This window comes from Paucibacter sp. PLA-PC-4 (assembly GCF_026241155.1).
In the GTDB taxonomy this organism is placed as follows: Bacteria; Pseudomonadota; Gammaproteobacteria; order Burkholderiales; family Burkholderiaceae_C; genus Roseateles_E.
Genome location: NZ_JAPFGP010000003.1, coordinates 166088 through 221711, shown reverse-complemented (window position 1 = coordinate 221711; position 55624 = coordinate 166088). Strand labels below are relative to the sequence as shown.

At 63.1% G+C, this 55624-nt stretch carries 52 protein-coding genes and 1 tRNA gene (1 of these 53 only partly in view); 31 read left to right on the top strand and 22 right to left on the bottom strand.

Going from position 1 to position 55624, the window contains the following annotated elements; translation table 11 throughout:
* The 6 genes from OOZ63_RS06035 to OOZ63_RS06010 all read left to right on the top strand — a co-directional run bounded on the left by OOZ63_RS06035 (window position 1) and on the right by OOZ63_RS06010 (window position 6103).
* Window positions 1–738 (top strand): DUF3047 domain-containing protein, encoded by a 738-nt coding sequence (locus tag OOZ63_RS06035; protein WP_266004521.1) that lies wholly within the window; start codon window positions 1–3, stop codon window positions 736–738.
* Window positions 739–979: 241 nt separating this feature from the next.
* A complete protein-coding gene (locus OOZ63_RS06030) occupies window positions 980–1963 on the top strand; it encodes an ABC transporter permease (protein WP_266004520.1) in 984 nt (327 codons plus the stop codon).
* Complete coding sequence (locus tag OOZ63_RS06025) at window positions 1963–3180, top strand: M20 aminoacylase family protein (RefSeq protein ID WP_266004519.1); 1218 nt, start codon at window positions 1963–1965, stop codon at window positions 3178–3180. The genes OOZ63_RS06030 and OOZ63_RS06025 overlap by 1 nt, the downstream gene beginning before the upstream one ends.
* Window positions 3177–4118 carry an ABC transporter permease gene (locus tag OOZ63_RS06020; RefSeq protein WP_266004518.1) on the top strand — a complete coding sequence of 314 codons (942 nt, stop codon included), beginning with the start codon at window positions 3177–3179 and terminating at the stop codon, window positions 4116–4118. Before OOZ63_RS06025 ends, OOZ63_RS06020 begins: the two co-directional genes overlap by 4 nt.
* Window positions 4119–4127: 9 nt before the next feature.
* Window positions 4128–5111, top strand: a complete 984-nt coding sequence (locus OOZ63_RS06015; protein WP_266004517.1) for an ABC transporter ATP-binding protein — start codon at window positions 4128–4130, stop codon at window positions 5109–5111.
* Window positions 5108–6103, top strand: a complete 996-nt coding sequence (locus OOZ63_RS06010) for an ABC transporter ATP-binding protein (protein ID WP_266004516.1) — start codon at window positions 5108–5110, stop codon at window positions 6101–6103. Before OOZ63_RS06015 ends, OOZ63_RS06010 begins: the two co-directional genes overlap by 4 nt.
* Here the strand turns inward: OOZ63_RS06010 and lptM are convergent.
* Window positions 6100–6228: an LPS translocon maturation chaperone LptM gene (gene lptM, locus OOZ63_RS06005; protein WP_266004515.1), complete on the bottom strand. Its 129-nt coding sequence runs from the start codon at window positions 6226–6228 to the stop codon at window positions 6100–6102. The two genes, OOZ63_RS06010 and lptM, sit on opposite strands and share 4 nt — an antisense overlap.
* A gap of 18 nt (window positions 6229–6246) precedes the next feature.
* On the opposite strand from lptM, the gene cyaY reads away from it, so the two are divergent.
* The gene (gene cyaY, locus OOZ63_RS06000) at window positions 6247–6597 is read left to right on the top strand and encodes an iron donor protein CyaY (protein ID WP_266004514.1); all 351 of its coding nucleotides are present in this window, start codon (window positions 6247–6249) and stop codon (window positions 6595–6597) included.
* Here the strand turns inward: cyaY and OOZ63_RS05995 are convergent.
* On the bottom strand, window positions 6587–8989 hold the full coding sequence (locus OOZ63_RS05995; protein WP_266004513.1) for a penicillin-binding protein 1A: 2403 nt from the start codon (window positions 8987–8989) through the stop codon (window positions 6587–6589). The two genes, cyaY and OOZ63_RS05995, sit on opposite strands and share 11 nt — an antisense overlap.
* Window positions 8990–9263: 274 nt before the next feature.
* On the opposite strand from OOZ63_RS05995, the gene OOZ63_RS05990 reads away from it, so the two are divergent.
* The 12 genes from OOZ63_RS05990 (at window position 9264) to OOZ63_RS05935 (ending at window position 26481) form a co-directional block, all read left to right on the top strand.
* Complete coding sequence (locus tag OOZ63_RS05990; protein ID WP_137941496.1) at window positions 9264–10343, top strand: pilus assembly protein PilM; 1080 nt, start codon at window positions 9264–9266, stop codon at window positions 10341–10343.
* Window positions 10340–10951, top strand: a complete 612-nt coding sequence (locus OOZ63_RS05985) for a PilN domain-containing protein (protein WP_266004512.1) — start codon at window positions 10340–10342, stop codon at window positions 10949–10951. Before OOZ63_RS05990 ends, OOZ63_RS05985 begins: the two co-directional genes overlap by 4 nt.
* An 8-nt stretch (window positions 10952–10959) precedes the next feature.
* Complete coding sequence (locus tag OOZ63_RS05980) at window positions 10960–11658, top strand: type 4a pilus biogenesis protein PilO (protein WP_266004511.1); 699 nt, start codon at window positions 10960–10962, stop codon at window positions 11656–11658.
* On the top strand, window positions 11658–12197 hold the full coding sequence (locus OOZ63_RS05975) for a pilus assembly protein PilP (RefSeq protein WP_266004510.1): 540 nt from the start codon (window positions 11658–11660) through the stop codon (window positions 12195–12197). The genes OOZ63_RS05980 and OOZ63_RS05975 overlap by 1 nt, the downstream gene beginning before the upstream one ends.
* Complete coding sequence (gene pilQ / locus OOZ63_RS05970; RefSeq protein WP_416234693.1) at window positions 12194–14401, top strand: type IV pilus secretin PilQ; 2208 nt, start codon at window positions 12194–12196, stop codon at window positions 14399–14401. The genes OOZ63_RS05975 and pilQ overlap by 4 nt, the downstream gene beginning before the upstream one ends.
* Before the next feature lie 73 nt (window positions 14402–14474).
* On the top strand, window positions 14475–16523 hold the full coding sequence (locus OOZ63_RS05965; RefSeq protein WP_266004508.1) for an Ig-like domain-containing protein: 2049 nt from the start codon (window positions 14475–14477) through the stop codon (window positions 16521–16523).
* Window positions 16524–16564: 41 nt separating this feature from the next.
* Window positions 16565–17104, top strand: a complete 540-nt coding sequence (locus OOZ63_RS05960) for a shikimate kinase (protein WP_416234701.1) — start codon at window positions 16565–16567, stop codon at window positions 17102–17104.
* Between the two features lie 38 nt (window positions 17105–17142).
* The gene (gene aroB, locus OOZ63_RS05955; RefSeq protein ID WP_266004505.1) at window positions 17143–18243 is read left to right on the top strand and encodes a 3-dehydroquinate synthase; all 1101 of its coding nucleotides are present in this window, start codon (window positions 17143–17145) and stop codon (window positions 18241–18243) included.
* A gap of 9 nt (window positions 18244–18252) precedes the next feature.
* On the top strand, window positions 18253–19380 hold the full coding sequence (locus OOZ63_RS05950) for a deoxyguanosinetriphosphate triphosphohydrolase (protein ID WP_266004503.1): 1128 nt from the start codon (window positions 18253–18255) through the stop codon (window positions 19378–19380).
* Between the two features lie 46 nt (window positions 19381–19426).
* Window positions 19427–20134, top strand: a complete 708-nt coding sequence (locus tag OOZ63_RS05945; protein ID WP_266004502.1) for a transposase — start codon at window positions 19427–19429, stop codon at window positions 20132–20134.
* 116 nt (window positions 20135–20250) lie between these two features.
* Complete coding sequence (locus OOZ63_RS05940) at window positions 20251–24999, top strand: glutamate synthase-related protein (protein WP_266004501.1); 4749 nt, start codon at window positions 20251–20253, stop codon at window positions 24997–24999.
* A 15-nt stretch (window positions 25000–25014) separates the two neighbouring features.
* Window positions 25015–26481 (top strand): glutamate synthase subunit beta, encoded by a 1467-nt coding sequence (locus OOZ63_RS05935; RefSeq protein WP_266004500.1) that lies wholly within the window; start codon window positions 25015–25017, stop codon window positions 26479–26481.
* 69 nt (window positions 26482–26550) lie between these two features.
* On the opposite strand, the gene OOZ63_RS05930 is transcribed toward OOZ63_RS05935, so the two are convergent.
* The 6 genes from OOZ63_RS05930 to OOZ63_RS05905 are packed head-to-tail and all read right to left on the bottom strand — an operon-like array spanning window position 26551 to window position 33667.
* Window positions 26551–30324, bottom strand: a complete 3774-nt coding sequence (locus tag OOZ63_RS05930; RefSeq protein WP_266004499.1) for a pilus assembly protein — start codon at window positions 30322–30324, stop codon at window positions 26551–26553.
* Between the two features lie 35 nt (window positions 30325–30359).
* Window positions 30360–30992: a hypothetical protein gene (locus OOZ63_RS05925; RefSeq protein WP_266004498.1), complete on the bottom strand. Its 633-nt coding sequence runs from the start codon at window positions 30990–30992 to the stop codon at window positions 30360–30362.
* The gene (locus OOZ63_RS05920; RefSeq protein ID WP_266004496.1) at window positions 30989–32170 is read right to left on the bottom strand and encodes a PilW family protein; all 1182 of its coding nucleotides are present in this window, start codon (window positions 32168–32170) and stop codon (window positions 30989–30991) included. The genes OOZ63_RS05925 and OOZ63_RS05920 overlap by 4 nt, the downstream gene beginning before the upstream one ends.
* On the bottom strand, window positions 32167–32616 hold the full coding sequence (locus OOZ63_RS05915) for a type IV pilus modification PilV family protein (RefSeq protein WP_266004495.1): 450 nt from the start codon (window positions 32614–32616) through the stop codon (window positions 32167–32169). Before OOZ63_RS05915 ends, OOZ63_RS05920 begins: the two co-directional genes overlap by 4 nt.
* Window positions 32613–33203, bottom strand: a complete 591-nt coding sequence (locus OOZ63_RS05910; RefSeq protein WP_266004494.1) for a GspH/FimT family pseudopilin — start codon at window positions 33201–33203, stop codon at window positions 32613–32615. The genes OOZ63_RS05915 and OOZ63_RS05910 overlap by 4 nt, the downstream gene beginning before the upstream one ends.
* Window positions 33197–33667 carry a type IV pilin protein gene (locus OOZ63_RS05905; protein ID WP_323055724.1) on the bottom strand — a complete coding sequence of 157 codons (471 nt, stop codon included), beginning with the start codon at window positions 33665–33667 and terminating at the stop codon, window positions 33197–33199. The genes OOZ63_RS05910 and OOZ63_RS05905 overlap by 7 nt, the downstream gene beginning before the upstream one ends.
* A gap of 301 nt (window positions 33668–33968) precedes the next feature.
* Between OOZ63_RS05905 and OOZ63_RS05895 the strand changes: the two genes are divergently transcribed.
* Genes OOZ63_RS05895 through OOZ63_RS05870 form a run of 6 tightly spaced genes read left to right on the top strand, consistent with a single transcriptional unit; the run spans window position 33969 to window position 37827 of the window.
* Window positions 33969–34805: an ABC transporter ATP-binding protein gene (locus tag OOZ63_RS05895; protein ID WP_266004493.1), complete on the top strand. Its 837-nt coding sequence runs from the start codon at window positions 33969–33971 to the stop codon at window positions 34803–34805.
* Window positions 34802–35575 carry a lipid asymmetry maintenance ABC transporter permease subunit MlaE gene (gene mlaE / locus OOZ63_RS05890; protein ID WP_266004492.1) on the top strand — a complete coding sequence of 258 codons (774 nt, stop codon included), beginning with the start codon at window positions 34802–34804 and terminating at the stop codon, window positions 35573–35575. Before OOZ63_RS05895 ends, mlaE begins: the two co-directional genes overlap by 4 nt.
* Before the next feature lie 16 nt (window positions 35576–35591).
* Window positions 35592–36071: an outer membrane lipid asymmetry maintenance protein MlaD gene (gene mlaD, locus OOZ63_RS05885; RefSeq protein ID WP_262971286.1), complete on the top strand. Its 480-nt coding sequence runs from the start codon at window positions 35592–35594 to the stop codon at window positions 36069–36071.
* The gene (locus OOZ63_RS05880) at window positions 36068–36835 is read left to right on the top strand and encodes a VacJ family lipoprotein (RefSeq protein ID WP_266004491.1); all 768 of its coding nucleotides are present in this window, start codon (window positions 36068–36070) and stop codon (window positions 36833–36835) included. The genes mlaD and OOZ63_RS05880 overlap by 4 nt, the downstream gene beginning before the upstream one ends.
* A 28-nt stretch (window positions 36836–36863) precedes the next feature.
* Window positions 36864–37514, top strand: a complete 651-nt coding sequence (locus OOZ63_RS05875) for an MlaC/ttg2D family ABC transporter substrate-binding protein (RefSeq protein WP_266004490.1) — start codon at window positions 36864–36866, stop codon at window positions 37512–37514.
* A 16-nt stretch (window positions 37515–37530) separates the two neighbouring features.
* Window positions 37531–37827: an STAS domain-containing protein gene (locus OOZ63_RS05870; RefSeq protein WP_266004489.1), complete on the top strand. Its 297-nt coding sequence runs from the start codon at window positions 37531–37533 to the stop codon at window positions 37825–37827.
* Here OOZ63_RS05870 and OOZ63_RS05865 read toward each other — a convergent pair whose 3' ends face one another.
* Both OOZ63_RS05865 and zwf read right to left on the bottom strand, forming a co-directional pair.
* Complete coding sequence (locus OOZ63_RS05865; protein ID WP_266004714.1) at window positions 37828–38688, bottom strand: MurR/RpiR family transcriptional regulator; 861 nt, start codon at window positions 38686–38688, stop codon at window positions 37828–37830.
* 2 nt (window positions 38689–38690) lie between these two features.
* Window positions 38691–40130, bottom strand: a complete 1440-nt coding sequence (zwf, locus tag OOZ63_RS05860; RefSeq protein WP_266004488.1) for a glucose-6-phosphate dehydrogenase — start codon at window positions 40128–40130, stop codon at window positions 38691–38693.
* A 135-nt stretch (window positions 40131–40265) separates the two neighbouring features.
* Between zwf and tal the strand changes: the two genes are divergently transcribed.
* The 3 genes from tal to OOZ63_RS05845 are packed head-to-tail and all read left to right on the top strand — an operon-like array spanning window position 40266 to window position 43455.
* On the top strand, window positions 40266–41216 hold the full coding sequence (tal, locus tag OOZ63_RS05855; RefSeq protein ID WP_266004487.1) for a transaldolase: 951 nt from the start codon (window positions 40266–40268) through the stop codon (window positions 41214–41216).
* A complete protein-coding gene (gene pgi, locus OOZ63_RS05850; RefSeq protein WP_266004486.1) occupies window positions 41216–42841 on the top strand; it encodes a glucose-6-phosphate isomerase in 1626 nt (541 codons plus the stop codon). Before tal ends, pgi begins: the two co-directional genes overlap by 1 nt.
* On the top strand, window positions 42838–43455 hold the full coding sequence (locus OOZ63_RS05845; protein WP_266004485.1) for an HAD family hydrolase: 618 nt from the start codon (window positions 42838–42840) through the stop codon (window positions 43453–43455). The genes pgi and OOZ63_RS05845 overlap by 4 nt, the downstream gene beginning before the upstream one ends.
* Here the strand turns inward: OOZ63_RS05845 and OOZ63_RS05840 are convergent.
* From OOZ63_RS05840 to OOZ63_RS05810, 7 genes are all read right to left on the bottom strand, one after another.
* Entirely contained in the window at window positions 43444–43644 is a 201-nt protein-coding gene (locus OOZ63_RS05840; RefSeq protein WP_262971279.1) for a DNA gyrase inhibitor YacG, read from the bottom strand. The two genes, OOZ63_RS05845 and OOZ63_RS05840, sit on opposite strands and share 12 nt — an antisense overlap.
* Window positions 43645–43661: 17 nt before the next feature.
* Window positions 43662–44417 (bottom strand): cell division protein ZapD, encoded by a 756-nt coding sequence (gene zapD / locus OOZ63_RS05835; RefSeq protein ID WP_266004484.1) that lies wholly within the window; start codon window positions 44415–44417, stop codon window positions 43662–43664.
* Window positions 44418–44489: 72 nt separating this feature from the next.
* Window positions 44490–45095 carry a dephospho-CoA kinase gene (gene coaE, locus OOZ63_RS05830; protein ID WP_266004482.1) on the bottom strand — a complete coding sequence of 202 codons (606 nt, stop codon included), beginning with the start codon at window positions 45093–45095 and terminating at the stop codon, window positions 44490–44492.
* Window positions 45095–46021: a prepilin peptidase gene (locus tag OOZ63_RS05825; RefSeq protein WP_266004480.1), complete on the bottom strand. Its 927-nt coding sequence runs from the start codon at window positions 46019–46021 to the stop codon at window positions 45095–45097. The genes coaE and OOZ63_RS05825 overlap by 1 nt, the downstream gene beginning before the upstream one ends.
* A gap of 15 nt (window positions 46022–46036) precedes the next feature.
* Window positions 46037–47257, bottom strand: coding sequence for a type II secretion system F family protein (locus tag OOZ63_RS05820; RefSeq protein ID WP_266004479.1), 1221 nt, complete (start codon window positions 47255–47257; stop codon window positions 46037–46039).
* A 52-nt stretch (window positions 47258–47309) separates the two neighbouring features.
* Window positions 47310–49034, bottom strand: a complete 1725-nt coding sequence (gene pilB / locus OOZ63_RS05815; RefSeq protein ID WP_266004478.1) for a type IV-A pilus assembly ATPase PilB — start codon at window positions 49032–49034, stop codon at window positions 47310–47312.
* A gap of 533 nt (window positions 49035–49567) precedes the next feature.
* On the bottom strand, window positions 49568–50713 hold the full coding sequence (locus tag OOZ63_RS05810) for a Fic family protein (RefSeq protein WP_266004477.1): 1146 nt from the start codon (window positions 50711–50713) through the stop codon (window positions 49568–49570).
* A 227-nt stretch (window positions 50714–50940) separates the two neighbouring features.
* Between OOZ63_RS05810 and OOZ63_RS05805 the strand changes: the two genes are divergently transcribed.
* Window positions 50941–51264 (top strand): helix-turn-helix transcriptional regulator, encoded by a 324-nt coding sequence (locus OOZ63_RS05805; protein WP_266004476.1) that lies wholly within the window; start codon window positions 50941–50943, stop codon window positions 51262–51264.
* Window positions 51265–51382: 118 nt separating this feature from the next.
* Here OOZ63_RS05805 and OOZ63_RS05800 read toward each other — a convergent pair whose 3' ends face one another.
* The 5 genes from OOZ63_RS05800 to OOZ63_RS05780 form a co-directional block, all read right to left on the bottom strand.
* On the bottom strand, window positions 51383–52738 hold the full coding sequence (locus OOZ63_RS05800) for a type II toxin-antitoxin system HipA family toxin (RefSeq protein ID WP_266004474.1): 1356 nt from the start codon (window positions 52736–52738) through the stop codon (window positions 51383–51385).
* Between the two features lie 3 nt (window positions 52739–52741).
* Window positions 52742–53020, bottom strand: a complete 279-nt coding sequence (locus tag OOZ63_RS05795; RefSeq protein ID WP_137941548.1) for a helix-turn-helix domain-containing protein — start codon at window positions 53018–53020, stop codon at window positions 52742–52744.
* Window positions 53021–53130: 110 nt separating this feature from the next.
* On the bottom strand, window positions 53131–53706 hold the full coding sequence (locus OOZ63_RS05790; RefSeq protein WP_266004472.1) for a hypothetical protein: 576 nt from the start codon (window positions 53704–53706) through the stop codon (window positions 53131–53133).
* A gap of 163 nt (window positions 53707–53869) precedes the next feature.
* Window positions 53870–53946, bottom strand: a tRNA-Pro gene (locus OOZ63_RS05785).
* A 60-nt stretch (window positions 53947–54006) separates the two neighbouring features.
* Window positions 54007–54936, bottom strand: coding sequence for a polyprenyl synthetase family protein (locus OOZ63_RS05780; protein WP_266004470.1), 930 nt, complete (start codon window positions 54934–54936; stop codon window positions 54007–54009).
* Between the two features lie 283 nt (window positions 54937–55219).
* Here OOZ63_RS05780 and rplU point away from each other — a divergent pair, with 283 nt between their 5' ends.
* Together rplU and rpmA are read left to right on the top strand one after the other, a co-directional pair.
* Entirely contained in the window at window positions 55220–55531 is a 312-nt protein-coding gene (rplU, locus tag OOZ63_RS05775; RefSeq protein ID WP_137941551.1) for a 50S ribosomal protein L21, read from the top strand.
* Window positions 55532–55576: 45 nt separating this feature from the next.
* Window positions 55577–55624: the 5' portion of a 50S ribosomal protein L27 gene (rpmA, locus tag OOZ63_RS05770; protein ID WP_124447444.1), read on the top strand. It continues 210 nt past the right edge of the window; the window shows 48 of its 258 coding nt (coding positions 1–48); it begins with the start codon at window positions 55577–55579; the stop codon falls past the right edge of the window.

Genomic DNA, 55624 nt, shown 5'->3' with positions numbered 1-55624 from the left:
ATGCTGTACCGATTCAGACCCTGCCTGCTGCTTGCCTCCGCTGTACTGATGCTGGGCTGTGCCCAGACGCCAGAGCGGGAGCGGCAGGAGCCTATCCTCGAGGGCTGGTCGGCGCGCGAGCTCCCCGGCAAACGGGCGACCCGCTATAGCCTGGCCCGGCGTGAGGGCAGGGCCTGTGTTCATGCGCAGGCCGACCAGTCAGCCAGTCTGTGGCGGCGCCGCTTGCAGCTGGACCCGCAGCAGCTGGGCCCGTTGGAGTTCGACTGGTGGATTGCCGGCCAGCCGGGCGGCGCCACAGTGACCGACCCTGAGACTGACGATGCGTCGGCGCGGCTGGTGTTGGCTTTCGACGGCGACGCAAGTCGCTTGTCGGCACGCAACCGCATGATGTTCGAGTTGGCCCACACCCTCAGCGGCGAGGCGCCACCCTTCGCGACACTGATGTACGTCTGGGATGCCGAGGCCGCACCTGAGACCGTGGTGGTGAGCCGGCGCAGTGACCGGGTGCGCAAGATCGTCGTGGGCTCCGGCTCCAGCGCCAAGCCGCGCTGGCAGCGCTTCAAGCGCGATGTTGCGGCCGACTACCGCCGTGCGTTTGGCGAGTTGCCCGGCCCCCTGATCGGCGCGGCCTTCATGACCGATGCCGACAACACCCGCGGCCGGGCCGAGGCCTGCTACGGCCCGCTGGTGTTTCGCGACGCACAGCAGCAAAGCCTGCCCGGCAGCCTGCTGTTCTGATGCCGGTTTTCATGCCGGGCCCATCAGGGCTTTCCCGTTTGTCGCGCCGGGCAGACTTCTCCATGATGGCGCCCAGATGACCTTGCCCTGATTTGGTGCCTCGCTCATCGCTTGCCGTGACAGGCGGGTGCATTGCTTCGAAGAATCAATGCCAAGGCTTGGCCTGATTCATGCATACCATGCGCTCAGCAATGGCCTCGATGCACCCCACACTTTCTGCTGACAAAGCGCCGAACAAGACATGCTAGTTTTTATTCTGAGACGCCTGGCCCAGGCCATCGCCGTGATGCTGACGGTGGCCTTCATTGCCTTCATGCTGTTCCAGTACGTCGGCGACCCGGTGACCAACCTGCTGGGCCAGGACGCGACGCCGGAGCAGCGCGAGCAACTTCGCAAGGACCTGGGCCTGGATGACCCCTTTCCGGTTCAGTTTGCCAAGTTCATCGGCAATGCGGTTCAGGGCGAGTTTGGGCTGAGCCTGCGCCAGGGCCGCAAGGTCTCGACCCTGATCGCTGAGCGTTTCCCGGCCACGCTGGAGCTGTCGATGGCGGCTGGTGTGATCGCGTTGGGCGTCGGGATTCCACTGGGGGTTTATGCCGCGCTGCGGCGCGGCCGCTTCCTCTCGCAGATGCTGATGACGCTGTCGCTGCTGGGTGTGTCGCTCCCGACGTTTCTGATCGGCATCCTGCTGATCCTGATCTTTGCCGTGACGCTCAAGTGGTTGCCCAGCTTTGGCCGCGGTGATGTCGTCGCACTGGGCACTTGGACCACCGGACTGCTGACCGTCGACGGGCTCAAGCATTTGATACTGCCGGCGATCACGCTGTCGGTATTCCAGCTGACCCTGATCATGCGCCTGGTGCGCTCGGAAATGCTGGAGGTGCTGCGCACCGACTACATCAAGTTTGCCCGCGCCCGCGGCCTCAGCAATAACGCGGTCTACTTCGGCCATGCGCTCAAGAACACGCTGGTGCCGGTGATCACGATCACCGGTCTGCAGCTCGGCTCGCTGATCGCTTTCGCCATCATCACCGAGACCGTGTTCCAGTGGCCCGGCATGGGCCTGCTCTTCATCCAGGCGGTGCAGTTCGCCGACATCCCGGTGATGGCCGCCTATCTGTGCCTGATCTCCTTCATCTTCGTCACCATCAATCTGCTGGTTGACATGCTCTATTTCGCGGTCGACCCGCGCCTGCGCATCGAAGGCAAGGCCGGAGGCCATTGATGAGCGGGGCCTATCAGCGACTCAGTGCGCTGCATGGCGAGCTGACCGCGCTGCGGCGCGAATTGCACGCCATGCCCGAGCTGGGTTTCCAGGAGACGCGCACGGCGGCCCGCGTGGTCGAGGCCTTGCGCCTGTGCGGGGTCGACGAGATTCACACCGGCATCGGGCGCACCGGTGTGGTCGCGGTGATCCATGGTCGGGGCGGGGCGGGCGGCCGCCTGTTGGGGCTGCGTGCCGATATGGATGCGCTGCCGCTGCAGGAGGACAACGACTTCGCCTGGCGCTCGGCCAGCCCGGGCCTGATGCATGCATGCGGCCATGATGGCCACACGACCATGCTGATCGGCGCGGCCCGTTACCTCGCGCAGACGCGGGCTTTCGACGGCACGGCAGTGCTGATCTTCCAGCCCGGTGAGGAGGGCTACGCCGGCGCGCGCGAGATGATCAATGACGGCCTGTTCGAGCGTTTTCCGGTCGAGTCGGTCTATGCGATGCACAACTGGCCGCAGATGCCGGCCGGCCATATCGGCATCAATCGCGGCGCGATGATGGCGGCGGCCGATCAGGTCGAGATCGTGCTGACCGGACGTGGCGGGCACGGTGCGCATCCCCATCTGGCGGTCGATCCGGTGTTGATGGCCGGGCATGTGATCACGGCCGTGCAAAGCCTGGTCTCGCGCAATGTGGCGCCGCTGGACCAGGCCGTGGTCAGTTTGTGCTCGCTGCGTGCCGGCGAGCCGGGCGCGTTCAGTGTGATCCCGCGCGAGGCCCGGCTGAGCGGCACGGTGCGCAGTTTCCGGCCCGAGGTGCAGCTGCTGATCGAGCAGCGTCTGGCCGAGCTGGTGCAGTCGCTGGCCCAGGGCTTCGGTGGCAGTGCCAGCGTCAGCTATCAGCGCCTGTACCCGGCCACCATCAACTCGCCCGCAGAGGCCGACTTCGCGGCCGATGTCGCCGAGCGCTTGGTCGGCGCGGCCCGTCTGAATCGCGAGCTGCCTCCCAGCATGGGCTCGGAGGACTTCTCCTTCATGCTGCAGGTCAAGCCGGGCGCCTATCTGCGCCTGGGCCAGGCGCGCACCGACGCAGAGAACTGCGGCCTGCACAACCCCCGTTACGACTTCAATGACGAGGTTCTGCCTCTGGGCGCGGCGCTTTTCGCCGGCCTGGTCGAGCAGGGCCTGCCCCTATCACCGAGCGAGTCCGGAGTATCCACGCCATGAGTTCCCCGAGTTCCCCTGTTGCTGCTGCACCGAATGCCTTGCAGCGCTTTTTCGATGGCGATGTCTGGCACTCCTTCCGCGCATCGCCGACGGCCATCATCGCGGCCGTGATCGCCTTCATCTGCGTGTTCTGCGCGCTCTTCGCCGAGTTCGTCGCGCCGCACAACCCCTTCGACCTGGCTTCGCTGGAGCTGATGGATGCGCGCCTGCCGCCGGCCTGGATGGAGGGGGGCAGCACGAAATACCTGCTGGGCACGGACGATCAGGGCCGTGACCTGCTATCGGCCCTGATGTACGGCGCGCGCATCTCGCTGTTCGTCGGCCTGGCCTCGGTCGTGCTGTCGATGATCATCGGCGTGGGCCTGGGTCTGCTCGCCGGCTTTGTCGGCGGCAAGGTCGATGCCTTCATCATGCGGGTCTGCGATGTGATGCTGTCCTTTCCGTCCATCCTTGTGGCGCTGCTGATCGACGGCGTCGGTCGGGCCATGTTCCCAAATGCGCACGATGCGCTGGCTTTCGGTGTGCTGATCTTCGCGATCGCGCTGACCGGCTGGGTGCAGTACGCCCGCACGGTGCGCGGCTCGACGATGGTGGAGCGCAACAAGGAGTATGTGCAGGCGGCCCGCGTGATCGGCGTGAGCTCGCTGCGCATCATGCGCAAGCATGTGCTGCCCAATGTGCTGGGGCCGGTGTTGGTGCTGGCAACCATCCAGGTCGCGGCCGCCATCATCACTGAGGCGACCCTGTCCTTTCTGGGCGTTGGTGTGCCGCCGACCAGCCCCTCGCTCGGTACCTTGATCCGGGTCGGCAACGACTTCCTGTTTTCCGGCGAATGGTGGATCACGATCTGGCCTGGCGTGATGCTGGTCCTGATCGCCCTGTCCGTGAACCTGCTCGGCGATTGGCTGCGCGACGCCCTCAATCCTCGCCTGCGCTAAGAGTTTCCTATGACCGCACCTCTTCTTGAAGTTCGCCATCTGCGGGTCGAGTTCCCGACCCGGCGCGGCACCCTGCTGGCCTTGGACGACATTAATTTTGACATCGCGCCCGGCGAGATCCTTGGCGTTGTCGGAGAGTCCGGCGCCGGCAAATCGCTGACCGGCGCGTCGATCATCGGCCTGCTCGACCCTCCGGGGCGCATCGCCTCGGGCGAGATCCGGCTCGAAGGCCGGCGCATCGACAACCTGCCCTACGACGAGATGCGTAAGATCCGCGGCCGCCAGATCGGCGCTATCTTCCAAGATCCCCTGACCTCTCTGAATCCGCTATACACGGTGGGTCAGCAGCTGATCGAGACCATCACCACCCATCTGAATTTGAGCGAGAGCCAGGCGCGCAAGCGGGCGATCGAGCTGCTGGAGCAGACGGGCATTCCGGCCGCCTCGCAGCGCATCGACCAGTATCCGCACCAGTTCTCCGGCGGCATGCGCCAGCGCGTTGTGATCGCGCTGGCCTTAGCGGCCGAGCCCAAGTTGATCGTGGCCGACGAGCCGACCACGGCACTCGACGTCTCGATCCAGGCGCAGATCATTTCGCTGCTCAAGCGCATCTGCAAGGAGCAGGGGGCGGCCGTGATGTTGGTGACCCACGATATGGGCGTGATCGCCGAGACCTGCGACCGTGTCGCGGTGATGTATGCGGGTCGGGTCGCCGAGATCGGCCCGGTGCACGATGTGATCCACAAGCCGGCGCATCCCTACACTGCCGGTCTGATGGGCTCGATCCCGGCGATGGACGAGGACCGCGAGCGCCTGTTGCAGATCGACGGCGCGATGCCGCGCCTGAACTCCATCCCCAATGGCTGCGCCTACAACCCGCGCTGCCCCAAAGTTTTCGGCCGCTGCCGTACCGAGCGCCCCGAACTGCTGGCCACTGGCGCGACCCGCGCCTCGTGCTGGCTGCATGCTGCCGAGAAGGAAACCGTTGTATGAGCCGCCCGCTGGTTGAAGTCCAGGACCTCGCCAAGATCTTCGATGTCTCGCAGCCCTGGTTGAACCGCGTCGTCGAACGCAAGCCAAGGCAATTCGTGCATGCTGTTGATGGCGTTAGCTTCAGCATCCAGAAGGGCAAGACCCTTGCTTTGGTTGGTGAGTCCGGCTGCGGCAAAAGCACGGTGGCACGCTTGCTGGTGGGTCTGTACAAGCCGACCCGCGGCACCGTCAGCGTGGACGGCATCGATACCGCCCAGACCCTGGCCGGCTCCGGTGCCCAGGCCCTGCGCCGGCGCATGCAGATGATTTTCCAGGATCCCTATGCCTCGCTGAACCCGCGCTGGAAGGTGCAGGACATCATCGGCGAGCCGCTGCGCGAGCACGGCCTGATCAGCGAGGCTGAGGAGTTGAAGGCGCGGGTCGGCGAACTGCTGCAGTCGGTGGGTCTGACGCCCAGCGACCGCGAGAAGTTCCCGCACCAGTTCTCCGGCGGTCAGCGCCAGCGAATCTCGATCGCGCGCGCGCTGGCGACCCAGCCCGAGTTCCTGGTCTGTGATGAGCCGACCTCTGCGCTGGATGTCTCGGTGCAGGCCCAGGTGCTGAACATCATGAAGGACTTGCAGCGCCAGCGCGGCCTGACCTATCTCTTCATCTCGCACAACCTCGCAGTGGTGCGACACGTCTCGGACCAGGTCGGCGTGATGTACCTGGGCCGCTTGGTCGAGGTGGCTGACAAGGCCGATCTGTTCGGCCGCCCGCGCCATCCCTACACCCGCATGCTGCTGGATGCGATTCCCGACATCCATATGAGCGGACGCGCTCGCACGCCGGTGCAGGGCGAGGTGCCTAACCCGCTGAGCCCGCCCAGCGGCTGCAGCTTCCATCCGCGCTGCCCCCATGCCAACGAGCGCTGCAAGGCCGAGCGCCCGCCGCTACAGGATTTTCAGGGCATCAAGGTGGCTTGCCACGCGGTGGAGGAAGGCAGGATCTAGCGGCCAGTCGTGGGAGCCGATGCCGCCTGTTTTGGGGCCGGCAGGGTTAGGGGGCCCTTTTGGCCGCAGGCCGTCAGCAGCAGGGTGATCAACAGCAGGCCTACACTTGCGTTTGTCTTTTTCATTCCGCGAGTTTATCGGTCATGACCGCCCCTGTTGCCACCCCGCTCGACGATGCCAACTACCACGCCAAGACCCGGGCCGTGCTGGACGGTGTCGAGGCCACTGTCGATGCTTGGCTGGAGCAGGACGTGATCGACATCGACAGCCACCGGACCGGCGGTCTGCTGGAGCTGAGTTTCCCGAATGGCAGCAAAATCGTGCTGAACACCCAGCCGCCGTTGCAGGAGCTGTGGCTGGCGGCGCGCGCCGGCGGCTATCACTTCCGCTACGTTGACGGCCGCTGGCTGGAGCGCGAGGGCCAGGAGTTTCATGCCCTTCTGTCGCGCTTGGCCAGCGCTCAGGCCGGCCAGGCATTGAGCTTCAGCGCTTGAACAGATCGAGGATGCTCTTCTTCTCGTCCTCGCTGGCTGACTGAGGCATGTGGCCCTCATCGCTGCTGAGCTCACGCACCGAATTGCCGCCCGCGAACTCGTCGTAGTACCACTCGCCGTTCAGATTGACGACGCCTTCGGGGGCGCTGTACTCGGACACCGGGACATTGCGCAGCGCGTACTGCATGTATTCGATCCAGACCGGCAGCGACAGGCCGCCGCCGGTTTCGCGGCTGCCAAGCTTGCGCGGTTGGTCGTAGCCTATCCAGACCACGGCCACCACCTCACGCTGGAAGCCGGCGAACCACGCATCCATCGAGTCGTTGGTGGTACCGGTCTTGCCGTAGAGATCTGGGCGTTTGAGCTGGGCCTGGGCCTTGGCGGCGGTACCGCTGCGCGTCACTTCCTGCAGCAGGCTGTTCATCAAGAAGGCATTGCGCGGCTCGATCACCTGTGGGGTGTCCTCGGCCTTGGGTGTTGGGGCCTCATAAAGCACGCGCCCCTGACTGTCGGTCAACTTGGCGATCAGACGCGGAGTCAGCAGATGGCCGCCGTTGGCGAACACGCCATAGGCTTGCGCCATTTGCATCGGCGTCACTGAGCCGGCGCCGAGCGCCATGGTCAGATAGGCCGGGTGCTTGTCGGCCTCGAAGCCGAAGCGGGTCAGCCAGGCCTGGGCCTCGTGCACGCCGACCGACTGCAGCACACGGATTGACACCATGTTCTTGGAGCGGGCCAGCGCCCGTCGCAAGGGCATCGGGCCTTCGAAAGTGCCGTCGTAGTTCTTCGGCTCCCAGGGCTGGCTGCCGGTATTGGCGGCACTGAAGAACAGCGGCGCGTCATTGACGATGGTGCTGGGAGTCAGGCCCTTTTCCAGCGCGGCAGAATAGATGAAGGGCTTGAAGCTAGAGCCGGGCTGGCGCCACGCCTGAGTGGCGTGGTTGAACTTGTTCTTGGCGTAGTCGAAGCCTCCGACCATCGCGCGCAGATTGCCGCTGCGCGGGTCCATCGCGATGAAGGCCCCTTCGACCTCGGGCAACTGGGTGATGGTCCATTCCTCTTTGGCGCCGTCCTTGCCGGTCTTGACCGTCTTGAGCACCCGGATGATGGCCCCGCGGCGGATGCGGGTCTTGGGATTGCCTTGCTCGGCCAGGCCCGAGGTGGCGGGCTTCAGGCCTTCTGCGACGATGGTGATCGGGTCACCGCTTTGCAAGGCTGCAACGACTTTCTTCGGACCGGCCTCGAGCACCACGGCGGGCAGCAGCTCGTCATTGGCCGGATGATCGGCCAGCGCCTCAGCAATGCGGGTGTCTAGGTCCTTGGGGTCGGCCGGGAGATCGACATAGTCCTCCGGGCCTCGATAGACCTGGCGACGCTCGTAGTCCAAGATGCCGCGGCGCAGCGCGCGATAGGCGGCGTTTTGCTCATCGGCGCGCACGGTCAGGTGCACGTTCAGGCCGCGGCTGTAGGCCTCATCGCCATACTGGTTGAAGATCAGCTGGCGTGCCGCCTCGGCCACATATTCGGCATGGTTGGTGCTCTCACTCATCTGAGGCCGGTAGCGCAGGCGCTCGGCCTTGGCCGCGTGGTGCTGCTCCTCGTTGATGAAGCCGTTGTCCAGCATGCGGTCGATGATGTATTGCTGACGCAAGGTGGCTCGGCGCGGATTGCTGATCGGGTTGTAGGCCGAAGGCGCCTTGGGCAAGCCGGCCAGCATGGCCGCCTCGGCGATCGTGATGTCCTTCAAGGCCTTGCCGAAGTAGACCTCGCTGGCGGCTGCAAATCCGTAGGCGCGATGACCCAGGAAGATCTGATTCATGTAGATCTCCAGGATCTTGTCCTTGGGCAGGGCGCTCTCGATCTTCAGTGCCAGCAAGATCTCGTAGATCTTGCGTGTCAGCGTTTTCTCGGTCGAGAGATAGAAATTGCGTGCCAGCTGCATGGTGATCGTCGAGGCGCCCTGGCTGCGCGACTCGCTGACATTGGCCAGTCCGGCCCGCAGTACGCCCAGGTAGTCGACACCGCCGTGCTGGTAGAAGCGCGCGTCCTCGATGGCCAAGACGGCGTCCTGCATCACCTTGGGGATCTGGCCGACCGGCAGATAGTTGCGTCGCTCCTCGCCGAACTCGCCCAGCAGCGCACCCTCGGCCGACAGCACGCGCAGCGGCAGTTTGGGGCGGTAGTCGGTCAGGCCGCTGATATCGGGCAGATTCGGATACGCCATGGCCAGCCCCAGGGCCAGCAGTAGCAGCACGCCGGCGCAGCCAGCTAGAAGCAGGCCGGCCAGCCAGGCGAGGCTTCGGCCAGCGAGCAGCAGGACTGGGTGACTGGGTGTTACGGGTGCGGACTCGGGTGAATGACCCCGCGTGGTTTTGTTCTTGGCGTCGCTCATGGGCCTCCGGATGGCGTCGGGCGATTATAGGAAGAGGCTCGCCCGGCTCGCCGCTTCCGGCCGGCGGTCACATCCGGACACCACTGGCCGGAAACAGGGTCTTATTTGAGGCTTTTAGGGGTGCAAGAGGCGTGTATGTTTCGCAACGTGGTGTTACGGGCTGTGGCGGCAAAACCATGGGCTGTCATAGGCTTTGCTGCTAGCATTCAAGTAACTTATTAATAGTGCCGCGCTCCTAAAGCGTGTTGGGGCTCAAATTGGGGGAATAAGCGTCATGGGATTACTTGACGTACTGCTGGGTCGCAAGCATCCGCCCATGATTGGCCTGGATATCAGTTCATCCAGCGTCAAGCTCGTAGAGCTGGGTCAGAACGCCAGCGGCGAAATGGTGCTGGAGCGCTTTGCCACCGAGTCATTCGAGAAGGGCTGGATTACCGACGGCCAGATCGAGAAATTCGACGAGGTGGCCGACGCTGTGCGCCGTGTTGTGGCTCGCAGTGGCACCCGCACCCGTGATGCCGTGCTGGCGATGCCGCAATCGGCGGTCATCACCAAGAAAATCATGCTGCCCGCCGGTCTGCGCGACGAGGAGCTTGAAATCCAGGTCGAGGCCGAGGCCAATCAATACATTCCTTTCTCGCTCGATGAAGTGAGTCTGGATTTCTGCGTGATCGGGCCTAGCCCGACCTCGGTTGGGGATGTCGAGGTTTTGATCGCGGCCTCGCGCAAGGATCGGGTACAGGACAGACAGGGCCTGGCTGAGGCAGCGGGTTTGCGGCCGGTGATTCTGGACATCGAATCGCACGCCTCGCGCATGGCGATGGGGCGACTGATTACGAATCTGCCAAATGCCGGTAAAGATGCGCTAGTGGCCTTGTTCGAGATCGGTGCCGACACGACCAGCCTGAAGGTGCTGCGCGATGACGAGATGCTGTATGACCGCGATCAGGCCTTTGGTGGCTCGCAACTGACGCAGCTGATTTCTCGCCAGTATGGGTTTTCTTTCGAGGAAGCCGAGCAAAAGAAACTCTCCAACGAGTTGCCCGAGGATTTCGAGACGGTGGTGTTGAATCCTTTTGTCGATAGCCTGTCTCAGGAAATCGGCCGTGCTCTGCAGTACTTCTTCACCAGCACGCCGCACCACAAAGTTCACTATGTGATGCTGGCCGGCGGCACTGCGACCTTGGCGGGTCTCAAGGAACGCGTCACCGAGCTGACGGGTTTTGCCTGCATGGTGGTGAATCCGTTTGAGAACATGGGCTTGGGATCGGCCGTGCGCGAGCCCAAGCTGCGCCGGGAGGCTCCCGCCTATCTGACGGCATGCGGTTTGGCGATGCGGAGGTTTTTCCAGTGATTCTGATCAACCTGCTGCCTTACCGGGAAGAGAAGCGCAAGCGTCGCAAGAATGCTTTCTTTGTCGGCGTTGGTTTCTCGGCCTTGCTTGGTGCCGGTCTGGTCGCCGCGACCTGGGCCTTGTTGCTGCATCTGACCGATGAGCAGCAATCACGCAACCAGTATCTGGGCTCACAGATCAGTTCGCTGGAGGCGCAGATCAAGGACATCGCCAATCTGCGCGCCGAGATCGAGGCCCTCAAATCGCGCCAGCGCGCCGTGGAGGATTTGCAGACCGACCGCAACACGCCGGTGCATCTGCTCAATGAACTCGCGCGCCACACGCCCGAAGGGATTTACCTGACCAGCATTCGGCAGACCGACAAGGTCGTGACGGTGACTGGCATTGCCCAGACCAATGAGCGGGTGTCGGAGTTTTTGCGCAATGCGTCGCGTGGCTCGGAATGGCTGGACAAGCCGGAGCTCGTTGAGATCAAGCTGGCCAATCTGAGTGCCAATACCCGTGATCAGAAACGCCTGTTCGAGTTTTCGCTGCGCGTGAGCATCAAGACGCCGTCGGCCGAGGCGGCGGCAGGTGCGGCCAGCGCGGTGGCGCCCAACAGGAGCTGAGCAGAGTCATGGTGACCAAGCGACCTTCCGTCAATATCGATATCAATGCCTGGTTCGAGGGCGTGGCTGAACAATTTCGTGGCCTGAATCCGAACGAACCTGGCCAATGGCCCGTGCTGCCGAAACTGGCAGCTTTCTTCGTCGTGGTCCTGGTGGTGATTGCGCTGGGTTGGTTTCTGGTGCTTGCCGATGTGCAGGCCGCACTCGATGCCGAGCGCGAGAAGGAACCCAATCTGAAGCAGGATTACAGCAGCAAGCTCGCCCAGGCCGTCAATCTGCCGGAGCTGCGCAAGCAGAAAAGCCAGGTCGAGGAGTATGTGACCCAGCTCGAGAAACAGCTGCCCGGCAAAGCCGAGATGGATGCCTTGCTCTCCGATATCAACCAGGCCGGCCTGGGGCGCGGCCTGCAGTTCGAGCTGTTTCGCCCCGGTCAGATTCTGGTGAAGGACTATTACGCCGAACTGCCGATTGCACTGCGCGTGTCCGGTCGCTATCACGACGTGGGTTCGTTTGCCGCCGATGTGTCCAATCTGTCGCGCATCGTCACCTTGCACAACCTCAACGTGGTTGCCCCTACCGGTAAAGACCTTGGCGGGGCGCTGAGCATGGAGGCCACTGCGCGCACCTACCGGTATCTGGATGCCGGCGAAGTGGCCGAACAGAAGAAATCAGCGGCCGCGAAGAAGGCTGCGGGAGCCAAAAAGTGATGGATTGCGGTAAGCGCCGGTGGCGCGCTCTGGCAATGCTGAGCCTGGCCCTGTTGGGCGGCTGTGCGGCCGATCTGGACGAGTTGCAGCAGTGGATGGAGCAAGAGCGCAAGTCTGCGCGTGCCACCGTCGCCCCGCTGGTGCCGCCAAAGAAATTCCTGCCACAGCCCTACGAGGCGCAGGCCGGTGTCGACCCCTTCAGCACTCAAAAGCTCAGCGTGGCCCTCAAGCAGGAGGCTGCCCAGCCCAGCTCCTTGCTGGCCGCCGAGATGAACCGCCGGCGCGAACCGCTGGAGGCTTATCCCCTGGACAGCATGTCCATGGTGGGGAGTCTGACCCGTCAGAGCCGCCGCTACGCCTTGCTGCGGGTCGACAACTTGCTGCACCAAATCAAGGGTGGCGACTACCTGGGCCAGAATTTTGGGCGGGTGACCCAGATCAGCGAAACCGAAATTACCTTGCGAGAAGTCGTCCAAGACGCTGCGGGCGAGTGGATTGAACGCACCAGTACCCTCCAGCTGCAGGAGACGGGACGATGAAGAATTTTCAGGAGACCATCAGGATGAGCCTCTGGCGCCATATAGCGGGACCTCTGGCCTTGGCCTTCGGCGCATGTGTTTTTGTGCCGGCGCAGGCCTGGGCTCAGAACGCGATACGCTCGATCAATAGTGTGCAGCAAGCGGGCGTGGAGGTGGTGCGGATCGAGCTCACTCAACCGCTCGTCGAGGTGCCCAAGGGCTTCACCGTGCAGACGCCGCCGCGCATCGCGATCGATCTGCCGGGCATCAGCAATGCGATGGGGCGCAATCTGGTCGAGATCAATCAGGGCAACCTGCGTTCGGCCAATGTGGCCCAGGCCGGTGACCGGACCCGGCTGGTGCTGAATCTGCGTCAGCCCTCCGGCTACCGCGCCGAGATCCAGGACAATGCGCTGGTGATCGTGCTGGACAGCGCACCCGGAATTGCTGCCGCTCCGGGCAGCAGCGCCGAGCCTGTGCATTTTGCGCAAAGCCTCAACAGCTCACCGCAAACTTTGCAGGACATCGACTTCCGCCGCAGCGCCGATGGCACTGGCCGGGTGATCGTCAACCTGCCGAGCAACCAGGTCGGTGTGGACATTCAGCAGCAGGGCCAGAATTTGGTCGTCGAGTTCCTGCGAGCGAATCTGCCTGACCGGCTGCGCCGCAAGCTCGATGTCGCCGACTTCGGCAGCCCGGTGCAAACCATCTCGACAACCCAGAACGGCGATCGCGTGCGCATGCTAGTCGAGCCCAAGGGCAATTGGGAGCACAGTGCCTACCAAAGTGACAATCAGTTCGTGCTGGAGGTGCGACCCGTCAAGGTCGACCCCAACAAGCTGACGACCGGGCCTGGCTATGCCGGCGACAAGCTGTCGCTGAACTTTCAGAACATCGAGGTTCGGGCCCTGCTGCAAGTGATCGCCGACTTCACCAACTTCAATGTGGTGACCAGCGACACGGTGACCGGCAATGTGACCTTGCGCCTGAAGGATGTGCCCTGGGACCAGGCGCTGGACATCATCATGCAGGCCAAGGGTCTGGGGCTGCGCAAGTCCGGCAATGTCTTGTGGATCGCGCCCAAGGACGAATTGGCGGCCAAGGAGAAGCTGGACCTGGAAACCAAGGCCCAGATCGCGCAGCTGGAGCCGACCCGCACGCAAGCCATCCAACTCAACTACACCAAGGCCGAAGAAGTCGCCAAGGGCCTGACTGGACAAACGGCCGGTCAAGGTGGCGGTGGTGGTGGTGGTGGTGGCGGTGGTAGCAGCAACAACACCCGCATCTTGTCGCCGCGCGGCAGTGTGATCTACGAGACCCGTACCAACCAGCTCTTTGTTTCCGACATCCCGTCCAAGCTGGAGGAAATCCTGGCGATGATTGCCAAGATCGACGTCCCGGTGCGGCAGGTGTTGATCGAGGCGCGCATCGTCGAGGCCGATGACAAGTTCGGTCGCTCGCTGGGCGTCAAGCTGGGGTCGCAGGACCTGCGTGGCCTGCAAGGCGGCATTCCCGGCTACAACGTCGGCGGCAGCAACTACGTGACCATAGGCGGTAACTCGCTGGCCGTTGGCGCCCAGACCAACCAGGGTGTGGCGCAGAATTACGCGAACAGCAACTTTGTCAACTTGCCGGCCAATGTGTCGTCGGACAGCTTCGGTGGCGCCACGGCAGCGACCTTTGCGCTGTCGCTGTTCAGCGCTTCGGCCAACCGTTTCCTGAATCTCGAGTTGTCGGCACTGGAAGCCGATGGCAAGGGCAAGATCGTCTCCAGTCCGCGCGTTGTGACCGCCGATCAAGTGCGGGCCCTGATCGAGCAAGGTGAAGAGCTTCCTTACCAGGTGGCCACCGCCAGCGGCGCGACGTCGATCCAGTTCCGCAAGGCCAACCTGAAGCTGGAAGTGACGCCCCAGATCACGCCCGAGGGCAATGTGATCCTGAATGTAGATGTCAACAAGGACAGCCGCGGCACCTTGACCCCGCAGGGCTACGCGATCAACACCAAGCATGTGCAGACGCAAGTTCTGGTCGAGAACGGCGGCACCGTGGTGATCGGCGGTATCTTTACGCTGGATGAGCGGGAAGACGTCTCGCAGGTTCCTCTGCTGGGCGATGTGCCGGTGCTGGGGCACCTGTTCCGCAACAAGTCGCGGACATCGAGCAAGACAGAGTTGCTGATTTTCTTGACACCCAAAGTTGTGAATGATCGCGTGACCGTGCGTTGAGCCATCCGCATGCACATACATAGGGAGAAGGCCGTGTCCTCCATGTGAGGGGCGGTATATAAGGAGTGACCGAATGACAAGTTTCAAAGTACTGAAGTCGAGCGTGTGGCGCTATGCCATGGCGCTCGGCCTGACGGCGCTGCTCGGCGCCTGTGGTGGTGGTGGCGGGGCTTCGGGTGATCCGGTGGTCGGAGGCGGCGACGGGACGACTCCCCCTGTATCTAGGGTCGCAGATCTTGCCTTGCAGTTGAGTCCTGAAACAGTTGCCAACGATGGCAGTCAGCAGGCGACACTGACGGTCACCTCTTTGGACGCTGCTCGCAATGCGACGGGCGGTGTGCCCGTGAGCCTGCAGGTGGTTGATCCCTTAAATACGGCGTTCTTGACAGGCGCTCCTGCCGTCACCGATGCGACGACGGGCCAGCTTACTGCTCAGGTGTCTTTGGGAAGCGGGAAAGGCAACCGCAGCATTTCCTTGAAAGCTGTCAGCGGCACGATCGAAAAGAGCGTTACTTTGAACGTCGTCGATGCAGTTGTGGTCGTTCCCGTGGCCAACGACATGTCGATCGAACTGAGCCGCACGAACGTTACGAACACCGGTACAGACCCGGTTGAGGTGACCGTTACGGCCGTCGACTCTGCACGAAACGCAGTGCCAGGTCTGCCCGTGAGGTTTGTGGCTGACGACATTGGCGCGGTCATCGTCGTGGGCAATGGGACGACCGATGTCAACGGTCAGGCCAAAGCTTCGGTTCGGATTGGGGCCAATCGCACCAATCGCACGATCAAAATCACGGCCAATATTGGGGCCCTTTCTCGCGAGGCCAGCTTTATTGTGACCGGGTCCCGTTTGACGGCGACTTTGCTGCCGGCAACACTGACGACCGGTTCTCCAGGGCAGGTGGAGTACACCCTGACGGATTCGGGCTCGAATCCGATGGCGAATGTTGACATCACTGTGTCGGGCCCGGGGACCTCGAGCGGTGCAGGCAAGACCAATGCGCAGGGAAAGTACATTTATTCCTATGTTGCTGCAGGCACAGGCCCGACCTTGATCGCGTCGGAAGCACCAGGGGGCGTGCGACTGGAAAGCACCGTGCAGATCGACGCCAGCGTCTCTGATGTGCCGGCAGGAACGATGATTGCGTCGGCCACGTTCACGGCCTCGCCGGTGGTGGTCAGTGTGAACCAGGTGGGCAGCACCAGCAACCGTTCGGAGTTGCGGCTGCTGTTCCGTAGTGACAAGAACGAACCGGTGCCTAACGTTCGTGTGCGTCTTGGTTTCGGTGCGAATGTCTCCGGTACCGATGGCGACATCAGTTCGGGCAAGGATAAGGTGATCGTGGCCGATGCAAACGGTGTGGCAGTTTCCAGTTTTATCGCTGGCCGACGCTCCAGCCCGACCGAGCAATTGAAGATCTACGCATGCTTCGGCAAGACAGATGCGGTTGAACAGATTGCCGCTTGCCCAGCTGAAAGACTGCGTACTGTGTCGCTGACCGTGGTCGAGGAAGCGGTGTCGGTCTCTATCGGCTCCAACAACCTGGTGATCGTCAACCAAAACACGTACGCGCATGACTTCACTGTGCTGGTTGTCGATGCGGCCGGTAACCCGAGGCCCGATGCCCAACTGGCCGCTGTGCTGGACCTGCCGACCTATCGCAAGGGCTTCTGGAACCGTGTTGGATCCACCTGGGTGAAGAATGAGCTTGCCGCTTGTATCAACGAAGACAATGCGGTCGGTGTCGGTTATCGGAACGGAACGATAGAGACGGGTGAGGACGTCAACGGCAGCGGTCAGCTGGATCCGCGAAAGTCGGACGTGTCCATCAGCTTTGTCGGCTCGACGAGGACCAACGCTGCCGGCATGGCGACATTGCGAATCGAGTATGCGCAGAGCTTTGGTTCTTGGGTCGAGTTCTCGATCCGGGTCAGTGCCTCCGGGGTCGTGAGCCCGCCCGCCTGGACTGGCCGGTTGGCTGCTGAGGGCGACACGGTTGGGACGCTCAAGGGCACTGCGCGGCTGCTTATCGTGCCCGCCGATATCTTGACGCAGGAGGGCGCTCCGCCGTTTGTGCTCAGCCCCTACGGCACTACCGGCAACTGCGCCAGCCCGAACTGAATGGGCGAACTGTCTTGTCCTTTGTAGTTGCTCTTGTCGGCATGCCCGGCGGTGGCAAGTCCACCGTCGGACGCCAGCTGGCTCGGCAATTGGGCGTGGCTTGTGTGGACTCCGATGCTGAAATCGAAAGCCGCCTGGGCCAGAGCATCCGCAGTTTCTTTGACCAGCACGGCGAAGAGAGATTCAGAGATGTTGAGTCCGAGGTCATTGCCGAGCTGCTCAGCAGCCCGCAAGACATGGTGCTGGCCACCGGTGGTGGGGCGGTGCTGCGCGAGGCCAACCGAGAGGTGCTGCATCGACGCGCCACGGTGGTCTACTTGCGCTCCTCCCCTGAGGAGCTCTTTCGCCGCCTGCGCCACGACACGCAGCGCCCGCTGCTGCAGGTCAAGGACCCCTTGAAGAAGCTGCGCGAGCTCTATGCCCAGCGAGATCCCCTGTACCGGCGCACGGCGCATTTCGTCTTGGAAACCGGCCGGCCTTCGGTGCATGCCTTGGTCAACATGATCTTGATGCAGCTGGAACTGGCCGGTTTGGTGGATCCAGCTCGAGTCGCGGCGACGGTGGGCGCGGAGCGTTGCTGAACAAACAGCGCTGCGGCACGCCCGTACACTCGCTGCTTATGAGTAGTGATCGCTGTTCCCCCTCCACGGTATCCATCGCGCTGGCCGAGCGCAGCTACGACATACTGATCGGGCCGCAACTGCTGGATGATCCGGCCACCTGGCAAGGCTTGCCCCGGGCTGCGGTGGCCCTGATCGTCAGCAACGAGACGGTCGCGCCGCTCTATCTGGAGCGGCTGCGCATCCGCCTGCTGGCTCACTACGGCCGGGTCGATGCCGTGGTCCTGCCGGATGGCGAGCAGCACAAGGACTGGCCGACGATGAATCAGATTGTCGACCACCTGCTGGGCAGCGCTTCGGACCGCAAGACCGTGCTGTTTGCGCTGGGCGGTGGCGTGGTCGGCGACATGACCGGCTTTGCTGCCGCCATTTACATGCGCGGCGTACCCTTTGTGCAGGTGCCCACTACCTTGCTTGCCCAGGTCGACTCCTCAGTCGGCGGCAAAACTGCGATCAACCATCCGCTGGGCAAGAACATGCTTGGCGCCTTCTATCAGCCGGCCCGCGTGATTGCGGACTTGGACACGCTCGATAGCCTGCCGTCCCGCGAGCTGGCTGCAGGCCTGGCCGAAGTCATCAAGTACGGGCCTATCGCGGACCCCGACTTCCTCGACTGGATCGAGGCCAATCTGGGCGCGCTGCTGGCGCGCGACAAAGCGGCGCTGGCCTATGCGGTCAAGCGCAGTTGCGAGATCAAGGCCTGGGTCGTGGGCCAGGACGAGCGCGAGCAGGGCCTGCGCGCCATCCTGAATTTCGGTCACACCTTTGGCCATGCCATCGAAACCGGCTTGGGCTATGGCGAATGGCTGCATGGCGAGGGCGTCGGCTGCGGCATGGTGCTGGCCAGCGATTTGTCAGTGCGCTTGGGTCTGATGCCGCCTGAGTTCCTCGCGCGCATGCGCCGCCTGATCGCGGCGGCCGGCCTGCCGGTGCGGGCGCCACGCCTGGGCGCCGCCCGCTACCTGGAGCTTATGAGGGTGGACAAGAAGAGCGAGGGCGGCGAGATCCGCTTTGTCCTGATCGAAGGCTTGGGCAAGGCCGGCATGCGCGGTGCACCGGATTCGCTGGTGGCCGAGGTGTTAGAAGCCAACGCTGCCTGAGCCTTCGCGATGCCGCTCGCCCGCTACGCCTGTGACCCCCTCAACAGCCGGGGCCGGCGTTTTGCCGAGCCGCCGGCCCCGACCCGAAGTGAGTACCAGCGCGACCGTGACCGCATCGTCCACAGCACCGCGTTCCGGCGCCTGGTCTACAAGACCCAGGTCTTCCTGAATCACGAGGGCGATCTGTTCCGCACGCGGCTGACGCATTCGCTGGAGGTGGCGCAGCTCGGACGCTCGATTGCCCGTACCTTGCAACTGGATGAGGATCTGGTCGAGGCGATCGCGCTGGCGCACGATCTGGGGCACACGCCTTTCGGCCATGCGGGCCAGGACGTGCTGGACGAATGCATGCGCGGGCATGGTGGCTTTGAACACAATCTGCAGAGCCTGCGTGTGGTCGACCGGCTCGAGCAGCGCTACCCGGCCTTCGACGGGCTGAACCTGAGCTTCGAGACCCGCGAGGGCATTCTGAAGCACTGCAGCAAGCGCAATGCGCAGTTGCTGGAGGTGGCCGAGCCGGGCGGTGTAGCGGCGCGTTTTCTTTGCGGGCAGCAGCCCGGCCTCGAAGCCCAGCTCTGTAATCTGGCCGACGAGGTGGCGTACAACGCCCACGATATCGACGACGGGGTGCGATCCGGCTTGATCGAGCTGGAGCAACTCGAGGAGGTGCCGCTGGTGCAGCGCTATCTGCGCCAGGCACTCGCCGAGTTTGCTCAACTCAAGGGAAAGCGCCTGCTGTTCGAAACCATACGCCGGATGCTGTCGGAGCAGGTCTACGACATCATCAAGGCGAGTCAGACCGCCTTGGATGCGGCGGCGCCGGCCGACGTCGAGGCCGTGCGTTCGCAGGCTCCGCTGGTGAGCTTCAGCCCTGAGATGCGCGCCGCCAGCACCGAGCTCAAACGCTTTCTCTTCGCCAAGCTGTACCGCCACCCGCAGGTGCAGGAGACGAGGCTGCGCGCCGAGCAGGTGCTGCGCGAGCTGTTCGAGATCTACATCAACGACAGCACCCAGCTGCCCGCCGACCGTTCGCAGACGGACGACGCCCACCGCGCCTGTGCTGACTACATCGCCGGCATGACCGATCGTTTTGCACTGCGCGAGCACCAGCGCCTGACCGGCAAGCAGCTGTTCTGATCTGGCCATTCATAATGGGGTCAGGTTCCATTAACTGCTTGATCTCATGGCCCGACTTCCTCGCCTGGTGCTGCCCGGCCTGCCGCACCACATCATTCAGCGCGGCAACAACCGCCAGGCCATCTTCATTGATGACAAGGACCGGGAGTACTTCCTTGCCACCCTGCGGGAGTCTGCGCTCACCCATCAGGTTGCGATCCATGCCTATGTGCTGATGGACAACCATGTGCATCTGCTGGTCACACCGCAGCAAGTGGATGGCTTGAGCCGCATGATGCAGTCACTGGGGCGACGCTATGTGGGCTGGTTCAACCATCGCCACGGGCGCAGCGGCACGCTGTGGGAAGGACGCTTTCGAGCAGCGCTGATCGAGGGCGAACGCTATTTGCTCACCTGCGCGCGCTACATCGAGCTCAATCCGCTGCGAGCCGGTACGTGGGGTGATGCCGGCGCTTACCTCTGGTCCAGCTGCGCCCACCACCTGGGGCGCCGACGCGATCCGCTGGTCACCGAGCATCCAATGTACTGGGCGCTGGGCAACACGCCTTTCGAGCGTGAGGCGGCCTACCGCGAACTGCTGGAGCAGGGCCTCAGCGACGAAGAGGTCGGCGCAGTGACGGCCTCGGCCCTGAAAGGCTGGCCACTGGGCTCGGCAGGCTTCTTGCAAGGGCTTGCTGCTCAGATCGACCGCCCGATGGCGCCCCGAAGCCGGGGGCGCCCGCGAAAGCATGCCGCTGACTCTGTCCCTAATTAATTGCCGAGATTTGATTCGATGGCTTGTTAAATTACTCTGACCCTATTTAATCGGACTTGATGGTTTTGCTGCGGCGCAGTACGCTTCGCGCCATTGCTGATAGCGTGGAGAGAGCCATGACCAAGGCCACAGAGTTGCAACAAGCCGAAATCCAAGACCTGGCCGAACATGGCTTGTATCGCCCGTCGAACGAAAAGGACGCCTGCGGCCTCGGATTCGTCGCCCACATCAAGGGGCTCAAGGCCCACTCCATCGTTCAGCAGGGTCTGAAGATCCTAGAGAACCTCGACCATCGCGGCGCCGTCGGTGCCGACAAGCTCATGGGAGATGGCGCCGGCATCCTCATCCAGATTCCGGATGACTACTACCGCGCCGAGATGGCCCAGCAGGGCATCACGCTGCCGCCCCCGGGCGAGTACGGCGTCGGCATGGTTTTCCTGCCCAAGGAGCATGCATCGCGCCTGGCCTGCGAGCAGGAGCTGGCCCGTGCGATCAAGGCCGAGGGTCAGGTCTTGCTGGGCTGGCGCGATGTGCCGGTGAACCGTGAGATGCCGATGTCGCCGACGGTGCGCGAGAAAGAGCCTATCATCCGGCAGATCTTCATCGGCCGCGGCACCGATGTGATCGTGCCCGACGCGCTGGAGCGCAAGCTCTATGTGATCCGCAAGACCGCGTCGAGCGCGATTCAGGCACTGAAGCTGACCCACAGCCGCGAGTACTACGTGCCCAGCATGAGCTGTCGCACCGTGATCTACAAGGGCCTGCTGCTGGCCGACCAGGTGGGCAGCTACTACAAGGACCTGGCCGACCCGCGCGTGGTCTCGGCCATCGCGCTGGTGCACCAGCGCTTCTCGACCAACACCTTCCCCGAGTGGCCGCTGGCCCACCCGTACCGGATGGTCGCGCACAACGGCGAAATCAATACCGTCAAGGGCAACTTCAACTGGATGCGTGCCCGCGAGGGCGTGATGAAGTCGCCGGTGCTGGGCGACGACCTGAAGAAGCTCTACCCGATCAGCTTCGAGCACCAGTCCGACACGGCCACCTTCGACAACGCGATCGAGCTGCTGACGATGAGCGGTTACCCGCTGGCTCACGCAGCGATGATGATGATCCCCGAAGCCTGGGAACAGCACGAGCTGATGGACCCGCGCCGCCGCGCCTTCTACGAATATCACGCGGCGATGATGGAGCCCTGGGACGGCCCAGCCGCGATGGTCTTCACCGATGGCCGGCAGGTCTGCGCCGCACTGGATCGCAATGGCCTGCGCCCCGCCCGCTACTGGGTCACCGACGACGATCTGGTCATCCTCGCCTCCGAGTCCGGCGTCCTGCCCATTGCCGAGGGCAAGGTGGTCAAGAAGTGGCGCCTGCAGCCGGGCAAGATGTTCCTGATCGACCTGGAGCAGGGCCGCATCGTCGATGACGAGGAACTGAAGAACCAGTACGCCAACGCGCGGCCCTACCGCCAGTGGATCGACAACGTCCGCGTCAAGCTCGACGACATCGAAGTGGCCGAGGTCAAGCCCGTGGTTTTCGAGACGGCGCTGCTGGAGCGCCAACAGGCTTTCGGCTTCACTCAGGAAGACATCAAGTTCCTGATGGCGCCGATGGCCACCAATGGCGAGGAGGGCATCGGCTCGATGGGCAATGACTCGCCGCTGGCCGTGCTGTCGAGCAAGAACAAGCCGCTGTACAACTACTTCAAGCAGCTGTTCGCCCAGGTCACGAACCCGCCGATCGACCCGATCCGCGAGAACATCGTGATGAGCTTGAACAGCTTTGTCGGGCCCAAGCCCAACTTGCTGGACATCAATGCGGTGAACCCGCCGATGCGGCTGGAAGTTTCGCAGCCCATCCTGGACTTCAAGGACATGGCGCGTTTGCGCGGCATCGAGTCCCACACCAACGGCAAGTTCAAGTCCTACGAGTTGGACATCACCTACCCGCTGGCCTGGGGCCATGAAGGTGTTGAGGCGCAACTGGCCTCGCTGTGCGCCGAGACCGTGGACGCGATCAAGAGCGGCCACAACATCCTGATCATCTCGGACCGGCACCTGAGTGCCGGCCGCGTCGCCATCCCCGCGTTGCTGGCCCTGTCCGCTGTGCACCACCATCTGGTGCGCGAGGGCCTGCGTACGACCGCCGGCCTGGTGGTCGAGACCGGCACGGCGCGCGAGGTGCACCACTTCGCGGTGCTGGCAGGTTTCGGCGCCGAGGCCGTTCACCCCTATCTGGCGCTGGAGACGCTCAGCAGCATGCATGCCGAGCTGCCGGGCAATCTGAGCGCCGACAAGGCGGTCTACAACTACATCAAGGCGGTCGGCAAGGGCCTGTCGAAGATCATGTCCAAGATGGGCATCTCGACGTACATGTCCTACTGCGGGGCGCAGATCTTCGAGGCCATCGGCTTGAAGAAGGACTTCGTCGAGAAGTATTTCCGCGGCACCGCCACCCAGGTCGGCGGCATCGGCGTGTTCGAGGTGGCCGAGGAATCGATCCGCCTGCACAAGGCCGCCTTCGGGGACGACCCGGTGCTGGAAACCATGCTGGACGCCGGCGGCGAGTATGCCTGGCGCGCCCGCGGCGAAGAGCATATGTGGACCCCCGACGCGATCGCCAAGCTGCAGCACAGCGCGCGCTCCGGCAAATTCGAGACGTACAAGGAATACGCCCAGCTGATCAACGACCAGAGCAAGCGCCACATGACCTTGCGCGGCCTGTTCGAATTCAAGATCGACCCGAGCAAGGCGATCCCGCTGGACGAGGTGGAGCCGGCGGCCGAGATCGTCAAGCGCTTCGCCACCGGTGCGATGTCGCTGGGCTCCATCAGCACCGAAGCCCATGCGACCTTGGCCGTCGCGATGAACCGCATCGGCGGCAAGAGCAATACCGGCGAGGGCGGCGAGGATCCGGCGCGCTATCGCAATGAGCTCAAGGGCATCAAGATCACCGCCGGCACCAAGGTCAGCGATGTGATCGGCAACAAGGTCATCGCGGTCGACTACGAGTTGAAGGAAGGCGACAGCCTGCGCTCCAAGATCAAGCAGGTCGCGTCCGGCCGTTTCGGTGTCACGACCGAGTATCTGGTCAGCGCCGATCAGATACAGATCAAGATGGCCCAGGGCGCCAAGCCCGGTGAAGGCGGCCAGCTGCCCGGCGGCAAGGTAACCGACTACATCGGCATGCTGCGCTACTCGGTGCCTGGCGTCGGCCTGATCTCGCCGCCGCCGCACCATGACATCTACTCGATCGAGGACTTGGCCCAGCTGATCCATGATCTGAAGAACGTCAACCCTCGCGCCGATGTGTCGGTCAAGCTGGTGTCCGAAGTGGGTGTGGGCACGATTGCGACCGGCGTGGCCAAGGCCAAGGCCGATCACATCGTGATCGCTGGCCATGACGGCGGCACCGGCGCCTCGCCCTGGAGCTCGATCAAGCATTGCGGCACGCCCTGGGAGCTGGGCTTGGCTGAGGCGCAGCAGACCCTGGTGCTGAACCGTCTTCGCGGCCGCGTGCGCGTGCAAGCCGACGGCCAGATGAAGACCGGCCGTGATGTCGTGATCGGTGCGCTGCTGGGCGCAGACGAATTCGGCTTCGCGACTGCGCCGCTGGTAGCGGAAGGCTGCATCATGATGCGCAAATGCCATCTGAACACCTGCCCGGTCGGCGTGGCCACACAGGACCCGCTGCTGCGCGCCAAGTTCACCGGCAAGCCAGAGCATGTCGTCAACTATTTCTTCTTCGTCGCTGAAGAAGCGCGCCAGATCATGGCCCAGCTGGGTCTGCGCAAGTTCGACGAGCTGATCGGCCGCAGCGACCTGCTGGACACCAAGAAGGGCATCACGCACTGGAAGGCCAAGGGCCTGGACTTCGCCCGCGTGTTCCACCGGCCGGTGATGCCGCCCGAAGTGGCTCGCATCCACAACGACACGCAGGACCACGGCCTGGACCGCGCGCTGGACGTCAAGCTGATCGAGAAGTGCTTGCCCGCCTTCGAGCGCGGTGAGAAGGTGCAGTTCATGCAACAGGTCAGCAATGTGCGCCGCACCGTGGGTGCGATGCTGTCCGGCGAGCTGATCCGCCGCAAGCCCGAGGGCCTGCCGGATCAGACCATCTTCATCCAGATGGAGGGCACCGGCGGCCAGAGCTTCGGCGCGTTCTTGGCGCAGGGCATCACCTTCTATCTGATCGGCGACGCCAACGACTACACCGGCAAGGGTCTGTCCGGCGGCCGCGTTGTCGTGCGCCCCAGCATTGACTTCCGCGGCGACGCCACCAAGAACATCATCGTCGGCAACACCGTGCTCTACGGTGCGACCCGCGGCGAGGCCTTCTTCCGCGGCGTGGCCGGCGAGCGCTTCGCGGTGCGGCTGTCAGGCGCCTCGGCGGTGGTCGAGGGCACCGGCGATCACGGCTGCGAGTACATGACCGGCGGCACTGTCGTGGTGCTGGGCAAGACCGGCCGCAACTTCGCGGCCGGCATGAGCGGCGGTATCGCCTATGTCTATGACGAAGACGGCGAGTTCGCTGGCCGCTGCAACCCGGCCATGGTGGCCCTGGACAAGGTGCTGCCCGCCGCAGAACAGGAAGCCACGCTGGAGCGCGCGATCTGGCACCACCTGGCCGGCGCCGAGCAACAGGCCGACGAGGCGATCCTGAAGAAGATGATTGAGGATCACCACCGCTGGACTGGCAGCCAGCGCGCCCGCGACATCCTGGACAACTGGGCCGCTTCGCGCGCCAAGTTCGTCAAGGTCTTCCCGCACGAGTACCGCCGTGCGCTGGGTGAAATCCATGCAGCCAAGGAGGCTGCCGACACCATCGCTCACGCCAAGGCGCCTGCCTCGGCTGCCAAGGTTTAAGAGAGAAAGCAAGTCATGGGAAAAGTCACCGGCTTCATGGAATACGAGCGTCTGGAAGAGGGCTATGAGCCTGTCGCCACTCGCGTCAAGGGTTACAAGGAATTCGTCATCGGCCTGAATGCCGACCAGGCCAAGATCCAGAGCGCACGCTGCATGGACTGCGGCACGCCCTTTTGCAACAGCGGCTGCCCGGTCAACAACATCATTCCGGACTTCAATGATCTGGTGTACCGCGGTGATTGGCGCAACGCCATCACCGTGCTGCACAGCACCAACAACTTCCCCGAGTTCACCGGCCGCATCTGCCCCGCGCCCTGCGAGGCGGCCTGCACGCTGAACGTCAACGACGACGCGGTGGGCATCAAGTCCATCGAGCACGCCATCATCGACCGCGCCTGGGAAGAGGACTGGGTCAAGCCGCAGCCGCCCAAGACCCAGACCGGCAAGAGCGTGGCCGTGGTCGGCTCCGGACCTGCCGGCTTGGCGGCGGCCCAGCAATTGGCACGCGCCGGGCACGCGGTGACGGTGTTCGAGAAGAACGACCGTGTGGGTGGCTTGCTGCGCTACGGCATCCCCGACTTCAAGATGGAGAAGTCCCACATCGACCGCCGCGTCAAGCAGATGCAGGCCGAGGGTGTGGTGTTCCGTACCGGCGTGCTGGTGGCCGAGCTGCCGGCCGACAGCAAGATCACCAACTGGGCCAAGGAGAGCATCAGCCCGGACGAGCTGAGAAGCCAGTTTGATGCGGTGTTGTTGGCCGGCGGCGCCGAGACCTCGCGCGATTTGCCGGTGCCGGGCCGCGAGCTGTCTGGCATCCACTACGCGATGGAGTTTTTGCCGCAACAAAACAAAGTCAATGCCGGTGACAAGCTCAAGGGTCAGATCCGCGCCGACGGCAAGCACGTGATCGTGATCGGCGGCGGCGACACCGGCAGCGATTGCGTGGGAACGAGCAACCGCCACGGCGCCAAGAGCGTCACCCAATTCGAGCTGATGCCCCAGCCCCCTGAGGTCGAGGATCGCCCGCTGACCTGGCCTTACTGGCCGATCAAGCTGCGCACTTCGTCAAGCCACGAAGAAGGCTGCGAGCGCGAGTTCGCGATCGCGACCAAGGAGTTCCTGGGCGAGAAGGGCAAAGTCACGGGTGTGAAGACGGTACGCGTCGAGTGGCAGGGGGGCAAGATGGTCGAGGTGGCCGGCTCCGAGCAGGTGCTGAAGGCCGATCTTGTATTCCTTGCGATGGGTTTCGTGGCTCCGGTCGCCACCGTGCTGGACGCCTTCGGCGTGGCCAAGGACAACCGCGGCAATGCCAAGGCTACCGTCGATTTCACCGGCGGCTACCAGACCAATGTGCCCAAAGTCTTTGCCGCCGGCGACATGCGCCGCGGCCAGAGCCTGGTCGTCTGGGCCATCCGCGAAGGCCGCCAGGCAGCGCGGGCGGTCGATGAGTTCCTGATGGGGGAGAGCGAGTTGCCGCGCTGAGAAGCGTTGTAGCCGAGCCCCCAACGACAAAGCGCCGGCTTGATGCCGGCGCTTTGCAATTGGAGTTGCTTATTCTTTGATTTGGCGCCAGTTCAGACGCCTCAGACCGGTGCTTCCGCTGTACTTGCCGGGCAGCGGGGAGATCTTGCCCGTGTCCGTGCCTGCCAGCAGCCTGGGCTTGCCACTCACGCTGTAAAAGCGCAGATCGGTCACAACACCCGCCAGATCGATGAAGGTCTTGTTATTGGGCTCGAACGTCGACTGGCCCCTGCCCAGATCGATCGCATAGACCCGGCTGCTGCCCGACGGCGCGCAGGCGTCGGCCGAGGATGGCACCATGGCCGCGAAGGCTACGATGCCGTTGAATGAGGCTGGGTCCGAGATGACCCGCCAGCCGGCGCCAGCGCCCAGGCGACCCAGGTCCACATACCAGCCGATTTCGCTCTTCAGGTCCAGCACGATCTCTTGTGTCAGATCGGTCAGCTGCCTGAGTTTGGCATTGCCTATCGGGAAACTGATGCCTGCCGGTAGGTCCTCCGGCTTATTGTGGCGCACGCCGACGCCGTCAATGATGGCGTAAAAGCGCTGACCCTGGGTGTTGCCGCTATCGGTGCTGTGCAGCAAGCGGCCGGTGCCCACCGTGACATAGCGCCTGTTGGTCTTGGGCTGTATCACAACCAGGGGTCGTGAGGTGATGGGCAAGGGCTTGCCGGCAGAGTCCTCCAGCAGCGCGAAATACTGCCCGGGCGGAAAATTGCCGTCTTTGTCGGTCAGATCAAAACGCCACACCTGGCCATGCAGGTCGCCGGCATAGACGGTCTCGACGGTGTTGTCGGTCAGATCCGGTATGTAGGCCTGCACATGGGCCAAGCCCAGCGGCGTTGCTTTGTCGCCCTCAACCTTGCCGCCGCTCGTCGGAATCTTGGCGATTTTTGCGCCGGTTTTTGCGTTCAGGACGAAGAGATAGCCCTTGCCGTCTTCGTTGTTGTAGCCAGAGCCAAAGATCACCACCCAGCCATGCTTGCGGGTCTTGACCAGGGCCGGTTCGCCATACGTGTAGCCCAGGCTTGTGTCGTCTTTGAACTCCCACAGCACCTTGGTGGCAGCATTGGGCTCGGTGCTCATCTCTGGATTTGTGCCATCGATCATGCCGGCCGGATTGGTGACATCGAGCGCAAAAATGGATTTGCCGCCCTTGCCCAGCGAGCCGATCAGCAGGGTGCGCCAATTTTCTGTGCCCTTGTCGCCCCCCGTACGGGCCAGATCGACATCGGCCACAACCGGCGAGCCGTCGACGTAGTTGTAGTGGGTGAACTCGGGCTTGCCCAGGGCTTGCAAGCCATTGACGGCGGGCGTTTTGTTCGGGCCGTCATACAGCGCGCCGGGCACATAGGCAAACACCTCGTTGCCGGCGGTTGTGGTCGATGAGGCATCTACACCGTGCAGCATGCCGGCATTGGTGCCCACATAGACCATGGGCTTGCGCTTGGCGTAAGCCTTCTTGAAGTCGTTGTAGCCGGGGTTGGTGGCATCCGAGTAGCGCTCGTTGGGCTCCACCACGACTCGCACACGGGAGTTCACGATATCGCCGACCAGACTGCTGCGGTCACGGTAGAACTTCTTGTTGGTGTCGGTGGCTACCGATATCTCGTACTGGCGCTCGCCGCGAAGATAGTTCACGAAGTCGCCGCTGTCGTCACCGCTGCGGTAAGCAGTGTCCAGGGCACTCTTCTGGCCTGCCGCGAGGTTGGTCCACCGGAAGGGCACGCCTTTGGTACCGTCGTGGGTGATGATCACCCGGCCGCCGTCCCAACCGGTGCCCTTGGCCTGGTTGCCCAGCTTGGCTGAGAATCTCCAGGACTCGGTTTGCACCGGTGCTCCGGAGGTCTCATCGAAGGTCGATTTAGAGGCGACCAACTCACCGCTCCAAGTGGTGGCGTCGAACAGCGCCGCAAAACTGGCCGAGCCGCTGGTCGTGACCTGGGGCATGGCGGTTTGCAGCGTGGTGGTGTTGGCCTTGAGCTTGGAGGCGATGCTGGCGAAGGCCTTGGTCAGGCCGTCCACCATCAGGTCCGGGCGATCGGCCGTGAAGTAGTTGTCCGGGCGCGGCACATTCGTCCCTACCGTGTCCGTATTCGTACGCCACCAGGTTTCTGGCAGTGCAGTGGTTCGCGCATCGGGATCGAAACCCTCGGGCACTGTGAAACCGCCGAACTTGGTGGCCAGATAGAAAGGGTTGGTGTTCTGATTCTTGAACCCGGTTTCCAGCACGTCCAGCCAGTAGGTCTGGACGGCCTGGCGACCCGGCCATTTCGACTCATCTGGTCGGATGTCCTTGGTGTTGGCGTAGTAGGCCATGCCGGCCATCAGCGCACCGGCATTGTTATTGGCGATGTTCTGCTGTGTGCCCAGGGACTTGTTGGAGTTCTGCAGTTCACCGACTTTGTTGGTGGCGGTCACCGCATTGAACATTTTGTCGTCCGTCACCTCGCCGGGCTGCTTGGGCTCAGAGGCGCCGCTCGCGCCCGGCAAGTTGCGGTCGGCATGGCTGTTGGTGTCACCGATGCCCAGGATGAAGTTCTTCTGGCAGGAATAGAGCATTGGCTCGACCCAGTTCGTGATAACCGGGAACCCGTCCACCCAGGCTTTCTTGGTGGTCTCGCCCGCGCTGCCCATCGACGACCAAGCCGGCACATTGCCCAAATTCATGAAGTAGCGCAGGGCGGCATAGTGCAGTTCGCTCACCGGGTCATAAGTCTTGTAGCTCTTGTTGAACTGGCCGAACTGGTTCAGATAATTCATGACCCCGCTATTGCTCACGGTCACCTTGGTTTCATCTTGGGTCGCCGCAGCGTCGGCGGCGTCGGGGTTATGGTTCATGACGCCGTTTTCGGCATTCCACTCGGGGTTGGCGTTTGCGAGGGGCTGGCCTCCGGGTACCGGCCGCGTGGGCCCGACGAACTTCTGCGCGGCGCGCAACACCGCGCCGTCACGCTTGAGATCGCCATCATTGAGATAGCCAAAGGCGCTATAGCGGATCTGGTCGGAGTATTTCTGGATCAGCCCGGTAGGTTTGTAATTGCCGTCCGAGTATTTGGTGCAGTTCTTCTCCATGTTTTCGACGCCCAGCGCCGGATCGCAGACCTTGACCCTGACCATGAGTTGGTAAACCTTTGCAGGGTCCAAGGTCTTGGTCGAGCCGTAGGGCGTGGGACTGGTGCCTGCCAGATTCCCGCTCGCGGTAAATCGCATGACATTGCCCAAGCCATAGGTCTTCGTGTTGAACGTCGTCCAGTTCACCGGCGTGGCCTTGGGTATGTTCGCCGCCGGGCTGATCGCGCGATCAGGGAAGTTGCCGATGCCGCCCTGAGCCGAGGCCCAGCCTTTCTCGAGAATGGTCTCGTTTTTAGTGTCGGTAGACCGATAGCCGCCGGTCAAGGCCCACCGAAACGGGTCGATGGTCTGCATCGTCGCCCAGTTCATGTAGTTGCCGCTCCATTGGCCGCTACAGGTCCTTGAAGTTGCCAAACTGACTGGAGAAAAATAGCTCGAATCCACCTTCGTGGTGTCGTCGAACTTGTAGGTGTAGTCGTAGCACTTGTTGGGGTCGAAGTAGCCCAGATAGACGTTCGCGCTGCTGTAGGTCGCACCTTTGTGTGCCACGCTGATCGCGGTCGGGAACTCCACCGACAGGGCCAGTGCCATATTGCCGGGCACGCTGACCGAGGAGAACACGGGCTGGTCGGCGAGCTGTATCTGGGCCCAGCTGCTGTTCAACAGGGACAGCAGCAACAGGCCGGTGCAGTACCGGCGTGCCGGCGCGCTGATTGGCTTGGTTTTCATGAGACTCTCCTGCGGACGGCCGGTCACGGCTTCGCTCAGTTGCTGTTCGTGAACGTGGATTGGAAGAAGGACTGGGTGCCGCGCGGCCCGTTGACACGGATGCTGACGCGGTACACCACCTGCAGCGGCACAGCGCCGGCTCCGGCGCTCGAGCTGTCCTCGGCACGCAGCCGCTCTGACCAACTGACGCCGGACGGCGGGGGCGGGCCGGCCATGCTGCAGCGGGAGGGGTCGACCGCGCCGGTGTCGCTGCACAGACGGTCGATCACGTAGCGCACCTCGACGCCCGTGTCGGCCGGCTTGATGTCCTTGGTGGCGACTCCGACGGCACTGAAGGCGTCGTCGCTGAGCAAGGCCAGCGGCACGCCTTGCGCATTGGTGGCCAGAATGACCTCGCTGTAGTTCTCGGCCTGATTGGCCGCAAGCCGGGCGGCTTCGCTGCTGAGTGCGCCGGTGCTGAGCACCGTTACCACCTCGTTCATTGCAAGCTCGCCCTGGTTGGTCAGGTCGCGCTTGAAGCCGATATTGCCCGCATTGGTCAGCGAGACATTCATGGAGCGCATCATCGCAACTGCACCGACCAGCAGCAGCACGAGGGCGATCAGCGCGAAGATCAGGACCACACCGCGCTGGCGGGCTGGGATTTTTGGGGCTTGGAAGCGTTTCATGGCCGTACCGTCAGCATGATGTTGCGAAGAGGCACGGTGAACTCAACCGTGCGATGCCGTTGCCGCTGCTGAAGGCTGCTGATTTCGACCTTGCGCTGTAGCGCTGCCGGCATGCTGGCGAACAGCGTCAGGCTGTTGGGAGTGACCTCCTCGCCCTCCTTTTCCACTCGGTCGCTTCGCAGCACCAGGCCGACGCGCACCGCCATGATGCTCATCAGTCGGGCCTGGGCAGCTGCCGAACCGTCAGTGAGCGCGGCAGGCGCGAAATTACCGGTTGGGGCCACCCATTGATCTACGATAAAGGGGGCATCGGCTGGGGTGCTGTCGATACCGTAAAGCACCCGGAGGGCGGCAATGCCATCGGCCATCACCTGCACTGTGTTCTGCGCACCGAGTTGCAGAACGTCGTAGGACACGAGGGCCGATTCGGCATTCACACCCAGCAGCTGAAAAGAAGGCTGGTTGCCGGCCACATTGCCGAGCGCCGCCACAGAGGCAGTTCCGGTCGTCGCGAAGTCTGCCATCGCCAGGCCGTCGACAACGGCGCTGGCATAGACACCACCCAGGTCGAGCTGCTGGGTGGCGCCGCCGACGAAGGGGCTGGCGACTTCCTGAAACATACAGCCCACACCCGGTTCTGCCACCAGCAGTAGATCGCCGCCGCGCATGCCGACGGTGTTGGGCATGCGCAGGGATGTGGCCGTGGCTGAGTTGGGCAGCACGGTGGAGGTCGTCTCGGCTAGGCCCGAGGTGCCGGTCGCAATGGCAAGTACATCCGAGTCGCCGTCGCCGGGGCCGGGGAAGACAAGCACCGGGGCCAGGCGCCATTGCTGGGGCAAGGCGGCGAAGGGGGCGGGGAAGGGCGCCTGACGAGGCAGTATCTGCTGCGCATTTCGAGATACACGGAGCAGGCAGCCGAGGTTGTCTCGCCAGCCCTGGACATAGCCTGAGCCCGCGCTGCGCAGCTGTCGGTCGAGCTCGTAGGAGACGAAATTGCCGTTGGCCGTCATGTCATTGGCCGTGCCCAGGACCCGCTTGCCGCTTTCATAGCGGACGGTAATCATGGTCATCGCCAGGGTCAGCGTCAGGCCGATGACAAGGGCGACCATCAACTCGATCAAGGTCAGCCCTCGCGACAGGCGACGCCTGAGGATTTGATTGGGTTTGATCGGGTTCATGGCGCTGGGGCGGGTGGAGGGGGTGCTGCTGCAGGCGGGATGACGGGTATGGCTACATCGGTCGTGTAGCGGTTCTTGGACTCGTCCTTGGTCTTTGGTGGACTCCACTCCACAGTGATCCTCATGGTGTTGTTGCCGAGATCTTTGACCGTGACTGTCCCGCTGGGCAGCCCGGAGCGTGTCGGATCGCCTGCCAGGGCCTTCCATTTGGTCAGCGTCGCGGCATCGATATTGACGTTGCCGATCCCCCACATCTCCGATGCCAGCTCATTGGCCAGCAGCGCGGCACGGGCGCGATCATCGGCGCCGACCGAGAACTGGGTGGCACGCGACTGCAGCGATATCAGCCCCAGCAGGCCAAAGGAGATCAGCAGGGCTGCGACCAGCACCTCGATCAAGGCGATGCCGCGTTGTGGGGGCCGCCGGTGGTGTGGGTACGAATTCATGGGGGGCATCCCTCCGGTGTGTCTGCGGCAAAGGTCTTGGACTTGTCGCACATCCGCACACTGCCGCCCAGGCTGACACGCACGCGCATCGGCCGGCTGCCTTCGCTGGTGCCGCCGCTGATGTCGTAAACGCTGGCGGCGCCATTGATGGCGCAGGCCGGAGCGCCCACGCCGGGTTCGGCATTGGCCATCAGACGCCCGTTGGAGCTGAAACAGATGGCCGTCGGGCCGGAAACTTCGACGCCTGAGCCAGCTTCCACCAGCGACCCACAATGCACCGTTTCGGCCGCAGCACCGCCAGCGTTCGGCACAGTGCGAATGGCCCAGACAGCACCAGTGGCCGAGGCTGTTGTGGCCTGGGGGCAATTGGCCTGCTCGGTTCGAAAGAAGACCACCTGCTGGTAGCGGCGCACTGCCTCGGCCTGCGCCAGGCGCACGCCGGATTGCAGGGATTCGCTGACGGCGCGCACTTTGGCGTTGCTGATCCAGGTGCGGAACGAGGGCGCGGCAAGACTCATCAGCAGCACGCTCAGCGCGACCGTGACCATCAATTCGACCATTGTGAAGCCGCGCTGTCGCATCAGCATGCCTCGCCTTTCTTCATCAGCCACTTGGTCGCGCAGGTGTAGTAGCCCTTGCCAGGCGGCACAGACGTCGTGCTCTTGACATCCGCTTGATTGACCTTGAAGGTGAAGCCTGACACGGTGCCCGTGCCCACTGCCTGCAGGACGTAGCCTGCTGCATCGGGTGTGCCGTCACAGCTGACAACAAAGCGACCGAACGTGCGGCCCGCCTCCGCCGCTGAACAGGGCGTCGTGAATGCGCCGACGGTGTTGTAGGTGCGGTTGTCCTGGTAGTGACGCTCCATCTGCGCTCGCATGGTGGCCAGACCGCTGTTCGCGTCGGCCAGACTGCCCCGGACGATGTAGTCGTTGTAGGCGGGGTAGGCCACCGAGGCGAGAATGCCGATGATGGCGACCACCACCATCACCTCGATCAGGGTAAAGCCTTTGGGGCGGCGTGTTTGGCGGCTGAGGTTCATGAGCGACATGGGTCTGGTTCTCCGGCTGTGCCCCTATTGTTTCGTCTCGCCGAAATCTCGTGGTGCCGTTAGTCGGGGCTGTGTGAACGCTTGTCGCCCGTTGGTGTTTTTTCGTGAAATGCCTCACGTTCAGACCGGTCCGGAATCTGCAAGAGGAAGTAACGAAACTCAATGCCGAATGCTCCTCATGGGAGCGTTCGCTGCCTTTTGCAGGCGACGTAAAGGCGGTACCCTCAGCAGCGGCAACTCGTACTTTCCCCTATGATGCCGACTTTGCAAGCTGGGCCCAGGGCCCTCTTTTTGTGCCCACATGGCTCCACAACACACGGTTTCGACAGTTTCTGACGCACCCTTAGTCGAACTCCGCGACGTCAGTTGTGGCTACGGTGATCGCGTCATCTTGGAGCGGGTCAATCTGCGGGTGCCGCGTGGCAAGGTGCTGGCGCTGATCGGCACCTCGGGTGGGGGCAAGACGACGGTGTTGCGCTTGCTGGGGCGGCAGATCAAGCCGATCTCAGGCCAAGTGCTGTTCGATGGCCAGGATCTGGCGGGCTTGAATCAGGACCAGCTGTACGCGGTTCGCCGGCGCATGGGCATGTTGTTTCAGTTCGGCGCGCTGTTCACCGATCTTTCGGTGTTTGAGAACGTCGCCTTCCCATTGCGCGAGCATACCCGGCTGCCCGAAGCGATGATCCGAGATTTGGTGCTGATGAAGCTCAACGCGGTGGGATTGCGTGGCTCGCGCGATCTGATGCCCTCGGAGGTGTCGGGCGGTATGGCGCGGCGGGTGGCGCTGGCGCGTGCAATCGCGCTGGACCCTGATCTGGTGCTGTACGACGAGCCCTTTGCCGGGCTGGACCCGATCTCGCTGGGCGTGGCGGCGCGGCTGATCCGCGATCTCAACGACGCGCTGGGCCTGACCAGCATCATCGTTTCGCATGATCTGCATGAGACTTTTGCGATTGCGGACCAGGTGGCGATGATTGCCAATGGCCGTGTCGTCGCGCAGGGCACACCGGAGGAGCTGCGGCGCAGCGAAGACCCGTTGGTGCAGCAGTTTGTTGGCGCCCAGCCTGATGGCCCGGTGCATTTCCACCAGCCTGCGGTGCCGGTGGCCGAGGATTTTGGTGTCGGAGGTCAGCGATGATTTTTGCCCCTGTCGGGCGTGCCGTGCGGCTGTCGTTGGCCGATATCGGCGCGAGCGCGCGCCTGTTCTTCCTGCTGCTGGCGCGCAGCCCGCAGGCCTTGCTGCGCTTTTCGTTGGTGCGCGAGCAGGTGTTCTTCCTGGGCAACCGTTCTTTATCGATTATCGGCGTGTCGGGCCTGTTCGTCGGCTTCGTGCTGGCCTTGCAGGGCTACTACACATTGCAGCGTTACGGCTCGGCCGAGGCGGTGGGCCTGCTGGTGGCGCTGAGCCTGGTGCGCGAGCTGGGCCCGGTGGTGACGGCGCTGCTGTTTGCCGGCCGTGCCGGCACGTCGCTGACGGCCGAGATCGGGCTGATGAAGGCCGGGGAGCAACTCACCGCGATGGAGATGATGGCCGTTGATCCGGTCAAGCGGGTTCTGGCGCCGCGCTTTTGGGGCGGGGTGATCGCGATGCCCTTGCTGGCTGCGGTGTTCTCGGCGGTGGGCATCATCGGCGGCTGGCTGGTGGCGGTACCGCTGATCGGCATCGATGCCGGCGCCTTCTGGTCTCAGATGCAGGGCGGGGTCGATGTCTGGGCCGATGTCGGCAATGGCGTGATCAAAAGCCTTGTATTTGGCGTCACGGTGAGCTTTGTCGCGCTGCTGCAGGGCTATACCTGCAAGCCGACTCCCGAGGGCGTTTCTCAGGCCACCACCCGTACCGTGGTGGTCTCGTCTCTGGCGGTCCTGGCACTGGACTTCGTGCTGACGGCCATGATGTTTTCGATTTGATTCTGGAGAGATGGGCATGCAATCTCGTCGCGATGCGTGGGTGGGTTTTTTCGTGCTGCTGGGGGCTGCGGCACTGCTGTTTCTGGCGCTGAAGGCTGGCAATCTGCTGAGCCTGAACTTTGATGAGACCTACCAAGTGACGGCCCGCTTTGACAATATCGGCGGGCTGAAGCCGCGCGCGGCTGTCAAGAGCGCCGGTGTCGTGATCGGCCGGGTCGAATCCATCGAGTTCGATGACAAGACCTTTCAGGCCCGCGTTGTTCTGAATCTGCACAAGAATGTGGCCTTTCCAAAGGACAGTTCGGCCAAGATCCTGACCTCGGGTCTGCTGGGCGAGCAGTACATCGGCCTGGAGCCGGGTGCGGAGGAGAAAAACTTGGTTGCCGGCGACCGCATCTCCCAGACGCAGTCGGCCGTTGTGCTTGAAAACCTGATCGGCCAGTTCATCAATAACAAGGCGGCCGATATGGGTAGTGCTGCTGGAGAGAAGCAATGAACAAATCCCATGCCGGCGCGTCCTGGCGTCGGCTGGCTCTGCTGAGCATCATGGCCTTGAGCCTTGGCGGTTGCGCCAGTCTCAAGGGGCCGGGCTCGCCCGGCCAGAAGCTCGATCCCTGGGAGAGCTGGAACCGTAAGGTCTTCGGCTTCAACGAGAAAATCGACGAGAACGTTCTCAAGCCCGTGGCCACCGCGTATAGCGAAGTCGTGCCGGCGCCGGCTCGTCTGGGTGTGGACAATTTCTTCGGCAATGTCAGCGATGCCTGGTCGGCGGTGAACCTGTTTCTGCAAGGGCGCCTGAAGACCGGCGTGCTGCAGACCATGCGTTTTGCAGTCAACACCACGCTGGGTTTTGGCGGGGTGCTGGACATCAGCACCGAGGTCGGGCTGGAGCGCCATAGCGAGGATCTGGGCAAGACCTTCGGTCGCTGGGGCACCGGCACCGGCGCCTATATCGTTTGGCCCGTGCTGGGTCCGTCGTCGGTGCGCGATTCGTTTGCGCTTCCTTTCGACCGGCGCGCCAGCCCGGCGCTGCTGCTCGACTCCGGCAATGCGCAGTTCGGCATCACCGTTTTGCAAGCCGTCAATGCGCGCTCGAATTTTCTGCGCGCCGGTGAGATGCTGGACGGCATCGCACTGGACAAGTACACGTTTATCCGCGATGCCTACCTGACCCGGCGTGGCAGCTTTGAGGAAGATGGCGGCGACGAGTATGAGGTCATCAGCCCGGAGCCGCCGAGCGATCCGCAGGCCGGAAGTTGAACCCCTGAATCAAGAAGGATCCCGATCGATGAATGCAAACAAACGTAGCCTGATGCGCACCCTGCTGGCCCTGGGCCTGGCTGCCGCGAGCGCGCTGCCGCTGGTGGCGCGGGCGGCCGACGCCAGCGCCGCCGACACGTTGATCCGCCAGCTGTCGCTGGAGACCATCGAGGCCGTCAAGGCCGACAAGGCGATCCAGGCTGGCGATGTGCAGAAGATCATCGCCCTGGTCGACGCAAAGGTGATGCCCCACATCAACTTCCAGCGCATGACTGCCTCCGCCGTCGGCCGCTTCTGGCGTCAGGCCACGCCCGAGCAGCAAAAGCGCCTGCAGGACGAGTTCAAGATCCTGCTGGTACGCACCTACGCCGGTGCGCTGACCCAGGTCAAGGACCAGACCATCGCGCTGCGCCCGCTGCGCGCCAGCCCGGACGATACCGAGGTGGTGGTGCGCACCGAGGTGCGTGGCCGCGGCGACCCGATCCAGCTGGACTACCGGCTTGAGAAGACCGGCAATGTCTGGCGCATCTACGACGTCAATGTGCTGGGCATCTGGCTGGCTGATCAGTACCGCAACAGCTTTGCGCAGGAGATCGGCGCCAATGGCATCGACGGGCTGATCAAAACCCTGGCTGAGCGCAACCAGAAGGCGGCGGCCGCTCCGGCCGCCAAGTCCTGAGTCGATGCCTGCCTCGATGCTGAAACTGCCCGAGTCGGTGCGGCTCGATGAGGCGCCCCAGCTGTGGGCGCATCTTCAGGCCGGCTTGCAGGCCGAGGCAGCCCAGGTCGGCAACGCTGCAGGCAAGGCGCTGCAGCTCAATGCAGGCGAGCTACGCCATTTTGACTCCACCGCACTGACCCTGCTGCTGGGTGCTGCGCGGCTTTGTTCTCAGCAGGGCTTGAGCCTGCAGATCCACAACGCGCCCGACAAGCTGCAGGAGCTGGCCCGGGTGTATGGCGTGACCGAGCTGCTCTGGCCTGTGGCGTCTTGATTACGCCGCGTAGCGCTTGCTGCGCAAATTCCGCTTGATCTCCTGGAGCATGGGCCGCAGCTTCTGCCCCAATTGCAGCGCGACGCCGGTGGTCAGGATGTCGATTGCGATCAAATGCAGCAGTCGCGACACCATCGGGCTGTAGCGGTCGAAGTCTTCCGGATGATCGACCGCCAGCAGGATCTGGCCCGGCGCCTGGCCCATCTGTGCCAGCGGTGAGCCGCTGGCGGTGATGATGATGGTGGTCGCGCCTTTTTTGCGCGCGATCTCGGCCGCGTCCATCAGGTCGCGGCTGCGGCCCGAGTTGCTGATAATGACGGCACAGTCGCCCGTTTGCAGCATGGTCGCGCTCATCAGCTGCACATGGCCGTCGCTGCACGCGGCGGTGTTGACCCCCAGGCGAAAGAACTTGTGCTGCGCATCCTGGGCCACGATGCCTGAATTACCGACCCCGTAGAACTCGATGCGCCGGCCACTGCGGCCCGACTCTGCCAGCGCGGTGATGGCGCGCTCAAAGGCGTGGCTGGCGGCGTCATTGCGGTAGTGCAGCAGTGCTGCCACCGCATTGTCGACTACCTTGACGATCAGGTCGCTTGGCTTGTCGTCCTCATCGACGGCGCGGTGCACAAAGGGCACACCCTCGTTGACGCTGCCGGCCAGCTTGAGCTTGAAGTCGGCCAATCCGTCATAGCCGACGCTGCGGCAAAAGCGGACCACGGTCGGTTTGCTGACATGGGCCCGGTCGGCCAGCTCGCTGACCGGCAGGCTGGCGAAGGCGCGAGCGTCGATCAGCAAGAGCTTGGCGACTCGCTGCTCTGCCGGCGGAAGCGCGGGCAGCGCTGCCTTGATGCGCTCAAGAATGCTCACTGCTCTTCCGCCCACGAGAAGCCATCGCGTGCCACCAGCGCGCTCGCTGCCGGCGGGCCCCAGGAGCCGGCCGTGTAGGTGCGTGGACCGGCGCTGTCGCGCTTCCATGCGTCCAGGATGGGCTCGACCCAGCGCCAGGCCTGCTCCTGCTCGTCGCTGCGTACGAACAGGTTCAAGCGGCCGGCAATCGCGTCCAACAGCAGGCGTTCGTAGGCGCCGACGCGGTTGGCTGCAAAAGCCTTGTCGAAGTCCAGATCCAGCGAGACCGGAGTCAGGGCCTCGCCGCTGCCCTTGGTGGCCAGCAACTGAAGCTCCAGGCCGTCCTCGGGCTGCAGCTTGATGACCAGGCGATTCGGCTGGTTCGGTCCAGGGAAGATCGGGTGCGGTACTTGGCGGAAATTGACGACGATCTGCGCGTCGCGCGCCGCCAGGCGCTTGCCGGTGCGCAGATAAAAAGGCACACCGGCCCAGCGCCAGTTCTGCACCTCGGTGCGCAGCGCAACAAAGGTCTCGGTGGTGCTGTCCGCCGGGATCTTGCCCTCGTCCAGGTAGGACACCACGGCCTTGCCGTCCACCGTGCCGGCGCGGTACTGCCCGCGCACCACATCGCGCGCAACGCTCTCGGGGGTGAAGGGCTTGAGCGAGCGCAGCACCTTGAGCTTCTCGTCGCGGATCGCGTCGGCATCATTGGTCGAGGGCGGCTCCATCGCGATCATCGTCAGCAGCTGCAGCGCATGGTTCTGGATCATGTCGCGCAGGGCGCCGGTGCCGTCATAAAAAGGGCCGCGCGTGCCCACGCCCAGGCCTTCGGCCAATGTGATCTGGATATTGGCAATGCTCTCGCGGCGCCACAGCGGCTCGAAGAAGGCATTGCCGAAGCGCAGCGCCATCAGATTCTGCACTGAGGGCTTGCCGAGATAGTGGTCGATGCGGAAGGCCTGCTCCTCGGCGAACACGGAGCGCACCACCTTGTTGATCTGCTGGGCGCTGGCCAAGTCGTGGCCCAGCGGTTTCTCCAGCACGACGCGCACCTTCGGCTGGTTCAGACCGGCCACGCCCAGTTGCTCGCAGATCTGGGTGAACAGGTGCGGGCTGGTGGCCAGATAGAGCACCACGGTATCGGCATTGCGCTCGTCCAACCAGTCCTTGAGCTTCTGGTAGTGCTCGGGCTGGGACAGGTCCATGCGCCTGTAGTGCAGCAGCGCGGCGAAACGCTCGAACTCCTCGTCACTGGGGCGCTTCGGTCCGTCGACCTCTCTGAAGCGTTCCTTGAGCCATTCGCGATAACGCTCGTCGGGCATGTCGTCACGGGCCACGGCCAGAATGCGGCCACCCTCGGGCAGCTTGCCGTGGCGGAAGGCCTGGAACAGCGCCGGCATCAGCTTGCGCCATGTGAGATCGCCAGTACCGCCGAAGAAAACGAGATCGAATGACATGCGCGCGTGCTGTTGGAATGTTTTGTTGATGTAACGAAGTTACCGGATTTATGATGCACGAGTTTCTTCCAGGGGTCAATCCGTGTCGCCCTGGCGGTTCTAATAAGGGATCTGCATCACCAACGGACCTCGCTCATGAATCAGCTCGAACAACTCAAGACCTGCACCACCGTCGTCGCCGATACCGGCAACTTTTTGCAGCTGGCGCAGTTCGCGCCGCGCGACGCCACCACCAATCCCTCGCTGATCTTGAAGGCCGTGCAGTCGGCCGACTACGCGCCGTTGCTCAAGGACACCGTGGCGGCGCATCAGGGCAAGCCGCTCGACGAGATCGTCGATCAGGTGCTGGTGCGCTTCGGCCTGGAAATTCTGAAGGTGGTGCCGGGCCGGGTGTCGACCGAAGTTGATGCACGCCTGAGCTTCGACAAGGCGGGCACCCTGGCGCGCGCGCGCCGCATCATGGGCTTGTATGAGGCTGCGGGTATAGGTCGTGAACGCGTGCTGATCAAGATCGCCTCGACGTGGGAGGGTATCCAGGCCGCCGCCGAGCTCGAGCGCGAAGGCATCCACTGCAATCTGACTCTGCTGTTCTCGTTCTGCCAGGCCGTGGCCTGCGGCGCGGCCGGCATCCAGCTGATCTCGCCCTTTGTCGGCCGTATCTATGACTGGTACAAGAAGAGTGCCGGCGCTGCCTGGGACGAGGTCGCCCAGGCCGGCGCCAACGATCCTGGTGTCAAGTCGGTGACGCAGATCTTCAACTACTACAAGAAGCACGGCATCGCCACCGAGGTGATGGGCGCGAGCTTTCGCAATATTGGACAGATCCGCGCGCTGGCCGGCTGCGATCTGCTGACCATCAGCCCCGATCTGCTGGCCCAGCTGCAGGCCGCCGACCAGCCGTTGGCCCGTGCGCTTGATGCTGAGGCGGCGCGAGCTGCCGACATCCCTGCCGTTTCGTTCGACGAGGCGGGCTTCCGCTTTGCCCTCAACCAGGACGCCATGGCCACAGAGAAGCTGGCCGAAGGCATCCGCCAGTTTGCCGTCGATTCGGCCAAGCTGGACCAGATGATTGAAGAGAGCCGCTGATGACTTTCTTGCGTTGTGATCAAAGCCCGGCCTGGGCCGCCTTGCGCAGTCACTATGAAAAGGCTGGTCAGGCCTTTGATCTGCGCAGTGCCTTTGCCGCCGATACCGGCCGCTTTGCGGCCTGGTCTTTCGAAGCGCCGGAGGTCTTCGCCGACCTTTCGAAGAACCGCATCGATGCGTCGGCGCTGGACCTGCTCTTGCAGCTGGCGAGCGACTGCGGGCTCGAATCGCAACGCGAGGCTTTGTTCAAGGGCGAGCCGATCAACCATACCGAAGGCCGTGCCGTACTCCACACGGCCCTGCGCGCGCCGGCCGGCGAGGGTCTGTTCAGCGGCGAGGTACAGGCCTCGCTGGCGCGCATGCTGGCCTTTGCCGAGAGCGTGCGAGATGTGGCCAACAGCGGCTTTCGCGACATCGTCCATATCGGCATCGGCGGCAGCGACCTGGGTCCGGCCATGGTGGTCGGCGCGCTCAATGCCTACACCCAGGCCGGGCAGCGCTTGCATTTCGTCTCAAACGTCGACGGGCATGACCTGGCGCCGGTGCTGCGCGATCTGGATCCGGCAAAGACCCTGTTCGTGATCGCATCCAAGACCTTCACGACCCAGGAGACCCTGGCCAATGCCCTGGCCGCCAAGGCCTGGTTTCTGGAGCGCGGCGGCAGCGATGTGGCCCGCCACTTCGTCGCCACCAGCAGCAATACCGAGGCGGCGGCGGCTTTCGGCATCCACACCAGCTTCGGTTTCTGGGACTGGGTCGGCGGCCGCTACTCGCTCTGGTCCGTGATTGGCCTGCCGATCGCGATCGCGATCGGCGCCGACAACTTCCGCGCCTTGCTGGCCGGGGCCCATGCAATGGACCGGCACTTTCGGGAAGCGCCACTGGCGCACAACCTGCCGGTGCTGCTGGGCCTGATCGACATCTGGTATCGCAATTTTCATGGCTTCAGCAGCCGCAGCGTCGCGCCCTACCACCAGGGCCTGAAGCGCCTTCCGGCCTATCTGCAGCAGCTGGAGATGGAGAGTAATGGCAAGGGTGTGGACCGAGAGGGTCAGGCCTTGCCCTACGGCACCAGCCCTGTGGTCTGGGGCGAGGCCGGCACCAATGGCCAGCATGCCTATTTCCAGATGCTGCATCAGGGTACGGATGTGATCCCGGTCGAGTTCCTCGCGGTTAGGCACACCCATCATGGCCCGCATATCGGCGGCCAGTTGGCCGAGTTGCTGGCGGACCAGCATCAAAAGCTGCTGGCCAACTGCCTCGCTCAGTCGCAGGCGCTCATGCAGGGAAAGACGGTGGAGCAAGCGCTGCACGAGAAGGCGCCAACAGCGTCTAAATCGCTGGGTGCGCTGACCGTGGCCCGGCACCGCAGCTTCCCTGGTAACCGGCCCAGCACGACTTTGGTGCTGGACGAGTTGAGTCCGCGCTCGCTGGGTGCGCTGATCGCGCTCTACGAGCATCGCGTCTTCGTGAGCGGTGCGCTGTGGGGCATCAACAGCTTCGATCAGTGGGGGGTCGAGCTGGGCAAGGCTTTGTGCAACAGCTTGCTGCCGCGTTTGAGCAGCGGCGATACCTCTGGCCTGGATGCCTCCACCGCCGGCCTGCTGCAAAGGCTGCGAGCATGAATGTAGTGTTCGATTTCGGTGGTGTGCTGTTTCGCTGGCACCCAGCGAGCTTTCTCGCGCGGGTCTGGCCGCACCGCGTGGTCGATGCCGAGTCGGGTACGGCCGTGGCGGCCGAGTTCTTCCAGAACTACACAGGCGATTGGGGTGCATTCGACCAGGGCCTGATCGATGCAGCGACCGTCACTGATCGCGTTGCCACACGCACCGGCTGGCCTCATGCTGAAGTCGCGCACGTGGTGCGCGCGGTGCCGGACGAGCTACAGCTCTTGCCCGGGACGGTGGCGCTGATCCAGGAGCTGAAGCAGGCGGGCCATCGGCTCTTTTATCTGTCGAATATGCCCGAGCCCTATGCCAATCATCTGGAGCGGCATTACCCGCTGAATGAGTGGTTCGAATCGGGGCTGTTCTCGGGTCGGGTCAAGCAATCAAAGCCCAGTGCCGAGATCTATCGCCTTGCGATCGAGCGTTTCGGCGTGGCGCCGGCGAGCTGCCTGTTCCTCGACGACCATTGGGCCAATATCGAGGCGGCCCGGGCGGCCGGCTGGCAGGCCTTGCTGTTCAGCGACGCGGATGCAATGCGGCCGCAGCTGCAGGCCCTGGGCCTATTGCTCTAGGTCGCGGTCTTCGGGCGGCGGCGCCGCTTCTACGCGGAAGCTCTCGCTGGCCCAAGCGCCCAGATCGATCTGGCGGCAGCGCTGGCTGCAGAAGGGGCGCCAGCTATTGCTGGGCGCGAACACGCTGTCACCGCCGCAGGTGGGGCAGCGCACGATGCGCGGCGGCTTTTTGCTCTCGTCGGTCGTCATCACAAGTCATCACAAATTCAGGCACACAACGTCAGCTCGAAGCTGGTGTCTTGCTGGGCCAGTTTGAGCCGGCCTTCCTCGTCCTGGCGCATCAGGCGGATATTGATCATCAGGCGGTGGCCGCTGATCTCGGGGATCAGCCCGAGACTGGGGTCCAGCTTCATGCGCAGCAATTGGTAGACGCGGCCGGCGGCCAGGCTTTGCTGGAACTGGCCGGCCAGGGCCGCCACCTTGTGCGGCGCGCCCGAGTCGCGCAGCAGGCCCAGCAGCACCTGAAGGCCTTCGGCCAGCGGCATGAGCGACTGGGTCCACTGCATCAGGTCGTTGCGGCGCCGCGCCGGTAGGAACTGCTGCCAGGTGTAGTAGGCCGGCAGATCAAATTCACAGGTGCCGCCGGGTATGCTGATGCGGCTGCGGATGCTCATTAGCCAGTCATTGGTGGTCAGCACATGGCCGGCCTTGCCGACCAGTTGGTTCAGGCCGCTGTAGGCATGGTCGATGCGGGCAACCACCTCGTTGAGCGCGTCCTCGGCGATGGCCGGATTGCCGCGGTAGCTGTTGAGCTGGGCCTTGTGGCGCTCGAGCTCTTTGAGCAGGTCGGATTTCAGATCGGCGCGCGATGCGACATCCATGATCTCGAAAATCGTCACCAGGGCGAAATGATGGTCCAGCGGCGTCTCGCGCGGGATCAGTTGTCCCAGGCGGTCGAACAGGTGTTCGAGACGCAGCATCGTGCGGATGCTTTCGTTGAACGGGTATTCGTAGAGAACCAAGGGGGCCATTCCTCGTCTGTCAGCGTGGGAGGCAAGCCGGGCGCCGATTGCGCGCCGGTGAGCGCTATTGTTTCATACGCTGGCGACGCTGCGCCAATGAGCCGCAAGGGTCAGGACTTGCTCGCGCAAGCCGGCCAGATCAAGGCCTTCGTTGTGGATCACCGCGTCTGCCGCTGCGCGTCGCTGCGCACGGCTGGCTTGCTGCCGAAGCACCGCTTCCACCGCAGCCACCGTCCACCCCGAGCGCTGCGTGACCCGTCCGATCTGACTGGCCTCGTCACAGTCAACCACCAGCACGCGCAGCACCTGCGAGCGCCAGCGCCCCGACTCGACGAGCAGCGGCACATCGAACACCAGCAGGTCACTGCGCGCCGCCTGCGCCTGAGCCCGGGTCTCGGCACTTATCATCGGGTGCATGATCGCTTCGAGGCGGCGCAGCGCCTGGGGGTCGGCAAAGGCCAGTTCGCGCATATGAGCGCGGTTCAGCGCGCCATCCGCCGTCAGGGCCTGCATGCCGAAGGCGGCGGTGATCGCTGGCATCGCGGCCCCGCCGGCGGCCGTCAACTGCCGTGAGATCGCATCGGTGTCGATCAAGGCCGCACCGGCCTCGCGCAAAAAGCCGGCGACCGTGCTCTTGCCGCTGCCGATACCCCCCGTCAGACCGATCCGCAAGGTCATCAGGCCCAGCCCAGCCAGCCCAGCACCCGCTGCGAGCCCGCAAAGAGTACGACCAAGCCGCCGCCGGCGAGGAAGGGGCCGAAGGGCACGTAGCGGCCTTCGCGCAGACTGCTGCTCATCTTCATCGAGATGCCGACGATTGCGCCGATCACCGAGGCCCCTAGCACGATGGGCAGAATCATTTGCCAGCCCAGCCAGGCACCCAGTGCAGCCAGCAGTTTGAAGTCGCCATAGCCCATGCCTTCCTTGCCGGTGGTCAGCTTGAACAGCCAGAAGACCGACCAGAGCGAGAGATAGCCGACCAGGGCTCCGATCAGGGCCTGGTCCAGCCCAATCGTCCAGCCCAGTAGCGATGCCAGAAGGCCGGCCCACAGCAGGGGCTGGTTCAGCGAATCGGGCAGCAAGGTGGTGTCCCAGTCGATCGCCGCCAGGGCCAGCAAGCAGGCAGCGAAAGCGCACCACATCAGGCTCAGCGGCTGGGCGCCGAAACGCCAGCCGATGGCAGCGAACAGCAGGCCGGTCAACAACTCGATGATCGGGTAGCGTGCCGAAATGCGGGTCTTGCAGGCCGAGCAACGCCCACCCAGACGCAGCCAGCCGATGAGCGGCAGGTTTTCATGCCAGGCCAGCTGATGGCCGCACTCTGGGCAGCGCGAGCGCGGTGTAGCAATGCCCAGCTTGGGCTGCTTGTCCAGATGCAGGGCGAGGTCTTTTGCGGCAGTCGCCAGTTTGTCGGCGGGCCCCTTGGGCAGGCCCGTCCTCTGCAGGTCGGGGCTGTCGCAGAGTTGGGCTGCGGCATCGCCCAGCCACTGCCGCTCCAGCATCAAGGGCAGGCGATGTACCACCACATTGAGAAAGCTGCCGATGCACAGCCCCAGTATGCCGAGTCCATATGGGGACAGCAGCCATTCGATTTCTTGTGTCATGCAAGAGGTCTGTGCTTAAACGATCTGGCCGAGCTTGAAGATGGGCAGATACATTGCGACGACGATGCCGCCGATGATGGTGCCAAGGATCACGATGATGAAGGGCTCCATCAGGCTGGACAGGGCCTTGACGGCCTCATCGACCTCGTCCTCGTAGAACTCGGCCGACTTGGCCAGCATGTGATCCAGCGAGCCTGACTCTTCGCCGATCGAGGCCATCTGCAACACCATGGTCGGAAAGATGCCGGTGGCCTGCATCGAGGTGGTCAGGGCCGCACCAGTGGACACGTCGCGCTGAATCTTCTCGGTGGCCTCCGCGAATACCGCATTGCCGGAGGCGCCGCCGACCGAGTCGAGCGCCTCGACCAGAGGTACCCCGGCCGCGAACATCGTGGACAGCGTGCGGGTCCAGCGCGCCACTGCCGACTTGTAGAGCAGGTCGCCGAACACCGGGATCTTCAGCAGCAGGCGGTCCATCGCGTGCTGCATCTTCACCGAGCGCTTCCAGGACTGGAGGAAGAAGTAGATGCCGCCGCCCAGACCACCAAAAATCGCCCACCAATAGCCGACAAAGAACTCCGACAGCGAGATCACCATCAGGGTGGGTGCTGGCAGGTCAGCGCCGAAGGAGGTGAACACCTCCTTGAACGCCGGCACCACGAAGATCATGATCACCGCGACGACAACGAAGGCCACGGTCAGCACCGCGATCGGGTAGGTCAGAGCCGACTTGATCTTGTTCTTGAGCGCAACGGTCTTTTCCTGGTAGATCGCCAACCGGTCCAGCAAGGCCTCCAGAATACCGCCCGATTCGCCGGCCTCGACCAGATTGCAGTACAGCGCGTCGAAGTACATCGGGTGCTTGCGGAAGGCCGATGACAGGCTGGTACCGGTCTCGACATCCTGGCGGATGTCGTTGAGCAAGCGGGTCAGCCGTGGGTTGGTGCTGCCGCGCGCAACGATATCGAAAGACTGCAGCAGCGGCACGCCGGCTCGCATCATCGTGGCCAGCTGCCGGGTGAAGACGGCGAGGTCCTTTTGCTTGATGGACTTGCCGCCGCTGGCCCGGCGCTTCTTGACCTTGCTGACCAGGATGCCCTGGCGGCGCAGGGTCGCGCTGACCATGGCTTCGCCGCCGGCACGCAGCTCGCCGCGCACAGTCTTGCCATTGCGGTCCTTGCCTTCCCACTCGAAGACGAAGTCCTTCACGCTCTTGGCTATTGCGCTGGTCGCCATAGTTTCTCCTCGGGATGTTCAGCGGGCCGCTTTGCAAACGGACTGCGTTTTTTCATTCATTGGTGGCGGCCAACACCTCTTCCAAGGTGGTGACCCCGATGCGGACTTTCACCAGTCCCGACTGGCGCAGATCCCGCACGCCTTCCGCCTGGGCCTGTACGGCGATGTCCATCGACGTTCCCTCGGACAGGATGATGCGTTGAATCGCTTCGGTGATGGGCATCACTTGGTAAAGGCCGACCCGACCCCGATACCCATTGTTGCAACTGGAACAACCGACGGCGCGGTAGGGCTTCCAGCTGCCGTCCAAGTCTTCCTCAACGAAACCGCCGCGCAGCAAGGCTTCGCGTGGATATTCGGCCGGGGCCTTGCAGTGCTCGCAGAGTCGGCGCACCAGACGCTGTGCGGTGATCAGCAGCACGCTGGAGGCGATGTTGAAAGGCGCCACGCCCATATTGAGCAGCCGGGTCAGCGTGGTCGGTGCGTCATTAGTATGCAGTGTCGACATCACCATATGGCCGGTCTGCGCGGCCTTAATTGCGATATCAGCGGTCTCCAGGTCGCGGATCTCACCGACCATGATGATGTCCGGGTCCTGGCGCAGAAAAGACTTCAGGGCGGCGGCAAAGGTCAGTCCGGCCTTGTCATTGACGTTGACTTGGTTGATGCCGGGCAGGTTGATTTCGGCTGGATCTTCTACCGTCGAGATGTTGACGCCTGGCTGATTCAGGATGTTCAGGCAGGTGTAGAGCGAGACGGTCTTGCCCGAGCCGGTCGGGCCGGTTACCAGCACCATGCCGTAGGGGCGCTGGATGCAAGCCATCAGCCGGTCCTTCTCGATCTTCTCGTATCCGAGCGCCTCGATGCCCAGCTTGGCCGAGGACGAGTCGAGAATCCGGATCACGATCTTCTCGCCGAACAAAGTCGGTAGCGTGCTGATACGAAAGTCGATCGACTTGGCGCCGAACTTGAGCTTCATCCGGCCGTCTTGCGGCACCCGGCGTTCCGCAATGTCGAGCCGAGAGATCACTTTGATGCGGGAGGACAGCTTGTCTTTGATGGCAATTGGTGGCTGAGTGATCTCGCGCAGCTCACCGTCGACCCGGAAACGCACCCGGTAGTGGTACTCATAGGGCTCGAAGTGCAAATCCGAGGCGCGCATATTGATCGCGTCCACCAGCATCTTCTGCAAAAAGCGCACGACAGGCGCGTCTTCCACATCGGCAATGTCGGCGGCCGATTCCTGCGCCGCGCCGGTGTCCTCCTCGGCGATATCGAAATCGAAGTCCCCGCCAGCGATGGAGTCCAGCGTTTCCGCCGCTGTCGCTGCCGAGCCCTGCAGCATCTTGGTGAGCTTGTCGTGTTCGACGATGACCCACTCGGGTGCCAGCTGAGTGGCAAACTTGATCCTCTCGACCACTTCTTGATCGGTCGGGTCGGCGCCGCCGATGAAGAGTCGGTTGCCGCGCCGCCCCAGCACCACGACCTGGTATTGCTGTGCCAACTTGTTGTCGATCACATTGCTGGGCATGCGCTGCACGTCCATCGCATTGAGATCCAGCACCGGCAGGGCCAGGGCGAGCGACAGCGTGTGGGCCAAGTCGGTTGGCGAGACGGCATTGGCCGCCATTACCGACGATACAAAGCTGATCTTCTTCTCGCGCGCCTGGCGCGCCAGGTCTTCGGCGGTCTTAACTGGCAGCTTGCCGGCGTGCACGAGCACGCGCGCGACGCCGGACAGCGCGGAATGAGGCGGCTCGATCAGAGTGGTGTCCACGGGCTTTGGTATTGACTGGCGGCAGGGCGGGTCGAAAGATCCGCCATCTCAGCAGCTCATCTTCTCGCAAGGATTTCGCACTGTAAACCGAGTGAAAGCCTGGAAAAGCCTGCCAGTCGTGTGCAAGCTCACGCTTGGGGGAGCGAGGCGGGAAAACTGATGCGTACACGCATCACCACAGGTGTTTTGTGACGTTGCGCTGCTTGCCGCAATTGACTTGGTGGGAGATTTGAAGGGGCTGCCATAACCCTCAATATCTTGACGCGCTGGAGATACGCGCAGCGTCAATCACCCTAGCCGGGGTTAGCTGATTCCCTGAACCGGCATCCGTAGTGGGTGCTGAGCGAAGTGCTTCGTTGGCCCTGCAAGACTCAGTAGGGAACCGGTTTGTAACCGAGCCGTATTGCCGTTGGTTGAGCTGTCGAACGGCTCCTGTTCAGCGTCCAAGTCTTGCTCGTGGAGTCTCTGGGTCGCTGGCTTCGTTGCCGTGTTGTGAGCCCTTGAGTCGGCTGCAGCAAGCAAGCTCCGGTCCGTCATGGTGTGGCTGATGGAACCCACCCAGGCAGCTTCACGTAGTAGCGCGTGGACCGTCCTCCGCCGACCTGCTCGAGCAAGCCCATGGCCTCGAGTTCGATGAGCTCGCGCGATGCCGTTGCGCGGGATGTTGCGGCGATGTTTTCGTACTTCTTGGTACTCATCCCTCCTTCGAAGCCTCCCGGGCCAGCATTGAGGAGAAGGTTCAGCACCTTGCGCTGCCGTTCGTTCAGGGGCTTGCTGTTGTGTTCGAGCCAGAACCGAGCCTTGACCAGTGTGTCATCGACGACTCGGGAGGCGGTCTCGCAGGCCGCCTGCATCTGTTCGACGAACCAGCAGACCCACTCTGTGACGTCGACGCGACCCTGCTGCGCCTTCTCGAGTTGCGCGTAGTAGTCGTTGCGGCGTTCGAGCAAACGCTGCGACGTTCGAAAAAGCCGGCTGACTTCGCCGCTGTCGCGTGCCAGAAGCAAGTCCACAAGGGCCCGGCCGACTCGACCGTTCCCATCTTCGAACGGGTGGACGGTTTCGAACCAGAGGTGCGCGAGCGCCGCCTTGACCAGCGTGTCGACCTGAGCTTCGGAATTGAACCAATCCAGGAGTTGGTCCATCTCAGTCGGGACGCGCATGGAAGGCGGTGCTTCATAGTGGACTTGCTCGAGCCCAACCCGTCCGCTGACGATTTGCATTGGCTCCACGTGTACGCGGTAGCTGCCGACCAGTATTTTGGTCATGCCGGAGTAGCCCGTCGGGAGCAACGCGGCCTGCCATGCGTATAGGCGCTCGTGGGTCAGCGGCTCAGTGCAGCGAGTCACCGCGTCGTCCATGATGTCTAGAAGACCTTCGACATTGCGCGGGGCATTGGGGCCGGTTTGGTCGCCAACGCCGAGCCGACGGGCTACCGAACTACGCACCGCAGCGAGGTCCAACCGTTCGCCTTCAATGGCCGCAGTTGCCATTGCTTCCTGGCTCCATGCCTCGGCTGCCAGTTCCTGTTGCTGGTCGAACCCCAGGACAGCCAGCTTGCCCTCCACTACACCTTGTGCACGGCGTGCCTTGGCTACGACCCCGCCGACCTGGACCGCGTCGTAGCGTAGGTTTGGCCACTCTGGTTGCTGCCAAGCGTAGCGAAGGTCATCGGCCATGGTCGTGGGTGGTGAGTCGAATATTGGTACTTTCAACTCAAAGGCCGAGTCGAAAACGAAGTCTATTCGACTCAAGATGCCCGTGGCGGCCTATTTGCCGCAAATTTTGAGGCAATTAAGTGGGGATTCGACTCAATCGGGGTTGCCGGCCTGGTGAGCGATGGGCGCCAAAGGCAGGCTAAAAACGATGTCTACGCAAGACATCGTCATTTCGTTTTTGGCCTGTCATGTCTGTAGCCCGCTTCAAACCGGTTTCCAAAGCTGATGTCGCCGAGATTCTTAGTGTCGGATGCACCAAGACCATCGACCACTACATCAAGGAAGGGCTACTGCCGCAGCCGGTGAAATTCAGCGCACGGGACCTCTGGCACCCCGATGACTTCTACGGGTTCCTGAGTGCAATCCTCAAACGAACGGCTTTGCCCGGAGTCGGCGAGGCGACTACCGCTCGTGAAGCGCGAGCCACCGAGGCTCAAGAGCGTGTTTTTAAAGCTGTTAAACGGATGCCTAACCGCCAACCGTTATCGACTCTTCACCACCGGCCATCATGAATGTCGTCTGAGCGGACATCCTGATTGTCGTTATCCAGCCAGCCAGAGATTTCTGCTTTGGACAGGCGATTGGGCGCCATCAACGAAGCTGATTGAGCTGGTTCTCTTGCGCACCCGGTCAGGGCCGAGCCGCTAGCTGGTTTGCTGCGTCCTGCAGGCCATCGAGAATGCTGTCGGCCAGCGGCATCGAGAAGTTGGCTGGGAGCATCGAGCGCACCGCGCTGATGACCCGCGGCGTGCTTGCGATGATGTCGTTGACTAGGTGCTGGGCCGACTGGCCATTCTCTGTCACGATGCCGTGGCGAGCGCCCAGCGCCAGCCAGTGCCGGCGCTGGATGTCGCGCATCCTCCAGTGTGCATTCTTGGAACGCACGGCCATGGCCATCTTGACCTTGAAGGGCGACATCTTCGCCGGCCCCTCGCCCAGCACCGGGTAGGCCGACAGCACGTCGTACAGCGGTGTGAGCTGGTAGCGACCTCTCGGGCGCAGGAACAGGCTGAAGTTCTTGGCATGGCCATCGGTGGCGCAGAGCATCCAGAACAGCAACTGCGCCTTGAAGAAGTCGCGCCGGTCCTGCTCGCGGGCAATGGAACCGTCCAGTAGATCGAGGATGCGGTCCATGCCCGGGCCGCCATCGGCCTCATACTTGGCCTGCGGGGGCGTCCCGGTGGCCTGGCACATGTCTTCTTGCGGCTGGCGGATGAGGCGACGGTCACCAGTTGGGGACGTCCACCAGGCACGGTCGAAGCGCTCGACCACCAGCGCCTTGACGTCCTCGAACTGCATGGGTTGACAGGCCGCAACGGGCAGGCCGAACTCCTTCAGGATCAATGCACAGAGCCACTCGTTCTCAACCGAGTCACGCATGTCCAGCTTTATGCCGCCGATCAGGCCGAGCGGGAGCTTGAAGATGTGCGTGGTGGGGGCGCTGCCTCTCGGCAGGCACCAGTGCCCGTCGCTCAGTAGCAAGGCCGTCTTCTCCTGGGCGCCTGCGATGGAGATGCGGAACTCGTCGTCCTCGCCGCCCCAGCCCATCGCATTGGGTGTCGTCGTCCCGCGCAGCACCCGGGCGACTTGCGCCTCACTCAGCGGCTCGGCCTGCAAAGGGGCCGTGCCAGCGGAGGTCTGGCCTTCGGGCAGGATTTCGAGTGCGCCCACGCAATCCCGACCAATCTCGGCCAGCAGTTCGAACGCGCCGGTCGACCCGGTCCCGAAACGGCGCGCGAGGCGCTCGAGGATGTCCTTGCTGTCGGGCAGCAGGTTCTCGAAGTAGGCGTGGACTTTCGCGCCGCGGTGGGGCGCGTTGCCCGGCGTGAACGGCAAGGACAATGAGAGAGGCCGCCCTTGCTCTGACTGGGTCCAGGCCTGGTCGTACTGGAGCGTGTCCGGGGCGTTCGGCGTCAGACTCCAGCTGCCGACATAGGCCCCGTTCATCCAGAGTCCCAGCGTTCGGGTGTGCGAGCGGCGTCCCATGGCTCACCAACGGGGCTGGTTGGCGTCCGGGGGCGTCTGGCTCTGGGTCGACACAGGTTCAGGAGATGGCTTGCCCAGCGCCAGCTCCACGCCCAGAATGGTCAACAGTTTCAGCAGCCGGGCGGCGCCGACCGTGTCCGCGTTACGCTCCAGCGCGGAGTAGGTCTGTTGTGTCACGCCCAGGCGCAGCGCCACCTCGCTCTGTGTAAGACCGGCCTCCTTGCGGAAGGCCTGCAGCAGGGTGGGCAACTGTTCGGCGGTACGCACGGTGAACTGCGGCATACAACTCCTAGGCTGTTAACTGAATTTACAGCATTCAATATGTTTTTGAAGATTACCAATTAAATGCTGTAAATGCAATAAACAGCCTTCAGACTGTGAACGCACCGGAGTCAACAGGGCTTAAGGCCCTCCGTGCGCGAAGCGGGCGTCGTAGGTCGGCTCGTCGACTGGCGACAGTCTGCGGGTGGACGCCAAGCTCCTTGGCAAGTTCGACCATCAAGACGCTTGGCCAAGCCCGTGGGCGTCAGGTGGGTGGCGGCCAAGTCCTGTCGCTCGTAGCCCGCGTCCTCGAGCCACATGTTGATTTGGTACTCAATGACCGCGAAGCCCTTCTTGCGAGGTGCCTCTTCCTTCAGGTACCGGATGAGCAGGTCGGCGAAGCTGGTCTGGTGCGCCTGGGTGTAGTCAACAAAGAGGCCGGTGTACTGGTCGGCCTCGATGCGCTTTTGAATCGCCTCGGCTTCGGTGGCGGAAGCGGCAGTGAAGCCCTTGCGCTTGCCGTGCACGTAGTAGCGCACCATGTAGGCCTCATCGAGGAGGGCCACGAACGGCTTGAGCTGCTGGTCACGCAGGGTCACACAGTAGGGCTGCGCGGCTTCGGCGTGGTTGTGAGCGACGTGGCGGGCCAGGTCGTCGCGGTTCTTGACCTTGGCCTGCATGCGGGAGCAGTTCTCGATGTGAGCCATGGTTGGAGTTCCAAAAGTTGATGGAACTCCGTATAGGCAAACTTGGCTGAGATGATTCGCCCACTTTCGAGCGCGTCAATCTGTCATTGCCACCGTTTACCCACTTGTGGCACTTTTCCCAGACCAAGCGACCTGAGAAGTCGTTGATTTACAAGGAAAATTCTGGTCGGGGTGAGAGGATTCGAACCTCCGGCCTCTACGTCCCGAACGTAGCGCTCTACCAGGCTAAGCTACACCCCGATTTTTTTGAACTTCTGCCTGAGGTGCTCAAGCGTTCAAGATTCGATCTGTCGGAGATTCTTAGAAGGATCTGTCAACCGACCGAGCACAAAATTCTAGCAGAGCTTCGCGCCAAATTGAAGGGGGGAGTGAATTTAAACACTCGCGGGCGTGGTCGGCCTCACGGCGGGCGGCCTCGCGAGTGGCTTCCAGTGCGCCGGTGCTGCGCACGATCTTGACGATGTCGCTGAGGCCTTGGACCTCGCCGTGTTCGATGGCGTGGCGTATCAGGATGCGCTCTGCAGGCTGACAGCGTTCCATAGCGATCAGCAGCGGTAGCGTGGGTTTGCCCTCGCGTAGATCGTCGCCCACATTTTTGCCCAGTGCGTTCGGGTCGCCTTCGTAGTCCAGCACATCGTCGATCAACTGAAAGGCGGTGCCCAATGCCCGGCCATAGCCGGCGCAAGCATCTTCAATCTCTGGCGTGCTTTGAGCGAGCACGGCACCAAGTCTCGCGCTGGCCTCGAATAGCTTTGCGGTTTTGTAACGGATCACGCGCAGATAGCGGTCCACCGCAATATCCGGGTCATGCATATTCATCAGTTGCAAGACTTCGCCTTCGGCGATCACATTGGTGGCTTCGGCCAACACCTCCAGTACTCGCATGCGGTTCACCGAGACCATCATTTGGAAGGCGCGCGAGTAGAGGAAGTCTCCCACCAACACGCTGGCGGCATTGCCGAACAGCGCATTGGCTGTCTGCTTGCCGCGGCGCAGCGATGATTCGTCGACTACATCGTCGTGTAGCAGTGTGGCGGTGTGAATGAACTCGACCACAGCCGCCATTTCAAAGCGTTCGTGCTTGTCGAAGCCCAGTGCGTTGGCAAACAGCAGGACCAGCTTGGGTCGCATGCGCTTGCCGCCGGCATGCACGATGTAGCCGGAGATCTGATTGATCAGGGCTACATCGGAGGTCAGTCGCTGCGCGATGACGGCATCAACCTCACGCATTTCGGCGTCCAGTTTGGCTTGAACCTCGGCGACGGGGGAGGGGGACGAGGCGGACGCAGCGTGCACACTCAGCTCTCTGTTTGGCGAAGCAAGGATTATAGGAACAGCGAGGGCTCGACCGGGCTTCGGTGTGAGCTCGCGGCAGCGCTGCTGGACTGATCTTGGTGTTTTCCCAGGTGCATGCTACACTCGCGGGCTCTGCGCCGTTGACGGTGCGGGGTTTGATGCTTGCGCGCACTCGCTCGGCGGGTGCTTGCAGGTGGGTTTTATTGAAAGGGCTGATATGTACGCGGTCATAAAAACCGGTGGCAAGCAATACAAAGTTGCTGCTGGCGAAAAGATCAAGGTAGAACAGATTGCTGCGGATGTTGGCCAAGAGATTGTGATCGACCAGATTCTGGCTGTCGGAAACGGCGCTGAATTGAAGATCGGCACTCCCTTGGTTGCTGGCGCAAGCATTACCGCCACGGTTGTGGCTCACGGTAGGCACGACAAAGTGCGCATCTTCAAGCTGCGCCGTCGTAAGCACTACAAGAAGAGTCAAGGCCATCGCCAGAACTTCACCGAGCTGGAAATCAGCGCGGTGAACGGCTGATCGATAGCAGATTCTTCGTCGCCAACAGTTTCAAGGAGCTAATCCATGGCACAGAAAAAGGGCGGCGGTTCCACACGGAACGGCCGCGACTCC

Excerpts from the sequence above, each read along its gene's own strand:
- OOZ63_RS06035 (WP_266004521.1), top strand. The coding sequence starts at position 1 with ATGCTGTACCGATTCAGACCCTGCCTGCTGCTTGCCTCCGCTGTACTG.
- OOZ63_RS06030 (WP_266004520.1), top strand. The coding sequence starts at position 980 with ATGCTAGTTTTTATTCTGAGACGCCTGGCCCAGGCCATCGCCGTGATG.
- OOZ63_RS06025 (WP_266004519.1), top strand. The coding sequence starts at position 1,963 with ATGAGCGGGGCCTATCAGCGACTCAGTGCGCTGCATGGCGAGCTGACC.
- OOZ63_RS06020 (WP_266004518.1), top strand. The coding sequence starts at position 3,177 with ATGAGTTCCCCGAGTTCCCCTGTTGCTGCTGCACCGAATGCCTTGCAG.
- OOZ63_RS06015 (WP_266004517.1), top strand. The coding sequence starts at position 4,128 with ATGACCGCACCTCTTCTTGAAGTTCGCCATCTGCGGGTCGAGTTCCCG.
- OOZ63_RS06010 (WP_266004516.1), top strand. The coding sequence starts at position 5,108 with ATGAGCCGCCCGCTGGTTGAAGTCCAGGACCTCGCCAAGATCTTCGAT.
- lptM (WP_266004515.1), bottom strand. The coding sequence starts at position 6,228 with ATGAAAAAGACAAACGCAAGTGTAGGCCTGCTGTTGATCACCCTGCTG.
- cyaY (WP_266004514.1), top strand. The coding sequence starts at position 6,247 with ATGACCGCCCCTGTTGCCACCCCGCTCGACGATGCCAACTACCACGCC.
- OOZ63_RS05995 (WP_266004513.1), bottom strand. The coding sequence starts at position 8,989 with ATGAGCGACGCCAAGAACAAAACCACGCGGGGTCATTCACCCGAGTCC.
- OOZ63_RS05990 (WP_137941496.1), top strand. The coding sequence starts at position 9,264 with ATGGGATTACTTGACGTACTGCTGGGTCGCAAGCATCCGCCCATGATT.
- OOZ63_RS05980 (WP_266004511.1), top strand. The coding sequence starts at position 10,960 with ATGGTGACCAAGCGACCTTCCGTCAATATCGATATCAATGCCTGGTTC.
- OOZ63_RS05975 (WP_266004510.1), top strand. The coding sequence starts at position 11,658 with ATGGATTGCGGTAAGCGCCGGTGGCGCGCTCTGGCAATGCTGAGCCTG.
- pilQ (WP_416234693.1), top strand. The coding sequence starts at position 12,194 with ATGAAGAATTTTCAGGAGACCATCAGGATGAGCCTCTGGCGCCATATA.
- OOZ63_RS05965 (WP_266004508.1), top strand. The coding sequence starts at position 14,475 with ATGACAAGTTTCAAAGTACTGAAGTCGAGCGTGTGGCGCTATGCCATG.
- OOZ63_RS05960 (WP_416234701.1), top strand. The coding sequence starts at position 16,565 with ATGCCCGGCGGTGGCAAGTCCACCGTCGGACGCCAGCTGGCTCGGCAA.
- aroB (WP_266004505.1), top strand. The coding sequence starts at position 17,143 with ATGAGTAGTGATCGCTGTTCCCCCTCCACGGTATCCATCGCGCTGGCC.
- OOZ63_RS05950 (WP_266004503.1), top strand. The coding sequence starts at position 18,253 with ATGCCGCTCGCCCGCTACGCCTGTGACCCCCTCAACAGCCGGGGCCGG.
- OOZ63_RS05945 (WP_266004502.1), top strand. The coding sequence starts at position 19,427 with ATGGCCCGACTTCCTCGCCTGGTGCTGCCCGGCCTGCCGCACCACATC.
- OOZ63_RS05940 (WP_266004501.1), top strand. The coding sequence starts at position 20,251 with ATGACCAAGGCCACAGAGTTGCAACAAGCCGAAATCCAAGACCTGGCC.
- OOZ63_RS05935 (WP_266004500.1), top strand. The coding sequence starts at position 25,015 with ATGGGAAAAGTCACCGGCTTCATGGAATACGAGCGTCTGGAAGAGGGC.
- OOZ63_RS05930 (WP_266004499.1), bottom strand. The coding sequence starts at position 30,324 with ATGAAAACCAAGCCAATCAGCGCGCCGGCACGCCGGTACTGCACCGGC.
- OOZ63_RS05925 (WP_266004498.1), bottom strand. The coding sequence starts at position 30,992 with ATGAAACGCTTCCAAGCCCCAAAAATCCCAGCCCGCCAGCGCGGTGTG.
- OOZ63_RS05920 (WP_266004496.1), bottom strand. The coding sequence starts at position 32,170 with ATGAACCCGATCAAACCCAATCAAATCCTCAGGCGTCGCCTGTCGCGA.
- OOZ63_RS05915 (WP_266004495.1), bottom strand. The coding sequence starts at position 32,616 with ATGAATTCGTACCCACACCACCGGCGGCCCCCACAACGCGGCATCGCC.
- OOZ63_RS05910 (WP_266004494.1), bottom strand. The coding sequence starts at position 33,203 with ATGCTGATGCGACAGCGCGGCTTCACAATGGTCGAATTGATGGTCACG.
- OOZ63_RS05905 (WP_323055724.1), bottom strand. The coding sequence starts at position 33,667 with ATGTCGCTCATGAACCTCAGCCGCCAAACACGCCGCCCCAAAGGCTTT.
- OOZ63_RS05895 (WP_266004493.1), top strand. The coding sequence starts at position 33,969 with ATGGCTCCACAACACACGGTTTCGACAGTTTCTGACGCACCCTTAGTC.
- mlaE (WP_266004492.1), top strand. The coding sequence starts at position 34,802 with ATGATTTTTGCCCCTGTCGGGCGTGCCGTGCGGCTGTCGTTGGCCGAT.
- mlaD (WP_262971286.1), top strand. The coding sequence starts at position 35,592 with ATGCAATCTCGTCGCGATGCGTGGGTGGGTTTTTTCGTGCTGCTGGGG.
- OOZ63_RS05880 (WP_266004491.1), top strand. The coding sequence starts at position 36,068 with ATGAACAAATCCCATGCCGGCGCGTCCTGGCGTCGGCTGGCTCTGCTG.
- OOZ63_RS05875 (WP_266004490.1), top strand. The coding sequence starts at position 36,864 with ATGAATGCAAACAAACGTAGCCTGATGCGCACCCTGCTGGCCCTGGGC.
- OOZ63_RS05870 (WP_266004489.1), top strand. The coding sequence starts at position 37,531 with ATGCTGAAACTGCCCGAGTCGGTGCGGCTCGATGAGGCGCCCCAGCTG.
- zwf (WP_266004488.1), bottom strand. The coding sequence starts at position 40,130 with ATGTCATTCGATCTCGTTTTCTTCGGCGGTACTGGCGATCTCACATGG.
- tal (WP_266004487.1), top strand. The coding sequence starts at position 40,266 with ATGAATCAGCTCGAACAACTCAAGACCTGCACCACCGTCGTCGCCGAT.
- pgi (WP_266004486.1), top strand. The coding sequence starts at position 41,216 with ATGACTTTCTTGCGTTGTGATCAAAGCCCGGCCTGGGCCGCCTTGCGC.
- OOZ63_RS05845 (WP_266004485.1), top strand. The coding sequence starts at position 42,838 with ATGAATGTAGTGTTCGATTTCGGTGGTGTGCTGTTTCGCTGGCACCCA.
- OOZ63_RS05840 (WP_262971279.1), bottom strand. The coding sequence starts at position 43,644 with ATGACGACCGACGAGAGCAAAAAGCCGCCGCGCATCGTGCGCTGCCCC.
- coaE (WP_266004482.1), bottom strand. The coding sequence starts at position 45,095 with ATGACCTTGCGGATCGGTCTGACGGGGGGTATCGGCAGCGGCAAGAGC.
- OOZ63_RS05825 (WP_266004480.1), bottom strand. The coding sequence starts at position 46,021 with ATGACACAAGAAATCGAATGGCTGCTGTCCCCATATGGACTCGGCATA.
- OOZ63_RS05820 (WP_266004479.1), bottom strand. The coding sequence starts at position 47,257 with ATGGCGACCAGCGCAATAGCCAAGAGCGTGAAGGACTTCGTCTTCGAG.
- OOZ63_RS05810 (WP_266004477.1), bottom strand. The coding sequence starts at position 50,713 with ATGGCCGATGACCTTCGCTACGCTTGGCAGCAACCAGAGTGGCCAAAC.
- OOZ63_RS05805 (WP_266004476.1), top strand. The coding sequence starts at position 50,941 with ATGTCTGTAGCCCGCTTCAAACCGGTTTCCAAAGCTGATGTCGCCGAG.
- OOZ63_RS05800 (WP_266004474.1), bottom strand. The coding sequence starts at position 52,738 with ATGGGACGCCGCTCGCACACCCGAACGCTGGGACTCTGGATGAACGGG.
- OOZ63_RS05795 (WP_137941548.1), bottom strand. The coding sequence starts at position 53,020 with ATGCCGCAGTTCACCGTGCGTACCGCCGAACAGTTGCCCACCCTGCTG.
- OOZ63_RS05790 (WP_266004472.1), bottom strand. The coding sequence starts at position 53,706 with ATGGCTCACATCGAGAACTGCTCCCGCATGCAGGCCAAGGTCAAGAAC.
- OOZ63_RS05780 (WP_266004470.1), bottom strand. The coding sequence starts at position 54,936 with ATGCGTGAGGTTGATGCCGTCATCGCGCAGCGACTGACCTCCGATGTA.
- rplU (WP_137941551.1), top strand. The coding sequence starts at position 55,220 with ATGTACGCGGTCATAAAAACCGGTGGCAAGCAATACAAAGTTGCTGCT.